Below are 51,674 nucleotides of genomic sequence, written 5' to 3'. Positions count from 1 at the left end.
GATCAGCAGCAGGTCTTGCCAGCGATGATGGGTTTTCAAGTACTCGCGGGAATCGGGTATCTGGGCTAGATACGGCAACGGACTGGGGATGGAGACAGCTTTCATATGTGATTATGATAAAAGCCTGGCCACATACCGGGCCGCCATCGGCCCAGGCTGTAGTAAGGTGAAGTAGATGCGGGTGCAACTGATCGCCGTCCAAACCGAGCTGCAAACCGCGCCCTATACCAGCGCCCTGGCCTTCAAGCAGTATGTACTCGAGCTCTGCCGGGCCGCCACGGAGGGCCTGCCCCAGGACGAACCCCGCATTCTGGCTTTCCCTGAACTGTTTGCCCTGCCCCTGGTGTTCTGGCTGGAGACCTCGAGGGCGGTGCAGGGGGCCCGAACCAGCCTGCAGGCTGCCTTGCAGTTACTCCGCGAACACTGGCCTGCCCTCCTGCAGCTGGGGGTCTGGAGCCCCGCCGCGCTCTACCATCTACGAGCCCCATTGGTCTGGCCGGTGTACGAACAGGCCTTTCGGGAAGCCGCTCAGGCAGTCGGTGGTTACGTTGTGGCCGGCAGTATTTTTAGTCCGCAAATGGACTGGGAGCCGACGCAGCGCCTCCACGCCAGGGGCAAAGGCGTGTACAACCTCTCGCTCATGGTTTCGCCCCAGGGCGCCGTGCTGGGGCGCATCCCCAAGGTTCATCTGACCGCCGATGAACGCCGCGCGTTTTTGACGAGCGGCCAGATGGGCAGGCAGACCCTCCACACCCGCCTGGGCACTCTGGCCAACCTGATCTGCCTGGATGCTTTTCACGAAGACCTGATCGAGCAGGCCGACGCCGCCGGGGCCTGGCTGGTGGTACAGCCCTCGGCCAACGCTGCCCGCTGGGAGGGGCCCTGGAGTGCAGACCCCCGCGAAGTAGAGGGCGAGGTCTGGCTGCGCGAAGGGCTTGCCAGGAAGCTGCAAAACCGCGAAAACCTGCACTACGGGCTCAACCCCATGCTGAATGGGCGCTTCTACGACCTCTCTTTCGAGGGCAGGAGCGGCATTTACCAGCCAGGCGCGCCCCTGGCTCTGGCCGAGAGCGCCACCGGCAACGCCTTCGTGCGAGCGGTAGTGGAGATACCCCGTTTGCCGGGCAAGTCCGACTGATAACCTGGTCTGCCCCCGCCTTGAGCCTTCGGCCTTCAGTTTTCGGATAAATTATGTGTTATGCGCCTCTCCAAAACCGACATCTACGCCTTCAAAACCCTGGGCTACCTGGGCACCCAGCCCCAGGGGCGTTTGGTGAGCAGCGAGGAACTCAGCCAGGCCACCGGGGTAGGGCATACCTATCTGGTGCGGATTCTGGCTGCGCTGGTGGGGCATAACCTGGTGGTTTCCAAAAAGGGCCAGGGTGGGGGGTATGCGCTACCCCGCCCACCGGAGGAAATCAACCTGCGCGACGTGATCCGAGCTGTGGACGGGCCTATCGCCCCGCTGGCCTGCGTCAGCCTGAACTGGCCCAAAGCCTGCGCCCTGGAAAAGCGCTGCCAGGCGCGAAGTGCGGTCTGGCTCAAGGTGCGCGATGCCGTGCTGCAAAGCCTGAGCCAGGTGAGCGTGGCCGACCTGGCCGCCGACTTCCGCCAGGGGGTAGACTACTCGGAGTGCCTGGAACACCTGCTGCCCTCGAGCGAACTGCTCACCCGCCGGGCAGCCAAACCGCTCAACCGTCCCAAGTCATCCAAGCGGTAGCCTACAGAGGATTGTCCGGCCTACCACGACGCTAAACGCAAATCCGAACTTGCCCTGGGCTATCGGGCAGGCTGCAGTATTGAAACCGAAAGCCACAATGTGTATCATCTCGCCATTAGATTACATTTTTTGTAATCTATGTCAGCGTAACCTTTGACAACTTTGCCCTAAGCTGTTTCAGGTTAACTGGTGCAGTGACCAACGGTTCTTTTGGAGGTAAGAGATGAGCTACGCCAACCCCGATGTGCTGGTTTCCACCGACTGGGTGCTGGAGCACCTGCAAGACCCCAAGATCAAGATTCTCGAGGTCAACGAGGACATCCTGCTCTACGACACCGGCCATATTCCTGGCAGTCAGAAGATCGACTGGCAGGCCGACCTCTGGGACGACACCATCCGCGAGTTTATCCAGCCCCACGAGCTGGCCGCCCTGTTCGAGCGCCTGGGCATCTCCAACGACACCACCATCGTGCTGTATGGCGACAAAAACAACTGGTGGGCGGCCTATGCCTTCTGGTTTTTCAGCTACAACGGGCACCAACACCTCAAGCTGATGAACGGCGGGCGCATCAAGTGGACGCAGGAAAACAAGCCCCTCACCACCGAGGTGCCCATCTACCCCAAAGGCTCCTACACCCCCGGCCAGCGCGACCCCAGCCTGCGGGCTTTCCGCGACGAGGTGCTGGCCCATTTGGAAAAGGTCAAGGCGGGCAAAGGTGCGCTGGTGGATGTGCGCAGCCCTGCCGAGTTTACCGGCGAGAAAACCCACATGCCCGAGTACCCCCAGGAAGGGGTGCTGCGCGGAGGGCACATCCCCGGCGCCCGCAGCATCCCCTGGGCCACCACCGTCAACCCCGACGGCACCTTCAAGAGCGCCGAAGAACTGCGTGCCATCTACGAGCCCAAGGGCGTAACCCCCGACAAAGAGGTGATCGCCTACTGCCGCATCGCCGAGCGCAGCAGCCATAGCTGGTTTGTGCTCAAGCATCTCCTGGGCTACCCCAACGTCAAAAACTACGACGGAAGCTGGACCGAGTGGGGCAACGCGGTGGGTGTTCCCATCGAAAAAGGCCCGGAAAAGTAGCAGGGCAACTGCTTTAGCGTTGTAAAGGCAACCATAGCAGCCAAAGTGAAAGGCGGCGAACGGTCCCGCCAAGCCTCACTTTGCGAACCGCCGTCATTGTGAGGAAGCCAAAGGCCGACGAAGCAATCCAGGGGGGCTCGCCAGGCTACCGGCCGGGCAGGGCGAACTGGATTGCTTCGCATCCTGCGGATGCTCGCAATGCCAACAAGATTTTCAAAAAAATCCCAATCGGTGCCAATGAAACATCCCCTGCCGGGCCATACTTCAACGGGAACATTCGGACTAGACTAGGGGAAATGCCCGATACCACGTCCGATGCTGTCATCCATCCACACGAGCGTAAGGCCCTCGAGGAGCTCCTGCAATTCCCCCTCACCGAGGCGCTTTTTGGCCGTAGGAGCCGCCGCTTTGCCCTGGGGGGCGAGCTGCCCGAGGGGCCCCTGGCCTACCGCTCGCGGTATGCGCCCTATCCGCTTTCGGAGCTCGAGCGCCTGCTCATCCTCACCACGGTGGGCGGCCTGACCGGCTGGCACAACCTGATCAGCCACCACAAAAACGTGGCCCCTTACCTGCCCAGCTACTCCGGTATGGCCGCCGGGCGCACCTTCCCCAGCGCGGCGGGCTTCCACACCAGCCAGATTTTCTTCACCGACGATAGCGGCACCTATGTGTTCAAAACCCGCGATGCCCGCCCGCTGGTGCCGCGCAACGCCAAGGGCCAGGTAGACCTGGTGGAACTGCTGCTAGCGCACCGGCAGTACATTCACAAACTTTCGGATACTCGGCTTCATATTCCGCCCCGCGAGCCCTACATGGCCGGCCACAACGCCTGGAACGCCAACAAACCGGGCTCACTGCTGGTCTGGCCAATAGCCGACGTAGCCCAGCACCAGCTCCTAAAGCTCCTGTTTATTGCCCAGAACGGCTTCGTACTCTACGACGACGTACACAACCGGAGCATCCCAGGGCTGGAAAAGTTTAAGGATTATGTAGCGGTGGACAAGCCCTACCCCCTCACCGCCTTTGACCAGGCCACCCTGGCCGAAGTTTCGGCGGAAATCAGCGCAGCGGTATTTGCGGGCCACCTGATGCAGCAGGCCATGGGCCTGGGCGGCTGGATGCTCAACGGCCTGGATCGGGTACGAGTGCTGGGAGCCTCGGGCGATCCTGAGGTGCCGGGGCTGGGCTTCCGCTACGACCACAAGCCCGGCTGGTCGCGTCCTAACCCCACCGGCCTCGAGGGTGTTTTTGAAGGCCACTGCCCGCCTCACTACCCCGATATGCGTAGGGCGGTAGAAGCCCTGGTCGAGCGCAAGTTTGGCGAGGGTGGCCCCTTCCACCCCCAAACCCCAGGGCCCTGGAAGAACGCCCCGGCGGTGCGTTCCCAGGCTTTCCCCCACCAGGATTGGCTGGTTGAGCTGGTTGCTACCCAGGCCCAGTACCTCTTCGATACCTTCGGAAAGTTCCCCGCCACGGTGCCCACCATCTACAGCCTGATGTTTTTGCAGACCCACCACCTCGATCTCGAGTACTACGACCGGTTTTTCGAGCCGGGGGCCTACCTGCCCACCCACCGTGAACACCTGGAAAAGTGGCATGGGGTGCGGCTGGAGGAGTTGCCGAAAAGAGACGATGGTCAATAGTCTATGGTCGATAGCCGATAGCTGATTGCTGATTGCGAAAGGGCAACTTAGCGGCCTCGCGCCGAACGGGATGGCGCGGTTGGCCTGCCCAAACCGACACATGTCGGATTGCGTCCAGCCCGTTCTGTTTTGCTATCAGCTATGAGCTATTGACCATTGGCTTCTTTCCGCAGCTTTTGCAGGCCCCCCTCGAGGTTATACACCTGCTCATAGCCCGCCGCTTCCAGGTACAGCCCGGCCAGCTCGCTCATTACCCCACGCTCGCAGATAAGCAGCAGGGGGCGGTCTTTGGGCAGGTTGTGGTTGCCGTGCTGGATGTCGTGCAGGGGAATGTGTACGGCACCCTCGAAGTCGCCCTGGTTGTACTGCTCCGGCGGGCGCACATCCACCACCAGCGGGTTGTCCTGCAAAAAGCTCTTGAGCAACTCGGATTTCAGGGTACGCATGTCTATAAGATAAGGCATCCGTTAGGGGCGATTGCCCTGAAGGAGCGTGTTTGAGACGAGCATCTGGAGGGGGGCATTTTTGGAGGAATGACCCGCAACTGGGGGCTTCTTCTAGGGGTTGATAGTTTATGCCAAAAATCTGAATCAGTATGCAAAGCCCCGTAGCCAGAAGGCAGGATAAATGATATTCTCTCCCCTTGGTATGCCCGCCCGCACCGATCTCAAAAAAATACTCATCATCGGCTCTGGCCCCATCACCATCGGCCAGGCCGCCGAATTCGACTACTCCGGCACCCAGGCCGTCAAGGCCCTGCGTAGCGTGGGCTACGAGGTGGTGCTGGTCAACTCCAACCCCGCTACCATCATGACCGACCCCGAGCTCTCGGAGGGGACGTACCTCGAGCCCCTCACAGTGGAGTTCCTGGAAAAAATCATCGCCCAGGAGCGCCCGGACGCCCTGCTCCCGACCCTGGGGGGACAGACCGCGCTCAACCTCTCGATGGCCCTTTTTGAGCAGGGGATTTTAGAAAAATACGGGGTGGAGCTGATCGGGGCCAATGCCGCCGCCATCAAGAAGGGCGAAGACCGCGAAGAATTCCAGAAAGCCATGCTGAAAATCGGGGTGGACGTACCCCGGGGCAAGATGGTGCACAGCCTGGAAGAGGGGCTGGCCTTTGCCCGCGAGGTGACCGGCTACCCGGTGGTGGTGCGGCCCAGCTTTACCCTGGGGGGCACCGGCGGCGGGATTGCCGAAAACGAAGCAGAGTTCATCGAGATTCTCACCCGTGGGCTCTCGCTCTCCCCCACCCACTCCGCACTCGTGGAAGAGTCCATTGTGGGCTGGAAGGAGTACGAGCTCGAGGTCATGCGCGACAAGAACGACACCGTGGTGATCATCACCTCCATCGAGAACGTAGACCCCATGGGCGTCCACACCGGCGACTCCATCACGGTAGCCCCCGCGCAGACCCTCTCCGATGTGGAGTACCAGAAGATGCGCGATGCGGCCATTGCCATCATCCGCGAGATCGGCGTGGAGACCGGCGGCTCCAACATCCAGTTCGCCATAGACCCCAAGACCGGGCGGATGATCGTGATCGAGATGAACCCCCGGGTCTCGCGCTCCTCGGCCCTGGCCTCCAAGGCCACGGGCTTTCCCATCGCCAAGATTGCCGCTCTGCTGGCGGTGGGCTACACCCTGGACGAGATCCCCAACGACATCACCCAAAAGACCCCGGCCTCCTTCGAGCCCACCATTGACTACGTGGTGACCAAAATTCCCCGCTTTGCCTTCGAGAAGTTCAGCACCCTGCCCAACACCCAGCCACAGGGCTTCTCCGACCGACTCGGCACCCAGATGAAGAGCGTGGGCGAGGTAATGGCCATTGGCCGAACCTTCAAGGAGTCCTTTGGCAAGGCCCTGCGGAGCCTCGAGGCCGACGTGCGGGCAGAGTTCTCCACCTACACCACCGAGGAGCTGTGGGCCCGGCTCTACCCCAGCCCTACGCGAATTTATGCAGTGCTGGAACTGCTGCGGCGGGGCGAACAGGTAGACCGCCTCTATGAGCGCACCAGAATTGAACCCTGGTTCCTGACCCAGCTCAAGGAGGTGGTGGAGGCCGAGCACGACCTCGAGACCGAGAGCCAGCGCCTGGGGGACGCCGAGGACTGGCGCTACGTGAAGAGCCTGGGCCTGTCCGACGCGCGGGTGGGCGAGCTGGTGGGGGTCTCCGAAGCGGCAGCCCGCAAACAGCGCCTGGCCGCAGGCTCCAGGCCGGTTTACAAAACAGTGGACACCTGCGCTGCCGAGTTCGAGGCCTACACCCCCTACCACTACAGCGCCTATGAGCTGGAGGACGAGGTGCGCCCTACCAACAAGCCCAAGGTGGTGATCCTGGGCAGCGGCCCCATCCGCATCGGGCAGGGAGTGGAGTTCGACTACGCCACCGTGCACGCGGTCTGGGCCCTGCGCGAGGCCGGTTTTGAAACCATCATGGTCAACTCCAACCCCGAGACCGTGAGCACCGACTACGACACCGCCGACCGACTCTACTTCGAGCCACTGACGCTGGAAGACGTGCTCAACCTGACCGAGCACGAAAAGCCCCTGGGTGCGATTGCCACCCTGGGCGGCCAGACCCCCCTGAAGCTGGCCAGAAAGCTCGCCGAGGCCGGGGTAACCCTGCTGGGCACCCCCTGGGAGGCCATCCATAGGGCCGAAGACCGCGCCGAGTTCAACCGGCTCTGTACCGAACTGGGCATTCCCCAGCCCAAAGGGGCCGTCGCCCGCACCCCCGAGGAAGCCCTGCAACTGGCCGAGACCCTCGGCTACCCCCTGATGGCCCGGCCCAGCTACGTGCTGGGGGGGCGGGCCATGCAGGTCGTGCACAACGCCGAGGAGCTGCGCTGGTATCTGAACGGCATCTATGCCGCCCTGGCCGAGCGCCCCTCGATTCTCCTGGATCAGTACCTGGAGAACGCCCTCGAGCTCGACGTGGATGCCCTCTGCGACGGACAGCGGGTGGTGGTGGCGGGCATCATGGAGCACATCGAGCGGGCCGGGGTGCACTCCGGCGACTCGGCCACCATCCTGCCCCCCATCTCGCTCTCGCCCGAGCAGCTGGCCACTGTTAAGGACTACACCCGCAGGCTGGCCCTAGCGGTGGGGGTCAAGGGCCTGATCAACGTGCAGTACGCGCTCAAGGACGGCGTGGTTTACATCCTCGAGGCCAACCCCCGCGCCTCCCGCACGGTGCCGTTCGTGTCCAAGGCCATCGGCCACCCGCTCGCCAAGTACGCCGCCCTGATTGCGGTGGGCAAAACCCTGGACGAGCTGGGCTTCACCCAGGATCCCACCCCAGCCTTCTACTCGGTCAAGGAGGTGCTCATCCCCTGGCTCAAGTTCCCGGGGGTGATTCCGGTGCTGGGGCCGGAGATGCGCTCCACCGGCGAGAGCATGGGCATCGACGCCGACCCCTACCTGGCCTACTACCGGGCCGAGCTGGGAGTGGGCCAGCGGCTACCGCTCTCGGGCAAGGTGCGCTTCATCGGTGCCGACAGCCTGAAAGCCGACTGGGAAGCCGCCGGTTTCGAAGCCTCCGAAGGCGACTACGACCTGCTGATTGCCCTCTTCCCCCACCCCGAGCTGCGCCGGGCGGTGGAGACCGGCAAGCCCTTCATCACCACCGCCGAGGGGGCTAAGTGGAGCCTCGAGGCCATCCGGCGGGCCCGGAACTCTGGCCTGCCCGTCCGGTCGCTGCAAAGCTGGCATACTGGGTAGGTGTTCCATGAACCCCTCGAGCCCTGGGAAATCGGGGTCTATCCCCTGCTTTCCCTGGCCCTCATGGCCTGGCTCTCCTGGCCGCCGACCCTCTACTGGCCCCAGGTGCTGCGCTGGGAAACCCTGCTGTGGGTGGGGTTGGGCATTGGCGAAGTCTACCGCTTTCGCCACCTGCGCCCTGGGCTTTCCAGGCTCATTCTGATCGCCCTGTCCCTGAGCCTGAGCTTTGCCCTGCTTAACCCAGGCGACCCGCGCCTGATTTTCTGGATTGCCATGGCGCTCCTGGGGTATCTGTGGTTGCTAGAGTCCATCCCCGAGGTCTTGCGGCGGGTAGGCCAGTGGCTAAAGCAGGGCAAAAAATAACCGGAGTGGGTACTCCACTCCGGCCTTGCCCAACGAATCTTATACCAACTCTGCGCGTGAGCGGCGCTAAACGCGCCCCTCACTTGCCGCGCCAGGGGGCGCGTCCGAGGGACTTGTATATCGCTTTTAGGTCACTTCTGAGCAGATTCGGTATTACGCCTTGTTTTCCTCTACCGCTTCACTGACTTCGGCTGCGCGCTCGGCTTCCTGCTTTGCAGCAGCATCGGCAACAGCCTTGGCCTCGGCAGCTTCCCTGGCTGCCACGGCCCGGGCTTCCACATCCTCGTTGAGGCGCTTGCGGTCGCCTTTGATGCGGGCGGCCTTGCCGCGCAGCTCACGCAGATAGTAGAGCTTGGCGCGGCGCACCTTGCCCCGGCTTACCACCTGCACGCTCTCGATGAGGGGCGAGTTGAAGGGAAACACCCGCTCCACCCCTTCGTTGAAGGAAATTTTGCGTACCGTGAAGGCGCTGTTGAAGCCATTGCGTTTGATTTTGATGACCACACCTTCATAGGCCTGTACGCGGGTACGGTTGCCTTCGACCACCTTGTAGTTGACCTTGACGGTATCGCCGGGTTTGAACTGGGGAATGTCGGTACGGGTGTACTTCTTTTCTACCACTTTGAGCAAAGCACCACGGTTCATGGTCTGACTCCTTGTTCCAGCGGAACCTACTTGTGCGCCCTTTGCCTTTGGCAAAACTGCGGGTTCATGGATTCTTGCCCTCAAACGTACCCGCTTAGCAGATACTCGGGACAGGTCAGCAAGTGGAGATTGTATCAGCCAGGGGGGGCCTTGTCAAAATCAAGGTTGCGGTTTTCAAAGGCCTGCCCCCTAACCCCTGTCCCTTACTTCACCGTTCGCATGATTCCGCTTGGTGTTTAGACAACGCCGATATGAGTGAATCTAGCCTTGTGCCTTCAGCTTTTCTTTCGGCCTTGCATATGGAATACGATGGGATTTCTCACACCTTTGCTGAAGACCTTACTCCTCGAGCCAGACCAAATCCTTTGCAGTTAGCTCGGCTTTTTCCAGCAGGTCGGGTCGGCGTTCCTTGGTTCGCTTGAGGGCTTGCTTGCGCCGCCATTCGGCAATTTTGGCGTGGTGGCCCGAGGTAAGGATTTCCGGTACGCACAGGCCCCGAAACTCCGGCGGGCGGGTGTAGTGGGGGTAGTCCAGCAGGCCGGTAGAAAAGGAGTCCTGCTGGTGGCTTTCAGCTTCCTTGATAACGCCCGGAATCAGGCGGGCGGTGGCTTCCAGGATGACCAGCGCCCCCAGCTCCCCGCCCATCAGCACGTAGTCGCCTATGGAAACCTCGCGGGTCACGAAGCGCTCTACCCGGGCGTCTATTCCCTCGTAGCGCCCACACAAAAGCACCAGGTGCGACTTCTGGGCCAGCTCCTCGGCCATGCGCTGGGTAAAGGGCGCTCCGGCAGGGCTCAGCAGGATGCGCTCGTCGGCAGGCCCGGCGGCCTCGAGGGCCCGCACCACCACATCCACCCGCATCACCATACCGGCCCCCCCGCCATAGGGGGTGTCGTCCACGGTTTTGTGTTTGTCTTCGGTATAGGCCCGGATGTCCTGGATATCCACCTCGATCAGGCCCTTCTGGATGGCCTTCTGAACAATGGATTCTTCCGTCCAGGGGCGAATCAGGTCGGGGAAAAGGGTCAGGATGGTATATTTCATGGCTTTGCAGAGAATGGGTAGGCCAGTCTAATCGAACAACCCCGGAATGGCCTCGATGTAAATGCCGTCGGCCTCGATTTTCACATAGGGCGCCTGAAGCGGCACCAGATAGGTTTTGCTCTGGGCCCGCAGCGAGGCGCCCCTGGCTTTGATAACCAGGCGGTCTTGGGCCCCATCTTCTACATCCACCACTTCCCCGAAGGGCTTACCATCCACAAAAACCGGCCTGCCCACCAGCTCAAAGTAGTAGTATTCGCCTTCCTCGAGTTCAGGAAGGTCGTCCTGGTCGGCATATACCCGCAACCCGGCCAGCCGCTCGGCCTCCGATCGGTTTTGCACACCGGACAGATACACCACCAGCTCGTTACCCAGCTCCTCTATTTCCTCAATCAAGCGGTAGCCCAGACCTTCCAGGTACACCTTTTCCAGGTCAAAGACCACCGCCTCACCCCGAAACTTGAGGCCGCCGGCCATGCCGTAAGGTTTTCCAATACGGCCAATCTCGATGCGTCGCATACGTGGGTGGGGTTAGGGCCTCAGTAACCCGGCGCTCAGCGCACTTCCACCGAAACCCGGCCCTTGGCAAACGAACGCACCACCGTGCGGATACTCTCGATTACGCGGCCCTGCCGCCCGATGATGCGGCCTTTGTCTTCGGGGTGGGTTTCCACATAGTAGACCAGCCCCTCGCGGCCCCGGCGCTCGTCTACGCGGATGGAGGCCGGGTGATCAACCACTGCTTTGGCCAGGTATTCCACAAGGTCTTTCATAAGCACTAGCCTAAAGCCAAAAACCGAAAGCCGAAAGCCCAGGGGTTTTGAGCCTATCGCTTTCGGCTTTACACCTTCGGGCGCTTATGCGCTGGCCTGCTTGATGAGCTTCTTGACCGTGTCGGTGGGCTGGGCCCCCACACCAAGCCAATAATTTACGCGCTCCATATCCACTTTGAGCCAGTCTTTGGTGGTCTTGCGGGGGTCGTAGTAACCCACCCGCTCGATGTAACCCCCATCGCGCTTGGCGCGGCTGTCCACTACCACAATGCGGTAGTGCGGGTTGCCTTTGGAGCCGAAACGTGCGAGTCGAATCTTGGTCATACTTTTCTCCTTTGTCTAAAGCGGTCTCTATATTATTTTCCGCATTGTGAGTCGCAGGCTTCGAGCCGGTGGCGGGGTAGTGACCTGCGACTTTAGACCTAACGCCTGAAGAGCCCCCTGCCCCCTCTTTGCTGCTGCTTGGCCAGGGTTTTCATGAGCTGCTTGGTGTCCTCGAAGGTTTTGATGAGGCGGTTGACCTCCTGCACCGTGGTGCCCGAGCCCGCCGCAATGCGCTTGCGCCTCGAGGCGTTGAGGATCTTGGGGTCGCGCCGCTCCTTGGGGGTCATGGAGAGCACAATGGCCTCCATGCGGTTCACCTGTTTTTCATCCACTGAAAAGCCGGGTGGGAGCATCCGCGACATGCCGGGAATCATGCCCAGGATTTCGGTAAAGCTGCCCATCTTGCGCATCTGTCGCATCTGGGTGATGAGGTCTTCCAGGGTGATTTCCTTGAGGTCTTTCTGGGGGGCCTCGAGCTCGGCCTGCTTGGCTTTTTCCAGCAAGGTCTGAAGGTCGCCCATGCCCAGAATGCGCTGGGCGAGCCGGTCAGGGTAGAAGGGCTCCAGGCCCTCGAGCTTCTCCGAAACCCCCGCAAAGTAGATGGGCTTGCCGGTCACGTGCCGGGCCGATAGCGCCGCCCCACCCCGGGCATCGCCGTCGAGTTTGGTCAGAATCAGCCCCGAGACGCCAATGCGCTCATCGAAGGTTTTGGAGACGTTCAGGGCCTCCTGGCCGGTCATGCTGTCCACTACCAGCAGGGTCTCGGAGGGCCCCAGCACCTGCTTGAGTCGGGCTAGCTCATCCATCAGGGCTTCGTCTATCTGGAGGCGGCCTGCGGTGTCCACAATGACCAGGTCGCGGTAGTCGAAGGTGAGGTGCTGCTGCAAGCGGGTGCGGGTGGTCTCGGGGCGCTCGTCATCGGCAACCTCGAGCACCGGCACCCCAATCTTTTCCCCCAGAATGCGAAGCTGCTCGCGGGCGGCGGGGCGCTGGGTATCGGCGGCTACCAGCAAGGGGCGCCGCCCCTTGGACTTGTAGAACTGGGCCAGCTTGCCGGTGGTGGTGGTCTTACCCGAGCCCTGCAACCCCACCATGAACCACAGGTTACCCTCGTTCTTGAGCACCGGCTGCTTGGCTTCCCCCCCCAGCATCTGCACCAGTTCTTCGTAAACCACCGCCAGGATTTGCTCCGCCGGAGTCAGGCTCTCGAGTACGGCCTGGCCCAGGGTTTTCTCCTGCACGCGGTTTACAAAACTCTTGGCCACCTCAAAGTTGACGTCGGCCTCCAGGAGCGACATGCGAATCTCGCGCAGGGTGGCCTTGAGGTCGGCCTCGCTGATACGGCCCCGCCCGCGCAGCTTATCCACGGCGGCGCGGATGCGTTGGGAAAGGGTCTCAAACATAGGTTCAGTCTAGCCGGGAGGTGCCCAAGAAACCACTCATATTATTTTTGCGATTTCTGGCCCACTTCCTGAAGGCCGCCCGCCAGGGTAGCAGCAGTGGATTGAGTGTGTCAATATCAAGTGATGTGATAATGCGTTTACAGCCAGCCCTTGAGGTGAGGATGCTGAAGGCCCAGTACTGGGCCTGGAGGGCAAAGTCAAAACTGCCATCAAAGCCCGGACAACGCTATACTGCACCTATGGCACGGCAGAATCCGGTTGGCCAGGCCAGCTTCGCGGAGTATTTGGAGCTCGAGGCCCACGCCCACGAGCGCCATGAGTATGTGGACGGTTATCTGTTTGCCATGGCAGGCGGAACCGCCAGCCACAACCGACTCATCAGCCGACTGAACCGCCTGATCTTCGACAGTGCCGAGGCCTCGGGCTGCGAGCTGTTCATGGCCGATATGATTCTGCAAACCCCCAGCGGACGGGGCTACTACCCCGACTTATTCCTCTCGTGCGAACCACCCGATGGCAAAGCCCGCTACAAGCAACAGGCTTGCTGGATTATCGAGGTGCTGTCCGAAACCACCGAGGCCATTGACCGGGGTGAAAAGCTGCAAAGCTACACGGCCATGCCCGCCCTCAAAGCCTATATCCTGGTCTCACAGGATAAGCCACTGGTCGAGATTTTCGAGCGTCTGGAGGACAGCTCCTGGCGCTACACCCCTGTGGGCGAGCAGGGGGTTTTCAAGCTGCCTTGCCTGGATTTGCAGCTCGAGGTTGCCGAAGTATACAAAGGGATGACCTTCTAACCTTGACCACCGACCTGCGACTTGAGACCTGAGACCTGCGACAGGGCGCCGGTATCTTTTCAACCACGGGAGATGCCCAAAATTGCTTGCCTAGATGGGCCTCCGGTGCTACCCTACTAGAGGCAGTTTTGCCACCTTGTAAGGCCAAGAACACAGGGTTCAAGGCGCAAGGTATAGGAGGCACCGTGGAAGATCACAGTTCTAGTCGAAGATTTAGCCCGGTGTGCTCCCACACCGACTAATCCTCGACAAACCGTGTACCCTGCGGAGCTTCCTTCCAAGATTCGGCTCTGGCCGAAAACCGAAGGAGGCCGCACATGTACGAGACCCAAACCCTGGCTGGGCTGGAAGCATTGCAAAGCGCCCTCGAGGAGAGCGACGCCTTCAAGGTCAAGGCTGCGCTGGAAGAGCTGTATCCGGCGCAGATTCTGGAACACTGGTCGGAGTTTGCCCCCGAACACCGCCTGCCCATCCTGACCCTGCTCTCCCCTGCCGATGCCGCAGAAGTGTTCAGCCACCTCGAGGAAACCGAACAGGCTGAACTCCTGGAGGCATTGCCCCCCTGGCGGGTCAAGGAGCTGCTGGAAGAACTTTCGCTCGACGACCTGGCCGACACCATCAACGCCGTCGAGGAGGAAAACCCGGCCCAGGCCGAGGCCCTGCTGCGCCAGCTAGACCCCGAGACCCGGGCCGAGGTCGAAGAACTCGCCGAGTACGACGAGGACGAGGCCGGGGGCATCATGACCTCGGAGTACATCGCGGTGCGCGACGCCATGCGGGTCGAGGAGGTGTTCCGCTTTCTGCGCCGCGAAGCCCCCGACGCCGAGCAGATTTACGTGATCTACGTGGTGGACGCAGAAGAACACCTGGAAGGGGTGCTCACGCTGCGCGACCTGATTGTGGCCGACCCCAAAACCCGCGTCGCGGAGATCATGAACCCCGATGTGATTTTTGTGCGCGACGACACCGACCAGGAAGAGGTCGCCCGCCTGATGGCCGACTACAACTTCACGGTGCTGCCGGTGGTGGACGAAGACAAAAAACTGGTGGGGATTGTCACCATTGACGACGTGGTGGACGTCATCCAGGAAGAGGCCACCGAAGACATCTATCGCCTGGGCGCGGTGGAGTCGCCCGAACTGGTGTACAGCAAGTCGAGTGTATGGGAGCTGTGGAGTGCACGGGTACGCTGGCTGGTTATCCTGATCGTGACCGGCAGCATCACCAGCAGCATCCTGCAAGGCTTTGAGTCGGTGCTGGCGGCCATCACTGCGCTGGCTTTTTATCTGCCGGTGCTCACCGGAACCGGCGGCAACACCGGCAACCAGTCCAGCACGCTGATTGTGCGGGCTCTGGCCACCCGCGATGTAGAACTGCGCGACTGGTGGCCCATTCTGCGCAAAGAGCTGGGGGTGGGCGTACTGCTGGGCCTAACCCTGGCGGCCCTGCTGGCGGTCAAAGTGGTGATTGACGGGGAAACCGACCTGCTCTGGGTGGTGGGCATCTCGCTGGGCCTGGTGGTGCTGCTGGCTAACATTGCAGGTTCGATGCTGCCCATCCTGCTGAAAAAACTCAAGCTCGACCCGGCCCTGATTTCAAATCCCTTGATTGCCACCGTGACCGATGTGACCGGATTGGTGGTCTATCTGAGCGTGGCCCGCTGGTTGCTGCACCTGTGAAGGCGCGATGGCTAGGGCAGCCGAATCCAGGCTTGGGAGCTAGGGGATGAGGCTTACGATGATTGTAGAGTGGAGCCTGGGCAGCCCCCTGCGCTTCGACTGGAACGGCCAAACACTGGTGCCCCGCGACCCCCCCTGGCGGGCCGAATGGGGCCTCCCGCCGGTGAATTACGGCCAGATTCCGGGGTATTTCAACCCTGCCGACCAGGCCGCGCTGGATGCCATCTGGGCCTGCCGGGAACCTGTTGCGGCGGGAACCTGGCTCCTGGGCGAGGTGCTGGGCATGATCTGGCTGCCCGACGGCGACCACAAAATCATTCTGGGCGAACCCCAAAACCTGCATAACCTGGACATGGACGGGCTTTGGGCCTGGTTTCGAGGTCGAGAACCCCGCCTGGCAGGGGGCCAGGAAGCCATCGCCTTCATCGGTTCGCTACCAAGCCTCAAGGGTTCTCCAGCGCCAGGGCATTGAACAGGTCAAACAGCAGCAGCCAGGCCCCCTGTAGAGCAATGGCCCACCCCGCCGCCTGGCTGCGGGCATCGGGCTGTAGAGCCAGGAACACGCCCCCCGCAATGTAGAGCACATCGAGCCCTGCGTTGATGTAAAGCAGGTCGCGCAGGGTGTTTTTGTCGGGCTCGGGGCCCAGTAGCCCTACCAGGGCAATGCCGGAGTTAACTGCGGCCCAGACCGAGTTGGTGAGCCAGAACGAGCGCTGCCAGGGGTCGTCGCTCAAGAGCCCCACGGTAGAGCCTGCCAGCGTCCAGGGCACACTCCAGGCCAGCAGCCTGGCAGAAATCGCCAGCCCCCGGAAGCCCTCCGGCGCTGGGCCCAGCAACAGCCGATCCCAGGCAGGTCGCTCAGGTTCTCGGTCTGGCCCCTGGGGCTGTTCGGCAACAATCAAAGGCTCAACCGCCAGGGCAGGCCCTACCGAGAATTGACTTTGAGTTTGGGCCAGGCCCAGTATGCCCCACAACAAGAAAAACCCCAGCCATACTGTTTGCTTCATGGTTTCAGCATTGAAGCTCAGTGCGGCTGTGAATTTGCTTCAGGCAACACTTTGCCGGGGTTCAAACGCTGGTGCGGGTCGAACGCAGCCTTGACTGAACGCAGCGCCCCCAGCGTCCCCGGGTCTACCGCCTCGCTCATGAAGTCGCGCTTCATGATGCCGATACCGTGCTCACCGGACAAAACCCCTCCATGCCGCAGGGCCACCCGGGCAATCTCGTGAAGAAGCTCCCAGACCTTTTCCTCAGAGTCTACCCTGGGGTCGTAGAGCACGTTGGGGTGCAGGTTGCCGTCGCCAATATGCCCAAACTGCACCACCCGCAGGCCGTACTGCTGGCCCAGCGCTTCGATAGCCCGCACCACCTCGGGCAGGCTCGAGCGCGGCACCGCAATGTCTTCGTTCATGCGCTTGGGCTTGACCGCCCCAATGGCGGGCGAGATGGAGCGCCGGGCCTTCCAGAGGGCTTCGCTCTCGGCCGTCGTCTGCGCCACCCGCACGATAGCGCCGTGCTTCTGACAGGCTTCGGATACCCAGTTGAGTTCGTCTTCCACCATTACGGGGTCGTCGCCATCGGTGTCCACCAGCAAAATGGCGGCAGCCTCGCGGGGGAGGCCCATTTTCAGGTAGTCCTCTACGGCGTTGATGCAGCCGTTGTCCACGAACTCGAGCTTGCTCGGCACCGCTCCGGCAGCAATCGCCTCCGAAACGGCCTCGGCAGCCTGCCCCACCTCGGCAAAAATCGCCATCAGGGTGCGGGTGTAGCGTGGGATAGGCTCCAGACGCAGCCTGGCTTCGGTGATAAGCCCCAGCGTACCCTCGGAACCCACCAGCAGGCCCACCAGGTCGTAGGCTTCACGCCGCAGGCGGTGCACCTGCCCGGCAAAGTCCACGAACTCGAGCTCCACCACATAATCGCCGGTCACGCCCTTCTTGAAGCACATCGGCCCCCCGGCGTTTTCGGCCAGGTTGCCCCCAATGGTGCTGGTGCGAAAGGAGGCCGGGTCGGGCGGGTACCAGAGCCCGTAGGGTCTGGCCTGCTCGCTAATCTGCAGCGTGACCACCCCCGGCTGCACCGTAGCAATGCGGGCCTGGGGGTCAATTTGCAGGCCGGTCATGCGGGTAAAAGAGACCACAATAGACTCCTGAATCGGAACTGCCCCGCCCGAGAGGCCGCTGGCCGCGCCGCGGGCCACTATAGGCAGGCCCACCTGGTTGGCAAACCGCACCACCTCCACCACCTCGGCAGTGGAGGTCGGCAGCACCACCAGTGCGGGCGTTACACCCATGGCGATCCCGTCGTAGGAGTAGTTGCGCCGCTGGGCAAGCTCGAGCAAAACCTTTTCCTTTCCCAGCCGGGCTTGTAGCTCCTGGGCGGTTCGGGCAGGTTCGGCAGACGCCGGGCGGGACGAGGGCTTGAGGGGCTTTTTGCCAAGGTTCAGGGTCACGACCACAGCTTATCAGAGTAACTTGCGGAAGCGACTCCCCGTGCTTCCGTAGAGCCAGCCACAGCAACTTGCTTCTTTAGGCATCGGGGCTCCTCAGTACCGACGCCACTATAGGCAAAAGCTTCGCCTCTTAACCCTACGGACAGTTGTCAATCACCGGTATACCGGGAAAGACCAGCCGGGCCGAACTACCGTTGGTGGCAAAGACGGTTAGCTCCAGGCGGGTAGCTCCAATCTGGCGCGGCTGGGGCACCGGCGTCACCACAATGCCCTGTGGCGATACACTCAAGGGGGCCGTCCCCTGGCTCAAGGCCCAGTTCACACTGATGCGGTTGTTCTGGTTAAGGTAACCGCCGGTGTCCTTGCTCATGCTCAGGGTATGGGTGGCCTGTCCGGTGGTCTCGCCTACCAGGCGCGAGTCCCAGCGAGCAATGCGGGTAAAGTCGTTGTAGCGGAAGCTATAGGTCAGGGTGGTGATTTTGTTATCGCAGATGTACGAGCGCCCACTGGCATCGCGGAAGTTGCTCTCGTAGCGCAGGTCGGAAATCAACAAGGTATTGGCAGGGTTGGTGCCGATGGGAATGCAGCCCGCAAAAACCAGCAGTAGGGTAAAGGCAAACAATGGTTTTTTCATGGTTGTATCGTCCCTCGAGGTGCTGGTATGGGTATAAGCGAAACCTAAACCTGCGTTTAGGTTGGTGGCCCAAACAGCAACAACTAAAGTTCTGCCAAGGCTAAACTGGCCTGGTATGAACTACTGGCTGCTCAAGTCGGAACCCGACGTATTCAGCATAGACGACCTGAAAAAACAAAAAACCACCATCTGGGACGGGGTACGCAACTACCAGGCCCGCAATTTCCTAAGAGCCATGCAGGTAGGAGACCTGGCTTTTTTCTACCATTCCAGCACCGAACCGCCCGGCATCGTGGGGCTCTGCCGGGTACTGGAAACCCATCTGGCCGATCCCAGTCAGTTCAGCCCACAGTCGCCCTACCACGACCCCACCAGCTCCAAAGACAATCCACGCTGGTGGACGGTTCGGGTGGGCTTCGTAGAGAAATACAAAACAATGCTCACCCTGGAACTTTTGCGGGAAAAGTTCAGCCCCGACGAGCTTATTTTGCTTCGCCGGGGCAACCGGTTGTCGGTGATGCCGGTAGCTACCGAAGTAGCCGAGCGCATTATTGCGATGAAAGCGTCCCGATGATCTTGAACAGCGGCAGGAACATCCCGGCCACAATCACGCCCACAATAAAGCCCAGGAAGATAATCATGAGCGGTTCGATGGCGGCGGTCAGGGCGCTCACCGCCTCGTCTACCTCGCGTTCGTAGAAATCGGCAATTTTGGTGAGCATGGTATCGAGGGCACCGGTTTCCTCGCCGATGGCGATCATCGAGCTAACCATGGGAGGAAACACCTGCGGGTGGGCCTGGATGGTGGTGTAAACGGGTTCACCGGACTGGATAGCGATTTTGGTCTGCTCGAGGATATCCTCCACAATGGCATTCCCGGCGGTGCCCTTGGTGATGTCCAGGGCCTCCACGATATTCACACCGCTCGAAATCAGCAGGCCAAAGGTGCGTGAAAAGCGGGCCAGCGCGCTTTTCTTCATCAGGTTGCCAAATACCGGCAGCTTGAGCTTGATCTGGTCTATCTGGTGTCGGCCCTTATCGGTTCGGTAATAGGCCCGGTAGGCAAAAACTAGAGCCACCACAATAAGCAGTATAAAAATAGTACCCTGGCGTAGAAAGTCGGAGATACCCATCAGGGCACGGGTCAGGAGCGGCAATTCCGAACCCAGACCGGTCAGGATCTGGGCAAACTGCGGCACAATGCCTGTGAGGAGGAAATAGGTTACGCCCACTGCGAAGACGAACACAATGGCCGGGTAGGTCAGGGCCGAGCGAATTTTGCCGATCAGGGCCAGCTCGTTTTCCAGGAAGGTCGCCAGCCTGTCCAGAATGGCATCGAGCGTACCCGAGGTCTCGCCCGCTCGCACCAGGTTAATGTACAAGCGGCTGAAGAGCTTGTGTTTGCTCAGGGCTTCGCTGAAGTTGGCCCCGCCCTCCACCTCGGTGCGGATTTCTTTGAGCATGGCCTGAAACTTCTTTTTCTCGGTCTGACGCTCCAGGATTGCCAGGGCCTGCACAATGGGCAGACCTGCGTTGAGCATGGTGGCCAGCTGGCGGCTGAAGATGGCCAGGTCTTTGAGGCCGGGCTTTGGCTCCAGACCGGGCAGCTTGATCTCGGCCTGCAAACCCTTGCCGGGCTCCTTGATTTCGGCGATGAACAAGCCCTTTTCGCGCAGGTTTCGGGCCGCCGTGCGCATATCCTCGGCTTCGATGACGGCGTTAATCAACCGCCCCTGACGATCCCTGGCCTTGTATTGATAGGTTGGCATACTCGCTCTAGTATAGCCACGGAAAGTGAGAACGGTGGTGAAATAACCACATCTTTCATACTTGCTATGGACACCCAAACCCTCAAAGCCCAGATTCTGGCCGTATTGTTTGCAGCAGGCAAACCATTGTCCCTGAGCGACCTGAGCCCTCTGGGCAGCGAAGAGGCCCTTACGCGGGCCATCGTGGCCCTCGAGCACGACCTTGCCGGCGGCCAGACCGGGGTGCAGCTCGAGCGCGTGGCAGGAGGATGGCGGCTGGTGGTACACCCTTTGCACCTGACGGCAGTCGAGCAGGTGTTGCGCCCTACCCCCCCGCGCATCTCCAAGGCGGCGCTGGAGGTGCTGGCTTTGCTGGCCTACCAGCAACCCCTCACCCGGGCCGAGCTGGAAGCCCTTCGCGGCAAGAGCGTGGAGGGGGTTTTGGAAGGGCTCTTGGAACGCCAGCTAGTACAGGTAGTGGGCGAAAAAGAGGCCGTCGGGCGGCCCAAGCTGTTCGGAACCACCGACCGGTTTTTGGAAATGTTCGGCCTGGAAAGCCTGGCCGATCTACCCCCGGTGGGCGAAGGCCCGGTGTTGCTTTTACGCAGCTAAGTGTCTCCCGCCTATGTTTTGGATAATGACGTGATCGAGAATCATTCAGGTATTGCGCCCGGAGCATGATTTTCTAGCACAGCCTGGATTCATCTCTAAACCTTATGCGGGCGCAACTTAGAAGTTGCTATACGTTGCACGCAGTTCCATTGTCACTTGATCCCCTTGCAGACCCAAGGAGGTGGGCGATAGGAAGCAATTGAAGTAATTTCTGATAGCTGCAAACTCACCACCCACCTCCCACCCCCATTTTGCGCGTTGCTCACAGATGGCCACACCCCGTAATAATCGCAAGTTTCTTCCGCAGAGAGTTGTTCTGAGCAGGCGCGGAGATACAAAGCTACTTGCAGGGGTAAAAGCGCTTGTTGCCCTGCAAGTTCCAAAAGACCCCACGGGAACCGGATTGGCTGCGGGCTTCGGCCTCCGACAGCTCTTCGTTATAATGCCGCAGGACAGGCGCATGGCGCTTTGAGGGAGGCCTTTACTTCGTGACGATTCGGGTAGACCTGGTTCCTAATCCCCCCTACACGCAACCGCTGCTGCTGGTAGATGTGCTTTTTGGCAGTGCAGTGGGTCTATTGTTTGCTGCCGGCGCCAAGGAGGTCTGGATTGCCAAGAGTGTGCGGGCCGCCCGCATTCTGGCGGAGGGCGGCGGCGTACTCCTGGGTGAGGAGGAGGGCCTCCCTCCCGAAGGCTTTCACAACGGACTTTCGTTGCAAGCCCTGAGCAAGCAGCGCTTCGAAGGGCAAAAATGCGTGTTACTGGCCAAATCGCTGGCGGAGTCGCTCGAGGCTGTGCCTCCGCAAAGCGTGTTGGCATACTTCCGCAACGCCCGCGGTGCCGTTGGGTATGCTGTTGAAAAGCAGATGGATACCGTGGTCGCAGCAACCCAGGCTCGAGTGGAGCCGAGCCTGGCCAACACGGTGGCTGCTGGCTTCATCGCCAAGCGTCTGCAACAGGCGCTGGGCCAATCGGGCAGCTTGCAGGAGGGGGCACGGCTGGCCACAGCCCTGCTCAAGTCCTTCCCCGACCCGCAAGAATCGCTCGTGCAGTCCGATTTCGGCAAGCAACTCTACCGTGCGGGCCGCAGTGAAGACCTGGCCCTGGCCAGCCTGGTCAGCGTGGAGGACATTTTGCCACAGCTAACCCAGGTTCGGATCCTGGAAGCCCAGAAATATGGTCTGACAAAAGATCGCTACGGTTTTTGTTTCGAGGCAAGTTGAGTATGGAGCGGGTTCTTATTTTGGGCACACCGGTGGATCTGGTGAACCTCGATCAAACCCTGATCTGGATAGAGGAAAAACTCGCCCAGCCCCTTTCTCATTGCGCCCAAATCATCACCACCAACCCCGAGGCGGTGGTGCGGGCCCAGTCCGACCCCGCCCTCAGGCAAGCCCTGCTGGAGAGTGAACTGGTCACTGCCGACGGGGTGGGTATCGTCTGGGCCGTAAACCGCCTCACCGGCTATAAACTCAGCGACCGGGTGCCGGGGTCGGAAATCCTGCCGGCTGCCTTCGCACGTTTTGGGGCCCGCTTGCGGGTCTATTTCCTGGGGGCCGCGCCCGGGGTGGCCGAGCGGGCCGCCCAAAACGCCAAAGCCCGTTGGGGCATACAGGTTTGTGGCGTACAGGATGGCTACTTTCAGGATGAAGCGGCGGTAGTTGCAGCTATCCACCAAGCCCGGCCCGACCTGCTGGTGGTGGGGATGGGCGAGCGCCAGGATACCTTCATTCACCGCCACAAAGCCCGGCTGGGCGCCAGGGTAGCCATCGGGGTGGGCGGCATGATTGACGTGCTGGCCGGAGAGGTCAGGCGGGCACCGATCTGGGCGCAAAAACTCAAAATTGAGTGGCTGGTACGCATTGCCACCGACCGCAAGCGCTGGGGCCGCTTTCCCAGGCTGCTTCAGTTTGTGCGTCTGGTGCTGGCCAGCCCTCGAGAGTAGCCAGTAGCCCACCCATGAGGGCCAGCGTGAAAACCCGTTCCTATCGCCCCTGCCCTGGAAACCCAAACAGGCTGCCGGGCGGGTCGTAGGGCCCGGCCACAAACTCGCCCATGCCTTTAGCCTGCACGATCTGGCCTTGCCAGGTGCCGGTGCCCGCCACCGGGCCTTCCCAGTAGGCCACCCGGGTTGAGGTAGTCAGGAGTTCCTGGTCTTTTCGCAAGGGCTCCAGGCGAAGGCTCAGGCCCTCGGCGGCAACCTGCCAGCTAAGGTTGTAGCTGCGCCCACTGGACGAGGTCCAGCTTTCCAGGGGGGTCATCTGGAGGTTCCTCAGTTCACGAATCTGCCCGTCCGGAAGCGTGGCGGTACCGGCCAGTTGCACCACCTCTCCTCTGGCGTTCTTGACCCGGTATAGCATCAGGTCGGTACCATCGGAGAGGTGCAGCCCAAACCAGTCCCAGATGGCCCCCAGCCCGGTCGCATTCCCCTGGGTTCCAAGCTGGTCACCCCACTGGTGATCCATCCAGGCCTCGCCGCGCACCGGCCTGCCTGCAATCACGCCCTCGAGGGCCAGGCGGGTAAAGGAAACGTAGTACATGCGCCCGGTTTCGGCGGTGCCCGAGTACCCTGGCGGATGCACCACCGCGGGTTTGAGGGGGGTCAGGCGCACCTGGATGGGCCCTGCCGAGAGCTGGTAGCTGTTACCCACCTGCACCAGCCTCCAGTCGCCCTGTTCGATGCGTAAGGGGGGGAAGGCCACCAGGCTGTCGCCACGTGGGCGGTCGGTGCGAAAGTCGAAGCGCTCCTCAAATAGTTTCTGGTTGGTGCGAAGGTCGGTCAGGGCAATGTGCGAGGCGTGGTAGGGGCCGGGGAAAAAGATGGCGGGGTTGATGAAGCCCACCTGCCAGTTTTGCGGGGCGTAGGCCTTGAACAAAGCCCAGTGAAAGGCCAGCCCCTCGTCGGGCAGGTAGCCCGAGACGTACCACCACTCGAGGGGTGCGTTGTTAGGCCCCCAGTTATCGGCGCTAGGGATCCGATCGGGATCCACGGGCTGCAGGGCGGGCAGGCAGCCGGCAAGAAAAACCAGCAGAGCTATCATCCAGAAGCGCATGCTGCCAGTGTATGAAAGCCAGAGGTCTATTGGCTGTAGCGTAGGGCGTAAACTGAACGGCGGACTGTCTTCGCTATGACCGACACCCACTGCCACCTGGACTACATGGAACCCGAGGAAACCCAGGCCGCCCTCGAGGCCTCGAGGGATTTCAAGGCCATTCTGACCATCGGCACCAACCCCGTCCGCAACCGCAAAGCCCTGGCCCTGGCCGAGGCCCACCCCCACATCTGGGCCGCAGTGGGCCTGCACCCCACCGAGGCCGGTCTGCTATCCCCGGAGCTCGAGGCCGATCTGCACCACCTGGCCCTGCACCCCAGGGTACGCGCCATTGGCGAGACCGGGCTGGACTTCTACTGGACGCCCGAAACCCGGCAAGCCCAGTACAAAGCCCTGGACTTTCAGCACCAACTGGCCCAGACGCTGGGGCTTCCGCTCATTTTTCACGTTCGCAGCAAGGTAGAGGGCCAGGCCGAAACCGAGATGGCCGAATGGCTCTATCAGAACAAACCCGCAAAGTTTGTGCTGCATGCTTTCGGAGGCCACCCTGCCTTGCTGGAAGCCGGGCTGGTGCTGGGAGCCTACTTTGGCTTTGCCGGGCCACTAACCTACAAGAAGAACACCGCCTTGCGCGAGGCCGCCCAAGAGATTCCCCTGAACCGTCTGCTTATCGAGACCGACGCCCCTTTCCTGCCCCCAGAACCGCATCGCGGCCAGCGCAACCACCCGGCCCTGGCCCGCTTTACCCTGGCCAGGCTGGCCGAGATTCGCGGCATGGAAACCCCGGCTATGGAAACCATTACCGACCAGAATGCCCAGGCTTGTTTCGGGTTCTGATCCGAAGATGTCCAGGGCATCTGGAATGGGCGGTAAACTGAAACCATGCAGTGCCAGACCTTTACGCTTCGGTTAGAGAATGCCAAAGACCTCGAAAAACTCAACCGGTTTTTGGCCCAGGTCATGCCCATCCAGGTATCCAGCAGCCTGGTTGCGGGCGATGCGCCCTTTTGGAGCGTGCTGGTGTTCTACGAGGGCGATGCCAGGGCAGCCGCCCATCCAGAGCCCACCCCACCACCCAAACCTGCCGAAGCCCCCAGCAGCCCGGCCTTTGAAGCGCTCCGCAAATGGCGGAGCCAGAAAGCCAAGGAAGAGGGCGTTCCACCCTACGTGATTGCCACCAATGCCGAGCTAGAGGCCATCCTGGAGAGCAACCCGCAAAGCCCAGAAGAGCTGGGGCAGATCAAGGGGTTTGGCAAGGCCAAAGCTGGAAAGTATGGCCGGGAAATCTTGCAACTTTTGCGCAAGGTCTGAGCTGCACGAACATTAGGCGTGTAACCAACTTTCAGCGACGCATGATTTGGGGTCGGCAGTGGGAGGTAGGTTGCAGGTTTGCTACATCTGCCCCCTACCTGCATCCACTACGGTATGCAAAACGCTCAAGCAAAGAAGGTACGGAAGGTTCACCCGTATCCTTCCCCTGGGGCGAACCCCTCACCCAGCAGAGGTCGTGGGCTGCGAAACGACTCATTTCAGGTTGTGTAACCAGTGTACCTATCCAGGCTTACATCGTTTTCCCCTTTCCCTCTCCCATTGCGGGAGAGGGTGGCGACAGCGCCGGCTAGTTTGGCGCTCCATTTGCCAAATAAAACAGCTCTGGCGTTAACCGCTGTCGCCGGCTGAGGGGTTGAAACGACAATGCCCAGGCAAATGATCAGAGCCTGCGTCATATCAAACTGGCTTGACCAAGTGAGATTTGGCACGTAATATGCAGGTCAGGATGTTGCGGACGGACAATAATCCTTAAGGGGGCGAGATTTCGACCCCCGGTACCTCGTTGTATCGGGGGTTTTTTATTGAGCCCAGGCACCGTCCAGCGTTTTGAGGAGAGAGCATGCCCAGAACCCTTGCGAGCGAAGTAGCCCAGCATGTCGGCCAGACCGTTACCCTTCAAGGCTTCCTGCACTGGAAGCGCGACCTTGGCGGTATTCAGTTTGCCCTCTTGCGCGACCGGAGCGGCATTGTGCAGGTGGTGGTGGATAAGCGTTTTGAGTTGCCCCTGGCCGAGTCTTCCATGCGCGTGGTAGGGCAGGTAGTGGCCAACACCAAGGCCCCTGGGGGCTACGAGGTGCTGGCCGACGACCTCGAGTTCCTCGCCACCGCCAGCGAACCCAGCCCTATCGAGATTCCCAAGGAGGACTGGCGGGTTAACCCCGAAACGTTGCTCGAGTACCGCCATGTGAGCCTGCGTGGAGAAAAGGCGAGGGCAATCCTGAAGGTTCAGGCGGCCCTGGTACGGGGTTTTCGCAACTACCTGGACAGCCAGGGCTTTACCGAGATTTTCACCCCAAAGATTGTCTCGGCGGGAGCCGAGGGAGGCAGCAATCTCTTTGGTATCGATTACTTTGAACACCGGGCCTACCTGGCCCAGTCGCCCCAGCTTTACAAACAAATTATGGTGGGCGTTTACGAACGGGTCTACGAGGTCGCGCCGGTCTTTCGGGCCGAGCAGCACGCCACCAGCCGCCACCTCAACGAGTACCTTTCTCTCGACGTCGAGATGGGTTTTATCGAGTCGGAATACGACGTGATAGACCTCGAGGAAGAGCTTCTGCGGGCCATGCTGGAAGAAGCTCGAGCCAGCACCCCAGCGGAGTGTGGGCTTCTGGAAGTCGAGTGGCCCAACCTGGCCGAGATGCCCCGCCTCGAGCACAAAGAAGCCCGCCGCATCCTGCGTGAGGAACTGGGCATGCCGGTTGGGGCCGACTTTAACGAGGAGGCCGAGCGGACCCTGGGGGCCTGGGCCAGGGAAAAATGGGGCGTGGACTTCCTCTTTATTGCCAAATACCCCGAAACCGCCCGGCCCTTCTACGCCTACCCCGAGGGCGACGGCGCCACCCGAGGCTTCGATTTGCTGTTCAGGGGGTTGGAAATCACCTCCGGCGGGCAGCGCATCCACCAGTACGAGATGCTGGTGGAGCAACTGAAAAAGAAAGGCCACGACCCCGCGCAGTTTGCCGGCTACCTCGAGGTTTTCAAGTACGGCATGCCCCCCCACGGCGGCTTTGCCATCGGGGCGGAGCGCCTGACCCAGAAACTCCTGGGCCTGCCCAACGTCCGCTTCGCACGGGCCTTTCCTCGCGACCGCCACCGCCTGACGCCGTAAGACAGTCCAGCACCTAGCGCTTCAGCTTCAGCACACCCTTGGTAATCTCCTGCTCGATGCCGAGCTCGAGGCGCATCTTTTCCAGGCGATCCAGGAGCCCCTCAGGCGTAACCCCCAGTCGCCTGGCCATGGCTACAATCTTTTGCTCGTCGTAGAGGGTACCCAGCGTCAGGGCCATGGCCTCACGGTACTTGGGGCCCAGCATCACTTCAATGGTCTTGATTCGTAGTTGAATTTCGAACCACTCGAGTTTCTCGGTCTCGTTTTGCATAGGTTCCTCTCATAAGGGCGCATTACCAACGCACAACCCACACATCCTACCAGCACCCGGCGGCTTTTGGCACTTTTCTAGAGCACCCCCGATGGCAGAAATCGCCGCAGTTAGATGCAGCCCTTCAACGAAGCCATCCAGACATCGCTGCGACGCCGTCCTTTGAGGTTTTCGACCTTGGGCTCAACCAGGTTGGAATCCTTGTCCACAACTTTCTGTTTGTAACCGAATGGGGGTAGAATATTCGGGTGGAGCAACCCAGCCTGTTCACCAGCGAACCCCCCTCTGCCGAGCTGCCCAGGCCAGATCGTATCTGGCTGGTAGATGGTCACCACCTGGCCTACCGGAGCTACTTTGCCTTTGAAAAACTCAGCACCTCGAGGGGTGAGCCCACCCAGGCGGTGTTTGGTTTTTTGCGGACCCTGCTCAAACTGCTCAAGGACGACGGCGACTGCGTAATTGTGGTCTTCGACCCCCCCACCAGAACCTTCCGTCACGACGCCTTCGAGGAATACAAAGCCGGACGGGCGCCCACCCCGGACGATTTTCACTCCCAGCTCGAAAAAATCAAGGAACTGGTGGATCTGCTGGGGCTCCGGCGGCTGGAAGTGCCTGGGTACGAAGCCGACGACGTGATTGGAACCCTGGCCAAAAAGGGCGAACGGGAGGGCTATCCGGTGCGGATTCTGACCGGCGACCGCGATAGTTTTCAGCTCCTTTCGGAAAACGTCCTGGTCATGCTGCCCGACGGACGCCTGATGAACCCCCAGGCGGTACAGGAAAAATATGGGGTATCGGTGGCGCAATGGGTGGATTATCGCTCGCTGGTGGGCGATTCCTCCGACAACCTGCCGGGGGCCAAGGGCATTGGGGAGAAAACGGCGGCCAAACTGTTGCAGGAATGGGGGTCGCTGGAGGAGCTGTATGCCCACCTGGATGCCCTTACCCCCAAGCTGCGGGCCAGCCTCGAGGAGAGCCGCGATAACGTCAGGCTTTCCCATGCCCTCTCGCAGATTCACACCGACGTGCCCCTCGAGCTCGATTTCCGCGACTGCCACCGCCGCGAGCCGGATCGCCCGGCCTTGCGTGAGGCGCTCGAGCGGCTCGAGTTCGGCTCCATTTTGCGCGAGTTGAATCTGCTCGCGGCCCCGCCCCCCACCGAGGAAGCGGCCTGGCCGCCGCCGCCCGAAGCCTTTCTGGGCTACACCCTCGACCGGGCCCAGCCCATGTGGGCGAACTGGTTGGGCCTGGCGGCTTATGCGGAGGGCAAGGTTTACCGGGGGCAGCCCAGCCTGCATGAGCTGAAAAGATTTCCTGAAATTCGCAGCATGGCTGCAAAAGATTTATCGGTACTGGCCCTCAAGGAAGGGGTCTGGGTGCCCCCCGGCGACGACCCCCTGCTGCTGGCTTACCTCTACGACCCCTCCAACAGCGACCCTGCCAGCACCGTGCGGCGCTATGGCGCAGGCGACTGGAACAACGACCCCGCCGAACGCGCCCAGGCCGCCCATGTCCTGTGGGAAACCCTCCAACGCCGCATCGGCGAGAACCCCCAGATCGAGTGGCTCTACCGCGAGATCGAAAAGCCCCTCTCGGCAGTGCTGGCCCGTGTAGAAGCCAGGGGCATCTCGCTCGATACCGAGTATCTGGGGCAGCTTGCCGAGGAGCTGGGCAAGGAAATCTCCTACCTCGAGGCCGAGATTCACCGCCTGGCCGGCCACCCCTTTAATGTGAACTCGAGGGATCAGCTCGAGGTCGTCCTGTACGACGAACTCAAGCTATCGGCTTCGGGCCGCAAAACCCAGACCGGCAAACGCTCCACCGCGGCCAGTGCGCTGGAAGAGCTTTTGGGCCAGCACGAAATTGTGAACCGCATCCTCGCCTACCGCGAGCTCACCAAGCTCAAAAGCACCTACCTCGACCCCCTGCCCAAGCTGATTCACCCCAAAACGGGCCGCCTGCACACCCGCTTCAACCAGACCGGCACCGCCACCGGACGGCTCTCCTCGATAGACCCCAACCTGCAAAACATCCCTGTCCGCACCGAGATAGGCCGCCGCATCCGCAAAGCCTTCCGGGCCGCACCCGGCATGAAGCTGATCGCCGCGGATTACTCGCAAATCGAGCTGCGGGTGCTGGCCCACCTGTCCGGCGATGAGAACCTGATACAGGTCTTCCGCGAGGGCAAGGACATCCACACCCAGACCGCAGCCTGGATGTTTGGTCTGGATCTGACCCAGGTAGCTCCCGAGCAGCGCCGGGCTGCCAAGACCATCAACTTTGGGGTGCTTTATGGCATGTCGGCGCATCGCCTGTCGAACGAGCTGGCCATTCCCTACGCCGAGGCCGAGCGCTTCATTGAGCGCTACTTTGCCTCGTATCCCAGGGTGCGGGCCTGGATTGAAAAAGTACTGGCCGAGGCCCGCCAAAACGGCTACGTCGAGACCCTGTTTGGCCGCCGCCGCTTTGTAGCCGACCTGGACTCGCGCATTCGCAGCGTGCGTGAGGCAGCCGAACGCATGGCCTTCAACATGCCCGTCCAGGGCACCGCCGCCGACCTGATGAAGCTGGCCATGGTCAAACTACAGCCCGAGCTCCTGCACCTGGACGCCCACCTGGTGCTACAGGTGCACGACGAGCTTCTGGTCGAGGCTGAAGAAAGTCGGGTGCCGGAGGTATCGGAAGTGGTTCGGACAGTGATGCAGGAGGCCTGGCAACTGGCGGTGCCCCTCGAGGTTGGGATTGGCGTGGGGGACAACTGGCTCGAGGCCAAGTAGAGCGCTCTTCAAATTCTTAGAGCCATCCGGCTCTGATAAAGCTTTATCCAGAACAGAACAGTGGCCGCCCGTACCTCCTGCCCTGCGCTTCTGTTATGCTTGGCCCATGCAAACGCACCGGCCCCAGGGCCCTCAGGAGGTTCGCCGTGGCAGAAAAGTTTGAACTCGAGCTACCCGATTTTGAGTTTCTCACCTACCGGGTGGAAGAAAACCTGGGCATCGTCACAATCCAGCGTCCCCAGGCCCTCAACGCCCTTAACCAGGATGTCCTGATTGAGCTAGCCGAGGTAACCGAGGTCATCACCCAGGATCCCGAAGTCAAGGTGGCCATCTTCACTGGGGAGGGCAAGGCTTTTGTGGCCGGGGCCGACATCGGGCAGATTGCCGACCTGCAGGACGTGTTCGCTGCCCGGGAGTTCGCCATCATGGGCCAGTCGGTCTTCAACGAGATTGCCGCCCTGCCGGTGCCCAGCATCGCCGCCATCAACGGCTTTGCCCTGGGAGGGGGCCTCGAGCTGGCCCTGGCCTGCGATCTGCGGGTAGCCAGCCACAAAGCCAAACTGGGCCTCCCCGAGGTGGGCCTGGGCATCATCCCCGGCTTTGGCGGCACCCAGCGTCTGCCGCGCCTGGTAGGCCGGGGCAGGGCGCTCGACCTGATTTTTACCGGGCGTCACGTCACCGCCGAAGAAGCCCTGAGCCTGGGCCTGGTCAACCGGGTGGGCGAGGACGCCTTGCAAACCGCCAAAGAGCTGGCCGCCGCCATCCTGAAAAACGGCCCGGTGGCCCTGGCGCTTGCCAAGGAAGCCGTCGGACGGGGCGAAAACCTGGATTTACAGGAGGCCCTGGAAATCGAGGCCGACCTGTTCGGCCTGGCCTGTGCCACCAAGGACATGCGCGAGGGCACCCAGGCCTTCCTGGAAAAGCGCCCCGCGCAGTTCAGGGGAGAGTAATGCGGCAATCCGGCTGGGTTGCAGATTGATACAAACCAGTGTGTTATTTGCCGCCCTCGACTCTTGACCCTTGACCCTCATCCACTTTTGGCCCCAGGCGCCTGGCCCTCGACCCTTGACCCTGCCCCATGTGTCTTTTATCACGGCCCCTCACCTTTCTAGCCCCTACCATCAGGGTATGAGCGATGGCAGCACGGTCATGAACGAGCGCACCGTTCAGGTCACCCAGCCCAAGGCCAAGCTATACGTCGAGGCCGACCTGGCCATACGGGAGGGTTTGCAGCGGTATCCCAAGGCGCTTGCGGCCTACGAGATGCTCACCTCCGATGCCGAGGCCCGGGGCCACTGGGACATGGCCAACTACATCACCGTGCGCAAGCTGGGTTACAACGACCACGGACGGGTGCACGCGCTTTTGACGGGGGCTGCCAGTGTCACCATCCTGCAACTCCTCACCGACCACGGGGTCAAACCCGATGTGATGGAAAGCGGGGTCGGTGACCTCGACGACACCTTCCTGACCGTGCTGCTCTCCACCATGCTGCACGACATTGGCAACCAGGTACACCGCACCCGCCACGAGTCCTTCAGTGTAACGCTGGCCATTCCCATCCTGGACAGAATTTTAGAAAAGCTCTACCGCGACCCCGAGCAGCGCATTGAGCTCAGGGCTTTCATGCTCCATTCCATCTACTGCCACGACCTCGAGCCCGAACCCCTCACCATCGAGGCAGGCATTACCGCGGTGGCCGACGGCACCGACATCACCAAAGGGCGGGGCCGCAAGGCTTTCGCCCTGGGTTCGGTGGACATTCATTCCATCAGCGCTCTGGCGGTGGACGAGGTGCAGATCATGAAGGGCGAGCAGGTTCCGGTAGAAATCCGGGTGGTCATGAACAACTCTGCGGGCATTTTCCAGGTCGAAGAGGTTTTGACCAAAAAGGTACTGCGCAGCCCCATCCGCGACTACGTGACGGTGATTGCCAGCACCCACGATACCGAGCACGACCAGCGCATCATCCGCCGGGTACGTCTGCATGAGTCAGAACCCCGCTTCACCCTGGACTAAAGCAGTCGAGCTTTTCTCACCCTCGGTAGGCTAGACTGGCAAGGATATGCGGCGCGTCGTTCCCTTGTTGGTCTTGATTTTGTTGATTGGAGCAGCCTGGTGGGCCTATCCTTTGCTGCAACCACTCTTACGCTTTGGCGCATTACCGCGCAAACTGGAGCAGCCTCTCACGGTCTTGGTGCTGGGAGTGGCGCCGGAATACAAGTACTATCACCAACGGGCCCCGGAAGACTTTCGCGGCCTTTCCGACGTCAATCTGCTGGTGCGCTTCGACCCCGGTGCTAAACGCGTCTCGGTGCTCTCCATTCCCAGAGATGTATATGTGCGTATTCCCGGCTACGGCTGGTACATCATCAACCACGCCAACAAATTCGGCGGCCCCGAGCTGGCCAAGCAGGTCGTCACCGACCTCACGGGTGTTCAGATTGACGGCTATGTAGCCGTGAGCGTAGAGGCTATCCGCAACGGCGTGGATGCGCTGGGCGGCATCACGGTTTGTGTGGAAAAGCCCATGCAGTACCGGGATACCGCCGCCAAGCTGGACATCAACCTGGAACCAGGCTGCCAGCACCTGAACGGCATGCAGGCCGAGGGTTATCTGCGTTTTCGCCACGATGCCCTGGGCGATATTGGGCGCATACAGCGGCAACAGGCTTTCTTCAACGCCCTCAAGCAACAGTTGCTGACACCGGCTGGCTTATTGCGTATTCCCCAGGCCATTGCCAGTGTGGAGCAGAACATCCGCACCGACCTGAGCCGTGAACAGATTGCCAGCCTGATGGGCTTCGCGGCCCAGCAGCCCCAACTGGTTTCCTTGCTAACCCCCGGTCAGTTCGGCCAGGGCTGGGAGGTCAACCGGGCTGAACTGGGCAAGCTGGTGCAGCGCTACTTTGGCGATACGCCTGCGGCCACCCAGGCCACCCTCGAGGACTTACGGGGACAGCAGGCCGTGGTACTCTACGCGGCCCCTCAGGAGGCGGCTGCCATCGAGATGCGCCGCAAGCTACGAGAACTGGGATTGCGGGTGCTGTTGCGTGAGGTGGAGAGTACCCCCCCGCGCAGCGAGGTGATCTCCAATGGCGCTCTGGAGCTGGCCCAGGTGCTGGGGGAGGCCATTGGGATGCCCTCGAGGGTTTCGGGGGAAGCCGTTCTATATGCCGACCTAACTGTGCGTATTGGCGCCGATTTTGCCAGCCCCAATGGGCAAAATCAGTAGGCAAAGGCATATTCAGCAGGTACGCAAAAAAATAACTGCCACCGGGAGGCACGGGGCAGTTACCGGCGTGAAAATGTTGTCAGGCAAGATGTCTGGAGCGTAAGCGCCCGGCCTGGTTGCGCATGGCGACACAGCCGCTAAATTCAATCGGGGAGGGTAGCAGCCAGTTGCGAACCGACATCCGAATACTGCTCATCGGGTGGGGCCGAACCCGGAAGGGCCGGGTGTGACTAAATTCAGCTATCAATGCATGCTCTCTGCTCATGCACGTAGAGTAAACCCTACGTCGTTACTGGCGCGTTACATTTGCACCAACCAACATTAAGGAACCTTAATATTTTGATAACAGCCTCGGTCAGGCTTGCATGGGTTGAGGGGATTGTTCCTGACCTGGCTCTTCCCAGGCCAGCTCGATCAGATCAATCAGCTCTTCGATGGGAACACCATAGCGGCGGGCCATCCGAGCCAGTTCGCGCCCCAGCCGCTTGAGCTGACCCACATACTGCTCAGACGTCACGCTGGATTCAGCCTCGAGGTCTTCCGCAATTCCAATCAACCAGCCCAGCAACTCGCTGGCGTCTTCATCGGAGAGCCCATCGGTGAGCGCCTCGTCCTCGAGAAACTGTTCCGTCAGCCGTTCAAGCATATGCGCTTACATACTATGCTGAAATGGGCCTAAATTGAAATTCGCCATGAAAAAGTACACGGCTTTGACTGTCAAAACGTTTTATTGCACTCGAAAATACTGAACACAGGGGCTGCACTGCCAGGCTGCTGACCAGGTGCACCAATAAATCTTTTCAGTTTGACGGGGTAGGGTTTGAGCCTACTTTGGGTCGCGTGTATAGGTAGAGCAGCTCATCTTTGTGTACATAGCCCATCTGGCGAGCCAAACCTTCACGGTAGCGGGTATCGGCAGCCAACTGAAGCTCGTCAGTGAGTTTTTGATTGCGCTGCTCGAGCGCCTCCAAACGTACCCGCGCATTTGAAATGTCCTGCCGGAGCTGGAAGTGACGCTGGAACTCGAGGGTAAACAAAACCAACAAATGCAGCGTCCCAATGGCAAAAACCAAATGTAAGAAGCGGTAAATTGGCCTGTCCACAATACAAAGAGTATATCAACTTTCACTCTTGCGTACTGGTTTGACAGGCTTTTACACGATGAATCGATGAATATGGGTGTGTCCCTGTTTCAACCAGCCTCAACAACCCCAACTCGCCGTGAAACCCCTCTGGATGCCGATCACCATAGCGGCACTGACCTTCCGGCGCAGACCGAGTACCCCTACGGGGGCTTGGATAGAGCTTTGTGCAGCACCCCAAGGGGGATTGACCGTCTGGTTCATTGGTTGATTTTGGGACGCACCCGATGAATATCGCTTCGGTGATTTTTTTGAAAATGTTTTATAGTATTAAAAGTTGTACAGGGGGTCAACAATGGCAAAGACCAGAGAGCGGGAAAGCTACAGGTCAAGGCTAAAAGCGGTAGGGTTGCGCCACACTTTGCCGAGGGAGCGAATCCTGGCCCACCTCGACCGCAAAAGCACCCACCCTACGCCCGAAGAGCTGTACCAGGGTCTGAAAAAGAAAGGCTACAACATCGGGCTCTCCACGGTTTACCTGAACCTTCAGGTACTGCGCGACTCGGGACTGTTGTGGGAGTTCAAGGATCAGAAGGGCAATACCCGCTACGATGGCTTCAACGAACGACATCACCATCTTTTCTGCCTCCAATGCGGCAAAATAGAAGATGTTCTGGTCAGGGATTTACCCGAATTTGACCCCGAGCCCATCAAGAGAGCGGTCGAAGCCACAAACGGATGGTTTGTGGAAGAAGCCCGCCTCGAGCTGCGCGGGGTCTGCCCGGAATGCCAGTAGTGTGCAGGATGAACCCGGCGCCGTAGTTTGTTTTGAAGCCTATTTTCCTATCAAGCCACATCGGGTCAAGTACAAAAATATCGGGCTAGCAGCTAATACATCGTCGTAGAGATGTCCGTACACCTCCGGGTTTCCAGGAGGGATTGACATAGAGCCCCCTCCCTACCACGTAGGGAGGGTGGGGGAGGGTATTGGGTAAGGCCCCCAACCGCCAGGTTACGCAAAGTCGCTGCTCAGCATCCTCACCTAACCTCCCCTGCACGGTAGGGGTGGAACGAAAAGGTTTCTGCTACGGCTTTTGCAAGAGCGTACTGCATAGTTCGTGCCGCAATGGACACTTTGTACGGGTATTTATACGACTGTGTATTAACACCCTAGTCGAGCCTTGAGACCTGGAGCTTCGCGCCAGCGCACTCCGCGTAGGGCTTGCAAACGGCTCGTGGCGCAAAATATTCCTGGATACACAGCCGTTCGTCTCTGGATAGGTCGTCCAGGCTCGGGTTGGTGAAAGCAGTAGGGCGCTACACGCTCAGCAACTCAACCAGCGTGCGAACCCCGAAACCCGTCCCTCCCGCCGGGCCCAGGGCATGGCTTTTTTCGGTATAGGCTGGGCCAGCAATATCCAGGTGCACCAGGGGCTTTTCGGTAAACTCGCCCAGGAACAATGCAGCGTTGATGGCCCCGGCGTAGCGGCTCTTGCCGTGGGTGTTTTTCAGGTCGGCGGTATTGGACTTGAGGGCCTCGAGGTACTCCTCTTCCATGGGCAGCGGCCAGACCTTTTCGCCCGCTCGCTCCGCGGCCTCCTGTACCTCGCGGCCCCAGCGTGCATCGTTGGCAAAGAGACCCGCTATCTTTTCGCCTAACGCAACCACGCATGCACCGGTCAGGGTGGATAGTTCGACAATAGCCTCAGCACCCTGCCGGTCGGCATAGGTAATGGCATCGGCTAGGGTCAGCCGGCCTTCGGCGTCGGTGTTGAGAACTTCGATGGTCTTACCCGAGAGGCTGGTGAGCACATCCGAGACCCGGTAGGCCGTACCCGAAATCATGTTCTCAGCAGCGGCCACGTAGGCCCTGACTTCTATCGGCGGTTGGAGCCTGGCAATGGCCCGCATGGCTCCCAGCACTGCAGCGGCCCCGGCCATATCGCACTTCATGGTGATCTGGCTCTCGGAGGGCTTGAGGGAGTAGCCACCGGTATCGAAGGTCAGCCCCTTGCCCACTAGGGCAATCACACGCCCCGAAGGGGCCTGGGGTTTGTAGGTTAACTGAATAAAACGCGGTGGGTTGGCCGAGCCCTGGGCTACTCCGTAAAAGGCGCCCATTCCGGCCTGCCGGATCTGGCTTTCGTCCCAAATCTCTACCGCAAGCCCCAGCTCCTGGGCCATTTCGGCAGCCCGCTTGGCCAGCTCTACCGGGGTCAGGATGTTGGGCGGCTCATTGACCAGGTCGCGGGCATAGTTGACCGCCTCGGCCACAATCTCGGCCCGGTCTACAGCAGGCCCCGAAGAACGGGCCAGCCATAAACGCAGTTTTTCGCCCCGCTTGCCGGAGGGGCTGCTGGTCTTGTATTTGTTCCAGGTGTAGCCCCCCAGCAAAGCCCCTTCGGCCAGGGCATAGCTGGCTTCCTGCTTGCCAAACTTGTCCGAGAGGAAAGTTTCGGTAACGGCTTCTTTGAAACCGAGCCGGGTAATCTCCTGCACCAGTTTGGCCCCTGCCTTTCGCACGGTTTCCAGGCTCACCCCGCGTTTTTTGCCCAGGCCAAACAGCAGGACGAAGTCGGGGCCCTTCTCGTCGGTGTGCCTGGTACTTAGGGGTACCAGTAAGGTTTCACCGAACTCCCCTTTGAAATGAAGCTCGTCCATGATCTTACTCAGGACTTTGCGATATTTGGCGTCCAGCTTTTGCCCTTCCTCGCTCAGTTCTCCACCCCATACCCCCGCCACCGCCAGGGGTACAGGAATCTCGTCTACGAAGCGCCGTGCAGACTTGAGTGTAAGCTCCATAATGTGGGAACTATAGCATATCACCGAAGCAACCTGACCGGCGGGTCAACATTGGGTCAGTTAACCAAAAAAATCGGCTGTACTGTTCTGGACAGCGTTTGACCGACGTCTGCCGGTTTGACATCCCTTCTCATGCTGCTCTGTCATGTGGTCGTCACTATGGGCTAAGATGAACCGGATGAAGGTAATGGTCAGAGCCTTACAACTTTTTCGCAAACTGGGGTTTTTTCTGAATCAGGCCACCCTGGGAGGTAGCGCGGCCCTCGAGGGGGTCATGATGAAAGCCGCCGATGCCTGGGCGCTGGCCGTCCGGCTGCCCAGCGGCCAGATTCATGTGGAGCGGCACGAAGAGGTTGCGCTGACCAAAAAATACCCCTGGGCCCGGCTGCCCCTGATTCGGGGCGTGGTAGCCCTGTGGGACGCCATGAGCATCTCCTACAAATCGCTCTCGCGCAGCGGTGAGCTGGCGGGTGAAGAAGAGGAGAAAATCTCTGGGGCAGCCATGTACGGCACCCTGGCGGTTTCGCTGGTGATTGGGTTGGCGCTGTTTGTCTGGCTACCCGCCCGGCTGGCAGGCTTGCTGGTGGACGAGGAGCGGTTTCGCTTTTTGTTCTACGTGGTGGCGGGTTTGTTTGAGACCGCCATCCTGATTGGCTATCTGGTTTTTATTGGCCGCATGAAGGACATGCAGCGGTTCTTCATGTACCACGGGGCCGAGCACAAGGCCATTGCGGCCCACGAGAAAGGCCTCGAGCTCACCGTGGAAAACGTGCGGGCCCAGCCGGCCTACCACCCCCGTTGCGGCACCAGTTTTATCGCTTTTACGGCGGTGGTGGGGGTCTTCGTCTATAGCTTCTTCCCTCCCCTCACCGTGGCCTGGTACTGGATCATCCCGCGCTTGCTGATGATTCCGGTGGTGGCGGCAGTCTCGTTCGAGGTGTTGCGCTACTCGGCGGCCCACCAGGATCCCATCTCCCGGCTGTTCCGCTGGATTGGCTTCAAGTTCCAGATGCTCACCGTGCGCGAGCCCACCGACGACATGATCGAGGTGGCCATCGAGAGCACCAAGGCAGCCCTGGCCGAAAAGCCGCTCGAGAAGCCGATGGTGGTGGCCTGAATAGAACGCGGATTGTGGACAGCCCATAGCCTAGGCAATCAAACATACATCCAAAAACGATTTTGATGCCTTTCTTGGCAGGGTTTGACCCTCGTGTCTGCGGCCTAAAAATACCCAAAACGGGCCAGGAAAAGTACAATCAGCCCATGCGTATTCTGCATACAGCAGACTGGCACCTGGGCAAGGTGCTCAAAGGGCGCGAGCGAACCCCCGAGATTCGCCAAGCCTTGCAGGAATTGCTGCGCCTGGTGCGCTCCGAAAGAATAGACCTGGTTCTGGTAGCGGGCGATCTATTTGACCGGAGCATCGTCTCCACCGAGGCCGAGGCGGCGGCCTTCGAGTTTTTTATGGGGTTGCGCGAGCAGAGTGTTCCGGCCCTGGTAATTGCCGGCAACCACGACAGCCGCGAACGCCTCGAGGCCCTCTCACCCCTGCTCTCGCTCACCGGCGCTACCGTGTTTGGCAACCTGCGCTTTGTCGAGGAGGGAGGGGTGGCCAGGAGCAACGGGGCCAAAATAGCCCTGCTCCCCTTCCTCTCGGAGCGCCGTTTGGTCAAGGCACACCATCTGTTGAGTGGCGACACCTCCCAGTGGAAGGGCATCTACTCCGAAGGCATGCGCCAGGTCATCGCCCACCTGGCACAAGGCTGTGATGCCGACATTAACCTGTTCATGGCCCATCTGACCGTAGAAGGCGCGAAGCTAGGCGGGGGTGAGTTCACTTTCTATACCACCAACAGCTACGCCCTTCCGGCCTCGCATTTTCCCCTGAACCTGAGCTATGTGGCGCTGGGGCATTTGCACCGTCAGCAACAGGTGAGCGAGTCTCCCGTGGCCTGGTATGCGGGGTCGCTCATCCAGCTCGACTTTGGCGAGAGCGAGATCAACCCCAGGGGGGCGCTCATTGTGGAGGTGGAGCCAGGGCAACCCCCCAGGGTGCACGAGGTAAACCAGCGCTGGGGCAAACCCCTCAAGACCTTCCGGGTCAGACGGGACTCGCTGGATCGGCGCTGGAACGAAATTCGGGACTTCCAGGGCTACAGCAAGGTGGTGATTGAAGGCAAGGGCAACCCAGCCCTGCGCGAACGCATGTTCAAAGAGCTACCGGATTTGCTCGAGGTCGAGTTCCACACCCCCGAACAGGAGGAAGCTGTATCGGCCACGGTAGCGGTGGAAAACCTGGACTGGGTCGAGGCGTATGCCCAGTACCGCCGGGAGGCCGGCTCGAGCGAGGCCAGCCCCGAGTTGCTGGACGCTTTCAGGCAGGTCTACGAAGAGGTACATGCCGCCAGCACTCAGTAGCCCACCCCTGACCCTTCTCCCCCAACTTTTTTATGAGACCGCTCAAACTGCGTATTGAAGGCTTTGGTGCCTACGCCGAACCACAGGAAATCAGCTTCGATGATGTGGAGCTGTTTGCCATCACCGGCCAGACCGGTTCGGGCAAGAGCACCCTGCTCGATGCCATGACCTATGCGCTCTACAAGGCCACGCCGCGCATCGGTTCGAAGGGCCTGAAGGATTTGAAACACCCCCAGGCCGATTCGGCCAAAGTGGAGCTGACCTTTGCCCTGGGAGAGCAGACCTGGCGGGTGGTGCGGGTGGTGGGCAAGGAGAACCAGAACCGCCTCGAGTATCTCCTGCACACCGACTGGAAAACTCACCCTGCCTCCGAAAAGGGCAAGGAGCTCGACGCCAAGCTGGCCGATATTCTGGGCATGGACTACGAGACCTTTACCCGCGCCATCCTGCTGCCCCAGGGCCAGTTCGACCTGTTCCTGCGGGGCTCGCCCAGAGAACGCCGCGAAACCCTGATCAAGCTCTACGGCCTGGAATCACTAAAGGCCATGCGAGAGCGGGTAGCCGCCCGGCTCAAAACCCTGGGCGAACAGAAAGCCCGCTTGGAAGGTGAACTGGCTGCTCTGAGCGAGGCTGAGGAGGAGCGCATTTCAGCGCTGCGCGAGGAGATTGGGGGCCTCGAGCGTAGCGAGCGCGACCTGGGTAGCCAGCTTCAAAGCGCCGAGCAAACCCTGCGTACCCTGGAGGAACGCCAGAAGCAGTTTGTCGAACTCGAGGCCCTGCACCGCCGTCACACCACCTGGCAAAGCGACCAGAAGCGCATGGCCGAAATTGCCGACAGGCTCCTTCGGGCCGAAAAAGCCGAGCGCATCTGGCCCCAGTTAGAAGCCCTCCAGGCCGCCCAGAACGACCTCGCAAAAGCCCAGAAGGCCCTGGGGCTCGAGCAGCAGACCTTGGGCCAGCTCGAGGCCCAACTGGCCGCCTTGCGCCAGGGTTTTGAGCCAGACCGGTTAGAAACCCTCAAGGCGGAGCAGTCCCAGGTGCCCCTCTTGCAAACCAAAGAAGCCCAGCTCAAACGCTATGGCGGCACCCTGAAGCTGCAGCACCAAGCGCCCCTGCCCTTCGACGAAAACCGCCTGGATGCCCTGCGCGATGCCGAGCGGCAGTTCGATCAACTGCATAAGCTAACCGAACGCCACCAGCGCGTGGTATTGGCCTCAACACAGCTTCAGTCCGAGGTACAAGCCTCTCAACAAACCCTCGAGGCGCTGAACCGCGAGATAGAAGACCTCAAAAAGGCCGGTGTCGAGGCCCGGGCCGAGTACGAGCAGCTCGAGCAGGCCCTCGAGCAAGAGAGAACCCGCCAGGGCATCCATCAGTATCACCGCCACCTCAGGGTAGGTGAGCCCTGCCCCCTCTGTGGGCATCCGGTAAAACAGCTACCCCAGACCACCGACCTACCCGACCTGGCGCCCATGGAGGCCGCCCTGAAGGCCAGGGCCCAGGCCCTTGAGGACTTACGCACCGAATACAAGGTCAAACAAGACCGTCGCAAACAACTAGAGGAAAGCCTGCCCAGGCTGCAAGCGCAGTTGAGCACCCGGCAACAGGAAGAGGCCGAAGCCAGAGCCGAACTGGAGGCGATTCAGGCCCAGGTTCGTGAACTGGGCTCCCTGGAAAAAGTCCGCGAAGAACGCACCCAGCGCCTGGCGGCACTGGCCGCCGAGATCCGTGCGGCCACCGGTGGTCAGGGGGTGGAGGCTTATGCCCGAAGCCTGCTAAACCAACTGCAAACCCTGGAGGCCCAGGCCCGGCAGATGGCCGAACTCGAGGCCCGCCTGAGCGATACCCGAAACAAAGTCTCCAGTCAGCTTGAGATAGTGCGGGTTCTGCAGGCCAACCAGGCGCGCCAGGAAGCGGCTGTACAGGCCCTGGTGCAAGGCGCGGGCTTCAACGACCGGGAATCCGTCCAGCAAGCCCGCCTTACCCCTGAGGAAACCAAGTCCCTGCAAGAACGACAAAAAGCTCACGAGCGTGAAGGGGTGGAAATTACGTCCCTGCTCGGTAAGCTCCAGCAAGCCCTGAGTGGCCAGGTTCCCGTGACGCCCGCGCAGGTATCGGAGCAAAAAAACCACGTGGCCGGACTCAAAGCCTCGCTGGATGAGACCAAAAAACGCCTCGGGGGCAAAAAAACCGACCTGGATCGGTTACAAAAACAGCTCGATCGCAAACGCCAGGCCCAGAAGGAAAAAGCCGAGCTGGACAAACAAACCGACCTCTGGGAACAACTGGCCCAGGATCTCAAGGGCGACCGCTTCCAGGACTTCTTGCTGGAGCGCTACCAGTCCGGCCTGCTGAGCCGGGCCTCCGAACTGATGCAGTCCCTCTCGCAAAACCGCTACAGCCTGCACCTCGAGGAGGGCGAGTACAGGGTGCTCGACCGCTGGACGGACTCCCTTCGCCCGGTGCGAACCCTCTCGGGCGGCGAGAGCTTTATGGCCAGCCTCTCACTGGCCCTTTCCCTCTCGGAGCACCTTTCGCGCGGCAGAATTGGGGCGCTTTTCCTGGATGAAGGCTTCGGAACCCTCGATGCCGAAACGCTCGAGCAGGTCGCCGGAATACTGGAAGCCCTCCCCACCCAGGGCCGCCTGGTCGGTATCGTGACCCACGTGGAGGCCCTGGCCGAGCGCCTGCCCGCCCGCTTGCAGGTCGAGAAGTCGCCTGCAGGGAGCAAAGTGCGCTGGCGGGATTAGCAGGGAACGGGCCAGATGCAGCAAGCCTCAGGTTTCAGGGTATCCTCTTTCTGGCTTGCCTTTGGCCATACTGCACCACTCGAGCATTCGACTGGCTGAACCCCTCCTTCCTCATGTCGCGCATCGTTCGCAACACCTTCCTGGTCATGGCCGGTACCCTGTCCAGCCGCCTGCTGGGTCAGGTGCGCCAGACCATCCTGACCAACCTACCCCTGCCCGATACCCTCAAGGATGCCTTCTGGGTGGCGTACCGCATTCCCAACCTGCTACGTGAGCTGCTGGCCGAGGGGGCCATCCAGAACGCGCTGATTCCGGTGCTCACCAGCCTGCCAGCGGCAGAAGCGCAGGTCTTCGCCCGGCGTTTTGGGGCTTTTTTGTTGGGGGTTAATCTGGTCATCCTGGGGTTGGGCCTGGTATTCGCCCCCCAGATTGCCAGCGCCCTGCTCTGGCTCTCCGAGCTTTCCCTGGCCCAGGCCAGCCCCCTGCGCGACCCGGCGGTCTTCGAGCAGTTGGTGCTCATGATCCGCCTGGTGATGCCTTTTTTGCTCTCCATCTCGATGGCCTCGCTCTTTTCCTCCATGCTCCAGTCGGGCGAGCGCTTTGGCCTCACCAGTTTCAGCCCCATCGCCTTCAATGTGGGCTCCATCGTGCTCATGCTGCTATTTCCCAGCAGCGTGGTAGCCCTGGGCCTCTCGGTCACGCTGGGGGGCGCACTGCAAGCCCTGGTGCAGCTTCCTGCCCTCAAAGGGTATGGGCTCGAGTTCAAATGGCATCCGGCCTTCCGCCTAGCCCTGGCCCGCATCGGGCCCTTTGCCTTCACCACCTCCGTACGGCAGTTTCTGAACCTGGTCTTGCTCAGCATTCTGGCCGCCTACCCCTCAGCCGCCGTCACGGGCTTCCAGAATGGGGAGCTCATCTTTACCACCGCCCTGGGTCTGCTGGCCGTCTCGCCCGCCATGGCCGCCTTTCCCCGGCTCTCTGCACTGGCGGGCGGCGGCGACCTACCAGCAGCCCGCGAGTTGCTCCGCCGCATGATGGCCCGGCTGGCGGTGCCCCTGGCCTTTGCGGCCGCCATGATGGTTGCGCTGGCTCCCTGGGTGGTGGGCACGCTCTATGCCATTACCGCCAACTTCTCCGACGCCAACCGAACCTTCACCACCCAGACCGTAATGGCGCTGGGCCTGGCCTTGCTGCCCTGGGGCTTGAATCAACTGCTGCTGCGCGGCTTCTACGCGGTGGGGCAGGTGGGACAGGCAGTCAGCGTGACGGTAATGGTAGCGCTGCTAAACACCTTTGGCTACTGGCTGTTCCGCGAACAGGGTCTGTTTGTGCTGAACCTAGCCACGGCAATTGCGGGCTGGCTGGGCCTGGTCATTTACACCCGGCGCTTACAGGCTTTTCAAATGGCATCCCTCGCTGAGGTGGGGCGGGTGATAGGAAAAGCCCTGCTGGCAGCCGTACCCGCAGGCTGGGTAGCTTACACGGTAGCAATGCAGTTTGGTGTTCCGGCCTTTTTTTGGCAGAACCTCCTTCCACTGGCGGCGGGGGGTTTGGCGGGATTGACGGTATTCATAGGGTTGGCCTATGCACTAAGGCTTCCGCTGAAACTACGATAGGGCGCTCTTGACAAAGATTGAGTCATCCGGTGTTATTTATTTGAATACGCTCCATACAAGCCAGCCATTTCTGCAACCTACCGAGTAGAGCCTTTACTTTTGAGCTTTCGGCTCCTGAGTGGTCATCTAGTGTGGGGATTCATCCAAAAGTTGGTGATATACCGAAGCCGCATGGTCAATGCTTTCGGCCTTCGGCTTTTGGCTTTCGGCTAACCTGCCGTGTTTTTCGCCTTCTTCTGCGGCTCGCTTTTTTGCGGCGCCAGTTCGCGCAACAGGGCCAGGCGCAGGCGGGCTATTTCCGACTCGAGGCGGTTTTGCTGGATGTCCAGCTCGTCGCGCAGGCGGATGATCTCCTCTACCCCGGCCAGGTTAACGCCCAATTCTTGCGTAAGGCGACGAATTTCTCTTAGTTTTTCTACGTCCCGTTCGGAGTAAAGGCGGGTCTTGCCGGAGGTGCGGCTGGGCGCAACCAGGCCCTCACGCTCGTACAACCGCAGGGTCTGGGGGTGCATACCTACCAGCTCGGCGGCCACCGAGATAATGTAAACAGGTCGCTCTTTGTCGCTAATTTTTTTCTTACTCTCGCCAGGAGCGGGGAGGGCCGGAGGGGTTTTGAGGGCTTCCAGCTTCTCGCCAAGTTCGGCCTTGAGACGCTCAGCTTCCTCCCGAAAGCGCTGCTCGAGCGTCCATAGCTCGTCGCGCAGTTTCATGATCTCTTCGACCCCCGCCAGGTTGACCCCAAGCTCCTGGGTCAGACGGCGAATTTCCCGGAGTTTCTCGACATCCCGTTCTGAGTACAAGCGGGTCTTGCCCCCCGAACGCTTGGGCTGAATGAGGCCTTTGCGCTCGTACAACCGCAGGGTCTGGGGGTGCATATCCACCAGTTCGGCAGCAACCGAAATGATGTACACGGGGCGATCTTTTTTATCCATATACAAAGTGGGCTAAAAGCCCTTGACATATAAAGTATACGAAAATCTATACCAAATTTTGTCATGTATTTCGGTTATCCCGTACAGCACGGTAAGAACGGCCCCTCGCCATGGGTCGAGCAGACTGCCTTCAGTCCAGGTCGCCGGCTAGGAATCGTTTTTAGCCAGTTTGTAGGGCAGATACTTGGGCTGCCAGAACCGCTCAGCCACGTAGGCCTGAATGGCCTCCATATTGAGGCCCATTAGACGCTCTTCGCGCGCGAGCCCCTCCTTCATGGCCTGGCGAATGACCCTCGAGGCCACGTACTGGCTTACCTCCCGCAACTCCGAAGTAGGGGGGTATACACGGTCGGGGTGGTGCTTGCTGGTGTAGTCGTATAGGGCATACGCCGCTTCCAGCACCATATCATCCGAAACTTCTTTGGCCTTGGACAGCACCGTACCAAAGCCCAGACCGGGGAACACAAACGCATTGTTACCCTGCCCAATGGGGTAGGTTTGGCCCCCCAGTTCCACCGGGGCAAAGGGGCTCCCGGCAGCCACCAGGGCTTTGCCCTGGGTCCAGCGCAGGATGTCTTCCGGAAAGGCCTCCGACGAACTAGTAGGGTTGGAGAGCGGGAAAATAACCGGATGCTCGGTGTGGGCCAGCATGGCCTGCACGATAGGCTCGGTGAAGGAACCCGGCTGCCCCGACAAGCCCAGCAAAACCGTCACTCTGGCATTAACGATGGTTTCGAACAGGTTGGGAGCCTCGCCCTCGAATTGCCAGCCCTGAACCAGGGCCGGGTCTTTGGCGAACTTTTTCTTGTAGTCCTCCATGCTCCGGTTGCTGAGCAACAAGCCCTTCGAGTCGAGCACGAACAGGCGCTCCTTGGCCTCGGCCTCACTCAAACCCTCTCGCATAAGGCCATCCAGAATGGCCTGCGCAACCCCCGCACCCCCGGCTCCGGCTCCATAAACCAGGATGCGCTGATCGGAAAGGTTCTGGCCCTTGATCCGGCAGGCCGACAGAACCCCGGCCAGGGTGACCGCGCCGGTGCCCTGGATATCGTCGTTGAAGGAGGGAAGCACCTTGCGGTAGCGCTCGAGTACTGTGAAAGCGGTGTCCTTGCCAAAGTCCTCCCACTGCATGACCGCGTTGGGGTAACGCCGGCGAAAAGCCTCCACGAAGCGATCCATGAAGGCGTAGTACTCGTCGCCGGAAAGCCGCCGGTGGCGTACCCCCAGGTAGAGGGGGTCGTTGATCAGGTCGGCCCGGTTGGTGCCCACATCCAGCTCCACCGGCAGGGCTTTGTCGGGGCCCAGCCCGCCCGCCGCCGTGTAAATGGCCAGCTTGCCGATGGAGATGGCCATGCCGCCAAACCCCTGGTCGCCGATGCCCAGAATGGCCGAAGAATCGGTGGCCACCGCCAGGCGCACATCATTGAGGGGGACGTTGGACAGGGCCTCGTCAATTTCGTGGATGTTGTCAGTAGAGGCCGTAAAGCCCCTGGGGAAGCGGTAAATATGGGAAAACTGCTTGACCGCCTCGCCCACCGTTGGGGTGTAGAGGATGGGCAGCATCTCGCTCATGTGATCGGCAAAGAGGGCAAAAAAGAGCACCTCGTTGCGGTCTTGCAGGTTGCGCAGGAAGATGTGTTTTTCCAGGTCGTTTTCGATCAGGCGATAGCGGCGGTAGTTGCGCTGCTTTTGCTCCTCGAGGGTGGTCACGTGGGGGGGCAGGAGACCCTCGAGCCGCAAAGCTTTGCGCTCCTCGTGGGTAAAAGCGGTTCCCTTGTTCAGAAGGGGCAGCCCCAGGAGCAATGAGCCCTGGACAAAAGGCTCCAGATAACGCTTGCCACGCTCATCTCGCTTGACGTCGTAATAGCGACTCACCGTCATACGGCCCATGCTAAGGCCAGAGCGTTGTTGGGGTCTAGTGGTAGGAGCCGCACGGGTTTTTGCGCTGGTGTAGCTACCCCCAGGCTTCGTCCTCGCTATTCTCAGTTGAAGCGCGTTATTATCGTGAGCGGTTAAGCGGGGCGCTGCCCCCGAAAGGAGTTTACCGATGAAATCCCCTGTCAGAGTCGCGGTAACCGGTGCAGCCGGTCAGATTGGCTACAGCTTGCTGTTTCGCATCGCCTCGGGCGAGATGTTGGGCAAGGATCAGCCGGTCATCTTGCAACTGCTGGAAATCACCCCGGCCCTCAAGGCCCTCAATGGGGTGATTATGGAGCTCGAGGACTGCGCCTTCCCCACCCTAGCCGGTATTGTGGCTACCGACGACCCCAACGTGGCCTTTGGCGACGCCGACTATGCCTTGCTGGTCGGGGCCATGCCGCGCAAACAGGGCATGGAACGCTCAGACCTGCTCCAGGCCAACGGGGCCATCTTCACGGCCCAGGGCCGGGCCCTTTCAGATAATGCCCGCAAACAAGTCAAGGTGCTGGTGGTGGGGAACCCCGCCAACACCAACGCCCTGATTACCTACAAAAACGCTCCCAACCTCAACCCCCGCCAGATTCACGCCATGACCCGCCTCGACCACAACCGGGCCATCTCCCAACTGGCGGCCCGCCTTAAGGTGCCCGTTACCGAGATCAAGAAAATGACCATCTGGGGCAACCACTCGGTAACACAATACCCCGACCTCTACCACTGCGAGGTGGGGGGCAAAAGCGCCTACGAACTGGTGGGCGACCACGACTGGTACGCCAACACCTACATTCCCAAGGTGGCCAAGCGCGGCGCGGAAATTATCGAGGCTCGAGGCGCATCCTCCGCAGCCTCGGCGGCCAGCGCGGCCATCGACCACATGCGCGACTGGGCCCTGGGCACCCCCGAGGGCGACTGGGTGAGCATGGCCATCCCCTCCGACGGCTCTTATGGCGTCCCCGAGGGGCTGGTGTACAGCTACCCCTGCGTCTGCAAGAACGGCGACTTTGAGATTGTTCAGGGCCTGGACATCAACGAGTTTAGCCGTAACAAGATGGACGCCACTGCCCGGGAGCTGGCCGAAGAACGGGATGCGGTGCTGCAACTGGGGCTGATCAAGTAAGGCTCGAGTTTCAGATACATGCAAAGGGCGCACGGTTGTGCGCCCTCATCTTTGGCTAGTTTGAAGCAAATCTGTACCCAGGCAATCCTCAATACCAACTCTGCGCGTGAGCGGCGCTAAACGCGCCCCTCCCTTGCCGCGCCAGGGGGCGCGTACGAGGGACTTGTATATCGCTTTTGGGTCACTTTTGAGCAGATTTGGGTATCAGGCCTGACCGGCTCCCTGTCCCAGGGTCGTCCAGCCCTGCGCCGGGTCCCAGGGGTACACAATCCAGGCATCGGTCTCGGCGGCGTAGTAGTCGGGGGCGTCGCCCGGAAACTGGCTTTTGCGGGGCTTGTAGTGCAAAACCGCCACCTGTGGCTGACCGCCCGCCATTTTGATACGCTCCCGCACCGCCACCGCCGTTTTGCCCGAGTCCCAGACGTCGTCCACTATCAGGATGCGCTTGCCGTAAAGCAGGCTATCGGAGGGAAACTGCAGAAAAACCGGGTCTTTGATGGTCTCGCCCACATCGGTATAAAACATCACCGCCGCCGTCAGGATGTTGCGCTGGTCGGTGGCCTCGGAAACCAGGCAGGCCGGAATCATGCCGCCCCGGGTGACGGCCAGAATGCAGTCGAAGTCGTTGGGGTTGACCTGGCCCAGCAGCCTGGAAACCAGGTTGGTGATGTCCTGCCAGGTCAGGTACTGCTTGCCCGAATAGCCTTGGGATTCGCTCATACGGCTCCTTGCTGCGCCCTGGGATGGCTTCGCTAGCCTACTACCGGCTTGTCCAGCTCAAAAGCGCTGTGCACAGCCCGCAGGGCGGCCTCCGCCGACTGCAAGGGAATAATGGCGGAAATCCGCACCTCGCTGGTGGCAATCATGTCTATGTTGGCGCCCACGCTCGAGAGCGCCTGGAACATGCGGGCCGGAATACCGGGGGTGGAGGCCAGGGCCACCCCCACGATGGAGATTTTGCAGATGTCGCGGCGGAGCTGGGCCTCGCCGCCAATTTCGGCCAGAACGGGCTCGAGGGCCTCCATGGCCTCCTCGGCAAAGTCCTGGTTAACCGTGAAGGCCATCTGGGTACGGCTGGCCTCGTGACCGGGAACCCCCTGAATAATCATGTCTACCGCCACCCCTTTGCGGGCCAGCGCTTCAAAAACCTGGGCTGCGATGCCGGGCCGGTCAGGAATGCCTACCAGGCCAATCTGGGCGATTTCGTCGTCGAGGGCCACCCCCGTCACAGGGCGATCGAGTTCCATACCATCCTCCGTCACTAAGGTGCCAGGGTTATAGGAAAAACTGCTGCGCACGTGGATTTTCACCCCGTATCGCTTGCCGTAGTAAACCGCCCGAGGGTGCAGCACCCGCGCCCCCAACGCGGCCATCTCGAGCATCTGGTCGTAGCCGATTTTGCTGAGCTTCTGGGCCTCGGGAATGGCGTGGGGGTCGGTGGTGTAGACCCCTTCGGTATCGGTAAAAATCTCGCACTCCTGAGCCCCCAGGGCGGCGGCCAGGGCAACCGCCGTGGTGTCGGAGCCGCCCCGCCCCAAAGTGGTGAGTTCGCCCTCGGGGGTAGTGCCCATGAAGCCCGCCACCACCGCCACCTCTCCTCTATCCAGCGACTGCTGGATGAGGGTGGGCTCCACCCGCAGAATGCGGGCATCGCCAAAGCGCCCATCGGTGGTAATGCCGATCTGGTGCTGGGTAAACCCCCGCGCCGGGATGCCCATGGCGTTGAGTTGCATCGAGAGCAACGCCACCGACTGCTGCTCGCCAATGGTGGTTAGCATGTCCAGCTCCCGCTGGGGCGGGCGTTTGTTGACCCGCTTGGCCAGGGCAATCAGCTCGTCGGTCATGCGGCCCATGGCCGAGACCACCACCGCAATTTGGTGCCCCTTCTCGAGGTAGTGATGGATGCGCTGGGCTACCTTGTGGATGCGCTCGAGGTCGCCCACACTGGTTCCACCATATTTCTGGACAATCAGCGCCATAACTAGCACAGAATGCTAACATGCCTGCATCCGATAGCCAATAGCAGATAGCCGATGCCCAAAGCAAAACCGGGCGGTTGTGGGGAGCTTGGCCTAAGCGATAAGCTTTAGACCGAGGTCAAAAATATGAGCGTCTTTCCAGAGTGGTTCAAAGCCTTCAAACAGGTGGAAATCTGGCCTGGTATGGATATGGCGGTGCTCTCGGGGCACAAGGGGCAGGTGGGGTTTGCCCAGGTGCAGGAGGAAACCTATGTCCCCGAGCACGCCCACGACGGACAGTGGGGCGTGGTGCTGGAGGGTGAGGTAGAGTTCCTCATTGGCGGCGAGCGAAAGGTCTTTCGCAAAGGCGATTATTACCACATTCCCGGTGGCGTGCCCCACAGCGCCAGGCTGGCCGCAGGTACCGCCTTTATTGACGTCTGGGAAAACGAGCGGTTTCCAGCAGAGCGGCTCAAGTAATACCATCTTTGCCTGAACACTTTGTAAACCATTGGAATGATGAGACGGGGAATAGGGGTTATGGCATCTTCACCTGGACACTTTGCATGCTGTTTAGCGGTGAGATAGGGATCGGGGGTTAGGGGCTAGGGAACAGTTGTTGGAAGCCCACTATCTACCTCCTACTCCCGTTTCTGAACTGCAAGGTGGCTTTGCGTCTAAATGTTGGTATAAAACAACCATAGGAGCCTTATGTACAAGAACATTCTGGTCGAAACCCACGGGCGTGTAGGGTTGGTGAAGCTCAACCGGCCCAAACAACTCAACGCCCTCAACACCGCGACCCTGCGCGAACTGGCCCAGGCCATAGGGGCCTTCGAGCAGGACGAAGCCATCGGCGCTATGGTCATCACCGGCAACGAGCGGGCCTTTGCCGCCGGGGCCGACATCGCCGAGTTTCAGCAGACCAGCCTGAGCGACCTGATGCGGGGGCTCCGGGCCGACCAGTACGAGACCCTGCGCAAGGTTCGCAAACCCCTGATTGCGGCGGTTTCGGGGTTCGCCTACGGTGGGGGCTGCGAACTGGCCATGATCTGCGACCTGATTGTAGCTTCCGATACCGCCCGGTTTGCCCAGCCCGAGATTAACCTGGGCATCATTCCCGGCGGCGGCGGCACCCAGCGCCTCACCCGGCAGGTCGGCAAGTACCTGGCCATGGAGGTCATTCTGGCCGGACGGGTGCTCTCGGCCTGGGAGGCCTTGCAGCATGGGCTGGTGAACAGGGTGGTTCCGGTAGAGCTCTATCTGGAGGAGGCCCTCGAGCTGGCCCAGACCATCGCCAGCCGGGCACCCCTGGCCGCACGACTGGCCAAAGATGCGGTGAACCGGGCACAGGATATGAGCCTGGAAAACGGACTGGGCCTCGAGCGCAGCAACTTCCTGATTGCCTTTGGCAGCGAAGATAAACACGAGGGCACCACGGCTTTTGTGGAGAAACGCAAACCGGTATGGAAGGGACAGTAATGGATACCAAGAAAGCCCCTTTGGAGGTCGCATGAGCGTCTTGCTAAAAGAGTTGCACGAGGGCATCCTGACCCTCACGCTGAACCGCCCCGAGGCCATCAACGCCCTCACCACCGAGATGCTGCGGGAGCTCGGCAAGGTGCTGGCCAAAGAAGCCCCCGCACCCGAGGTGCGGGTGGTGGTACTGCGAGGCGCGGGCCGCGGCTTTTGCTCGGGTCAGGATTTGCGCGAGTTCGAGGGCCAGCGCATATCCTACAAGGCCCACCTGCGCAACTACCAGTCGGTGGTGGAGGGGCTGGCCAACCTGGAAAAACCCGTGCTGGCGGCCATCCACGGCGCCGCTGCGGGGGCCGGGCTATCGCTGGCGCTGGCCTGCGACCTGCGGGTGGCTGCCACCGACGCCGTATTCACCACCGGCTTCAGCAAAATTGGGCTCATTCCCGACGCCGGGATG

49 protein-coding genes (1 of these 49 cut by a window edge) are annotated in these 51,674 nt (G+C 60.8%); 29 read left to right on the top strand and 20 right to left on the bottom strand.

Going from position 1 to position 51,674, the window contains the following annotated elements:
* Positions 1-175: 175 nt before the first annotated feature.
* The 4 genes from J3L12_RS07960 (at position 176) to J3L12_RS07945 (ending at position 4,447) form a co-directional block, all read left to right on the top strand.
* A complete protein-coding gene (locus J3L12_RS07960; protein ID WP_208014515.1) occupies positions 176-1,138 on the top strand; it encodes a nitrilase in 963 nt (320 codons plus the stop codon).
* Positions 1,139-1,198: 60 nt separating this feature from the next.
* The gene (locus tag J3L12_RS07955) at positions 1,199-1,720 is read left to right on the top strand and encodes an Rrf2 family transcriptional regulator (RefSeq protein ID WP_208014514.1); all 522 of its coding nucleotides are present in this window, start codon (positions 1,199-1,201) and stop codon (positions 1,718-1,720) included.
* 223 nt (positions 1,721-1,943) lie between these two features.
* On the top strand, positions 1,944-2,804 hold the full coding sequence (locus J3L12_RS07950; RefSeq protein ID WP_208014513.1) for a sulfurtransferase: 861 nt from the start codon (positions 1,944-1,946) through the stop codon (positions 2,802-2,804).
* 296 nt (positions 2,805-3,100) lie between these two features.
* Complete coding sequence (locus J3L12_RS07945; protein ID WP_208014512.1) at positions 3,101-4,447, top strand: hypothetical protein; 1,347 nt, start codon at positions 3,101-3,103, stop codon at positions 4,445-4,447.
* A 146-nt stretch (positions 4,448-4,593) separates the two neighbouring features.
* On the opposite strand, the gene J3L12_RS07940 is transcribed toward J3L12_RS07945, so the two are convergent.
* Entirely contained in the window at positions 4,594-4,893 is a 300-nt protein-coding gene (locus J3L12_RS07940) for a rhodanese-like domain-containing protein (protein WP_208014511.1), read from the bottom strand.
* Positions 4,894-5,095: 202 nt separating this feature from the next.
* On the opposite strand from J3L12_RS07940, the gene carB reads away from it, so the two are divergent.
* Both carB and J3L12_RS07930 read left to right on the top strand, forming a co-directional pair.
* Positions 5,096-8,173, top strand: a complete 3,078-nt coding sequence (gene carB / locus J3L12_RS07935) for a carbamoyl-phosphate synthase large subunit (RefSeq protein WP_208014519.1) — start codon at positions 5,096-5,098, stop codon at positions 8,171-8,173.
* On the top strand, positions 8,174-8,536 hold the full coding sequence (locus J3L12_RS07930) for a hypothetical protein (RefSeq protein ID WP_208014510.1): 363 nt from the start codon (positions 8,174-8,176) through the stop codon (positions 8,534-8,536).
* Between the two features lie 153 nt (positions 8,537-8,689).
* Here J3L12_RS07930 and rplS read toward each other — a convergent pair whose 3' ends face one another.
* From rplS to ffh, 6 genes are all read right to left on the bottom strand, one after another.
* On the bottom strand, positions 8,690-9,181 hold the full coding sequence (rplS, locus tag J3L12_RS07925; protein ID WP_208014509.1) for a 50S ribosomal protein L19: 492 nt from the start codon (positions 9,179-9,181) through the stop codon (positions 8,690-8,692).
* Positions 9,182-9,520: 339 nt separating this feature from the next.
* Complete coding sequence (gene trmD, locus J3L12_RS07920; RefSeq protein ID WP_208014508.1) at positions 9,521-10,225, bottom strand: tRNA (guanosine(37)-N1)-methyltransferase TrmD; 705 nt, start codon at positions 10,223-10,225, stop codon at positions 9,521-9,523.
* Between the two features lie 27 nt (positions 10,226-10,252).
* The gene (rimM, locus tag J3L12_RS07915) at positions 10,253-10,741 is read right to left on the bottom strand and encodes a ribosome maturation factor RimM (RefSeq protein WP_208014507.1); all 489 of its coding nucleotides are present in this window, start codon (positions 10,739-10,741) and stop codon (positions 10,253-10,255) included.
* A 35-nt stretch (positions 10,742-10,776) separates the two neighbouring features.
* Positions 10,777-10,995: a KH domain-containing protein gene (locus J3L12_RS07910; RefSeq protein WP_208014506.1), complete on the bottom strand. Its 219-nt coding sequence runs from the start codon at positions 10,993-10,995 to the stop codon at positions 10,777-10,779.
* An 84-nt stretch (positions 10,996-11,079) separates the two neighbouring features.
* Complete coding sequence (gene rpsP, locus J3L12_RS07905) at positions 11,080-11,319, bottom strand: 30S ribosomal protein S16 (RefSeq protein ID WP_208014505.1); 240 nt, start codon at positions 11,317-11,319, stop codon at positions 11,080-11,082.
* 98 nt (positions 11,320-11,417) lie between these two features.
* Positions 11,418-12,722, bottom strand: coding sequence for a signal recognition particle protein (gene ffh, locus J3L12_RS07900; RefSeq protein WP_208014504.1), 1,305 nt, complete (start codon positions 12,720-12,722; stop codon positions 11,418-11,420).
* A gap of 239 nt (positions 12,723-12,961) precedes the next feature.
* Here ffh and J3L12_RS07895 point away from each other — a divergent pair, with 239 nt between their 5' ends.
* The 3 genes from J3L12_RS07895 (at position 12,962) to J3L12_RS07885 (ending at position 15,670) form a co-directional block, all read left to right on the top strand.
* Positions 12,962-13,519: a Uma2 family endonuclease gene (locus tag J3L12_RS07895; RefSeq protein WP_208014503.1), complete on the top strand. Its 558-nt coding sequence runs from the start codon at positions 12,962-12,964 to the stop codon at positions 13,517-13,519.
* A 317-nt stretch (positions 13,520-13,836) separates the two neighbouring features.
* On the top strand, positions 13,837-15,198 hold the full coding sequence (mgtE, locus tag J3L12_RS07890) for a magnesium transporter (protein WP_208014502.1): 1,362 nt from the start codon (positions 13,837-13,839) through the stop codon (positions 15,196-15,198).
* A 58-nt stretch (positions 15,199-15,256) separates the two neighbouring features.
* Positions 15,257-15,670: a hypothetical protein gene (locus J3L12_RS07885; RefSeq protein WP_243455049.1), complete on the top strand. Its 414-nt coding sequence runs from the start codon at positions 15,257-15,259 to the stop codon at positions 15,668-15,670.
* Here J3L12_RS07885 and J3L12_RS07880 read toward each other — a convergent pair.
* The 3 genes from J3L12_RS07880 to J3L12_RS07870 all read right to left on the bottom strand — a co-directional run bounded on the left by J3L12_RS07880 (position 15,642) and on the right by J3L12_RS07870 (position 18,284).
* Entirely contained in the window at positions 15,642-16,205 is a 564-nt protein-coding gene (locus J3L12_RS07880; RefSeq protein ID WP_208014500.1) for a hypothetical protein, read from the bottom strand. The genes J3L12_RS07885 and J3L12_RS07880 overlap by 29 nt on opposite strands.
* Positions 16,206-16,222: 17 nt before the next feature.
* Positions 16,223-17,650 (bottom strand): FAD-linked oxidase C-terminal domain-containing protein, encoded by a 1,428-nt coding sequence (locus J3L12_RS07875; protein ID WP_208014499.1) that lies wholly within the window; start codon positions 17,648-17,650, stop codon positions 16,223-16,225.
* A gap of 136 nt (positions 17,651-17,786) precedes the next feature.
* Positions 17,787-18,284 (bottom strand): hypothetical protein, encoded by a 498-nt coding sequence (locus tag J3L12_RS07870; RefSeq protein ID WP_208014498.1) that lies wholly within the window; start codon positions 18,282-18,284, stop codon positions 17,787-17,789.
* Between the two features lie 115 nt (positions 18,285-18,399).
* Here J3L12_RS07870 and J3L12_RS07865 point away from each other — a divergent pair, with 115 nt between their 5' ends.
* Positions 18,400-18,858 carry an EVE domain-containing protein gene (locus J3L12_RS07865; RefSeq protein ID WP_208014497.1) on the top strand — a complete coding sequence of 153 codons (459 nt, stop codon included), beginning with the start codon at positions 18,400-18,402 and terminating at the stop codon, positions 18,856-18,858.
* Here J3L12_RS07865 and J3L12_RS07860 read toward each other — a convergent pair.
* A complete protein-coding gene (locus J3L12_RS07860; protein WP_208014496.1) occupies positions 18,833-20,053 on the bottom strand; it encodes a type II secretion system F family protein in 1,221 nt (406 codons plus the stop codon). The two genes, J3L12_RS07865 and J3L12_RS07860, sit on opposite strands and share 26 nt — an antisense overlap.
* 66 nt (positions 20,054-20,119) lie before the next feature.
* On the opposite strand from J3L12_RS07860, the gene scpB reads away from it, so the two are divergent.
* The 3 genes from scpB (at position 20,120) to J3L12_RS07845 (ending at position 22,589) form a co-directional block, all read left to right on the top strand.
* Positions 20,120-20,644: an SMC-Scp complex subunit ScpB gene (scpB, locus tag J3L12_RS07855; protein WP_208014495.1), complete on the top strand. Its 525-nt coding sequence runs from the start codon at positions 20,120-20,122 to the stop codon at positions 20,642-20,644.
* 488 nt (positions 20,645-21,132) lie between these two features.
* On the top strand, positions 21,133-21,867 hold the full coding sequence (locus tag J3L12_RS07850; protein WP_208014494.1) for a 2-phosphosulfolactate phosphatase: 735 nt from the start codon (positions 21,133-21,135) through the stop codon (positions 21,865-21,867).
* Positions 21,868-21,869: 2 nt separating this feature from the next.
* The gene (locus tag J3L12_RS07845; RefSeq protein ID WP_208014493.1) at positions 21,870-22,589 is read left to right on the top strand and encodes a WecB/TagA/CpsF family glycosyltransferase; all 720 of its coding nucleotides are present in this window, start codon (positions 21,870-21,872) and stop codon (positions 22,587-22,589) included.
* A 40-nt stretch (positions 22,590-22,629) separates the two neighbouring features.
* On the opposite strand, the gene J3L12_RS07840 is transcribed toward J3L12_RS07845, so the two are convergent.
* Positions 22,630-23,697, bottom strand: a complete 1,068-nt coding sequence (locus tag J3L12_RS07840) for a lipocalin family protein (RefSeq protein ID WP_208014492.1) — start codon at positions 23,695-23,697, stop codon at positions 22,630-22,632.
* 75 nt (positions 23,698-23,772) lie between these two features.
* On the opposite strand from J3L12_RS07840, the gene J3L12_RS07835 reads away from it, so the two are divergent.
* The 3 genes from J3L12_RS07835 (at position 23,773) to aspS (ending at position 26,860) form a co-directional block, all read left to right on the top strand.
* Positions 23,773-24,534, top strand: a complete 762-nt coding sequence (locus J3L12_RS07835; protein ID WP_208014491.1) for a TatD family hydrolase — start codon at positions 23,773-23,775, stop codon at positions 24,532-24,534.
* Between the two features lie 45 nt (positions 24,535-24,579).
* Positions 24,580-25,008 carry an HRDC domain-containing protein gene (locus tag J3L12_RS07830; RefSeq protein ID WP_208014490.1) on the top strand — a complete coding sequence of 143 codons (429 nt, stop codon included), beginning with the start codon at positions 24,580-24,582 and terminating at the stop codon, positions 25,006-25,008.
* A 580-nt stretch (positions 25,009-25,588) separates the two neighbouring features.
* The gene (aspS, locus tag J3L12_RS07825; RefSeq protein WP_208014489.1) at positions 25,589-26,860 is read left to right on the top strand and encodes an aspartate--tRNA(Asn) ligase; all 1,272 of its coding nucleotides are present in this window, start codon (positions 25,589-25,591) and stop codon (positions 26,858-26,860) included.
* Positions 26,861-26,873: 13 nt separating this feature from the next.
* On the opposite strand, the gene J3L12_RS07820 is transcribed toward aspS, so the two are convergent.
* Complete coding sequence (locus tag J3L12_RS07820; RefSeq protein WP_208014488.1) at positions 26,874-27,131, bottom strand: hypothetical protein; 258 nt, start codon at positions 27,129-27,131, stop codon at positions 26,874-26,876.
* Positions 27,132-27,379: 248 nt separating this feature from the next.
* On the opposite strand from J3L12_RS07820, the gene polA reads away from it, so the two are divergent.
* The 4 genes from polA to J3L12_RS07800 all read left to right on the top strand — a co-directional run bounded on the left by polA (position 27,380) and on the right by J3L12_RS07800 (position 33,143).
* Positions 27,380-29,908, top strand: a complete 2,529-nt coding sequence (gene polA, locus J3L12_RS07815; protein WP_208014487.1) for a DNA polymerase I — start codon at positions 27,380-27,382, stop codon at positions 29,906-29,908.
* 146 nt (positions 29,909-30,054) lie between these two features.
* Complete coding sequence (locus tag J3L12_RS07810) at positions 30,055-30,858, top strand: enoyl-CoA hydratase-related protein (protein WP_347708863.1); 804 nt, start codon at positions 30,055-30,057, stop codon at positions 30,856-30,858.
* 178 nt (positions 30,859-31,036) lie between these two features.
* A complete protein-coding gene (locus tag J3L12_RS07805; RefSeq protein ID WP_208014485.1) occupies positions 31,037-31,927 on the top strand; it encodes a phosphohydrolase in 891 nt (296 codons plus the stop codon).
* A 46-nt stretch (positions 31,928-31,973) separates the two neighbouring features.
* Entirely contained in the window at positions 31,974-33,143 is a 1,170-nt protein-coding gene (locus tag J3L12_RS07800) for an LCP family protein (protein WP_208014484.1), read from the top strand.
* Between the two features lie 355 nt (positions 33,144-33,498).
* Here the strand turns inward: J3L12_RS07800 and J3L12_RS07795 are convergent, their stop codons facing one another.
* Complete coding sequence (locus J3L12_RS07795; RefSeq protein WP_208014483.1) at positions 33,499-33,789, bottom strand: hypothetical protein; 291 nt, start codon at positions 33,787-33,789, stop codon at positions 33,499-33,501.
* Between the two features lie 154 nt (positions 33,790-33,943).
* Positions 33,944-34,246, bottom strand: a complete 303-nt coding sequence (locus J3L12_RS07790) for a septum formation initiator family protein (protein WP_208014482.1) — start codon at positions 34,244-34,246, stop codon at positions 33,944-33,946.
* A 334-nt stretch (positions 34,247-34,580) separates the two neighbouring features.
* Between J3L12_RS07790 and J3L12_RS07785 the strand changes: the two genes are divergently transcribed.
* A complete protein-coding gene (locus tag J3L12_RS07785; protein WP_208014481.1) occupies positions 34,581-35,021 on the top strand; it encodes a Fur family transcriptional regulator in 441 nt (146 codons plus the stop codon).
* Between the two features lie 521 nt (positions 35,022-35,542).
* Here the strand turns inward: J3L12_RS07785 and J3L12_RS07780 are convergent.
* Positions 35,543-37,027: a leucyl aminopeptidase gene (locus J3L12_RS07780; RefSeq protein ID WP_208014480.1), complete on the bottom strand. Its 1,485-nt coding sequence runs from the start codon at positions 37,025-37,027 to the stop codon at positions 35,543-35,545.
* Between the two features lie 187 nt (positions 37,028-37,214).
* Between J3L12_RS07780 and J3L12_RS07775 the strand changes: the two genes are divergently transcribed.
* The 4 genes from J3L12_RS07775 to murJ all read left to right on the top strand — a co-directional run bounded on the left by J3L12_RS07775 (position 37,215) and on the right by murJ (position 43,811).
* Complete coding sequence (locus tag J3L12_RS07775) at positions 37,215-38,144, top strand: DUF1385 domain-containing protein (protein ID WP_208014518.1); 930 nt, start codon at positions 37,215-37,217, stop codon at positions 38,142-38,144.
* 146 nt (positions 38,145-38,290) lie between these two features.
* The gene (locus J3L12_RS07770; protein WP_208014479.1) at positions 38,291-39,445 is read left to right on the top strand and encodes an exonuclease SbcCD subunit D; all 1,155 of its coding nucleotides are present in this window, start codon (positions 38,291-38,293) and stop codon (positions 39,443-39,445) included.
* A gap of 32 nt (positions 39,446-39,477) precedes the next feature.
* Complete coding sequence (locus J3L12_RS07765) at positions 39,478-42,195, top strand: SMC family ATPase (protein ID WP_208014478.1); 2,718 nt, start codon at positions 39,478-39,480, stop codon at positions 42,193-42,195.
* Between the two features lie 113 nt (positions 42,196-42,308).
* On the top strand, positions 42,309-43,811 hold the full coding sequence (gene murJ / locus J3L12_RS07760) for a murein biosynthesis integral membrane protein MurJ (protein WP_208014477.1): 1,503 nt from the start codon (positions 42,309-42,311) through the stop codon (positions 43,809-43,811).
* Positions 43,812-44,020: 209 nt separating this feature from the next.
* Here the strand turns inward: murJ and J3L12_RS07755 are convergent, their stop codons facing one another.
* Positions 44,021-44,743, bottom strand: a complete 723-nt coding sequence (locus J3L12_RS07755) for a helix-turn-helix transcriptional regulator (protein ID WP_208014476.1) — start codon at positions 44,741-44,743, stop codon at positions 44,021-44,023.
* Positions 44,744-44,890: 147 nt separating this feature from the next.
* The gene (locus J3L12_RS07750) at positions 44,891-46,624 is read right to left on the bottom strand and encodes an NAD-dependent malic enzyme (RefSeq protein ID WP_208014475.1); all 1,734 of its coding nucleotides are present in this window, start codon (positions 46,622-46,624) and stop codon (positions 44,891-44,893) included.
* A gap of 166 nt (positions 46,625-46,790) precedes the next feature.
* Between J3L12_RS07750 and J3L12_RS07745 the strand changes: the two genes are divergently transcribed.
* Positions 46,791-47,780 (top strand): malate dehydrogenase, encoded by a 990-nt coding sequence (locus J3L12_RS07745; protein ID WP_208014474.1) that lies wholly within the window; start codon positions 46,791-46,793, stop codon positions 47,778-47,780.
* A 204-nt stretch (positions 47,781-47,984) separates the two neighbouring features.
* On the opposite strand, the gene J3L12_RS07740 is transcribed toward J3L12_RS07745, so the two are convergent.
* Both J3L12_RS07740 and J3L12_RS07735 read right to left on the bottom strand, forming a co-directional pair.
* Positions 47,985-48,500 (bottom strand): phosphoribosyltransferase family protein, encoded by a 516-nt coding sequence (locus J3L12_RS07740; protein WP_208014473.1) that lies wholly within the window; start codon positions 48,498-48,500, stop codon positions 47,985-47,987.
* 32 nt (positions 48,501-48,532) lie between these two features.
* Positions 48,533-49,759, bottom strand: coding sequence for an aspartate kinase (locus J3L12_RS07735; protein ID WP_208014472.1), 1,227 nt, complete (start codon positions 49,757-49,759; stop codon positions 48,533-48,535).
* Positions 49,760-49,885: 126 nt separating this feature from the next.
* Between J3L12_RS07735 and J3L12_RS07730 the strand changes: the two genes are divergently transcribed.
* The 3 genes from J3L12_RS07730 to J3L12_RS07720 form a co-directional block, all read left to right on the top strand.
* A complete protein-coding gene (locus tag J3L12_RS07730; protein WP_208014471.1) occupies positions 49,886-50,218 on the top strand; it encodes a cupin domain-containing protein in 333 nt (110 codons plus the stop codon).
* A gap of 231 nt (positions 50,219-50,449) precedes the next feature.
* On the top strand, positions 50,450-51,220 hold the full coding sequence (locus J3L12_RS07725; RefSeq protein ID WP_208014470.1) for an enoyl-CoA hydratase-related protein: 771 nt from the start codon (positions 50,450-50,452) through the stop codon (positions 51,218-51,220).
* 31 nt (positions 51,221-51,251) lie between these two features.
* Positions 51,252-51,674: the 5' portion of an enoyl-CoA hydratase-related protein gene (locus tag J3L12_RS07720; protein ID WP_208014469.1), read on the top strand. The gene runs 348 nt beyond the window's last position; only the first 423 of its 771 coding nucleotides appear in the window; it begins with the start codon at positions 51,252-51,254; its stop codon lies off the right edge, out of view.

This window comes from Meiothermus sp. CFH 77666 (assembly GCF_017497985.1).
Classification (GTDB): Bacteria; Deinococcota; Deinococci; order Deinococcales; family Thermaceae; genus Meiothermus.
Note: the sequence above shows the minus strand (reverse complement) of the source record. Positions and strands in the feature narration are given on the sequence as shown.

Excerpts from the sequence above, each read along its gene's own strand:
- J3L12_RS07735 (WP_208014472.1), bottom strand. The coding sequence starts at position 49,759 with ATGGCGCTGATTGTCCAGAAATATGGTGGAACCAGTGTGGGCGACCTC.
- J3L12_RS07805 (WP_208014485.1), top strand. The coding sequence starts at position 31,037 with ATGAGCGATGGCAGCACGGTCATGAACGAGCGCACCGTTCAGGTCACC.
- J3L12_RS07840 (WP_208014492.1), bottom strand. The coding sequence starts at position 23,697 with ATGCGCTTCTGGATGATAGCTCTGCTGGTTTTTCTTGCCGGCTGCCTG.
- J3L12_RS07880 (WP_208014500.1), bottom strand. The coding sequence starts at position 16,205 with ATGAAGCAAACAGTATGGCTGGGGTTTTTCTTGTTGTGGGGCATACTG.
- J3L12_RS07755 (WP_208014476.1), bottom strand. The coding sequence starts at position 44,743 with ATGGATAAAAAAGATCGCCCCGTGTACATCATTTCGGTTGCTGCCGAA.
- J3L12_RS07830 (WP_208014490.1), top strand. The coding sequence starts at position 24,580 with ATGCAGTGCCAGACCTTTACGCTTCGGTTAGAGAATGCCAAAGACCTC.
- J3L12_RS07860 (WP_208014496.1), bottom strand. The coding sequence starts at position 20,053 with ATGCCAACCTATCAATACAAGGCCAGGGATCGTCAGGGGCGGTTGATT.
- J3L12_RS07765 (WP_208014478.1), top strand. The coding sequence starts at position 39,478 with ATGAGACCGCTCAAACTGCGTATTGAAGGCTTTGGTGCCTACGCCGAA.
- J3L12_RS07950 (WP_208014513.1), top strand. The coding sequence starts at position 1,944 with ATGAGCTACGCCAACCCCGATGTGCTGGTTTCCACCGACTGGGTGCTG.
- rplS (WP_208014509.1), bottom strand. The coding sequence starts at position 9,181 with ATGAACCGTGGTGCTTTGCTCAAAGTGGTAGAAAAGAAGTACACCCGT.
- J3L12_RS07940 (WP_208014511.1), bottom strand. The coding sequence starts at position 4,893 with ATGCGTACCCTGAAATCCGAGTTGCTCAAGAGCTTTTTGCAGGACAAC.
- J3L12_RS07780 (WP_208014480.1), bottom strand. The coding sequence starts at position 37,027 with ATGGAGCTTACACTCAAGTCTGCACGGCGCTTCGTAGACGAGATTCCT.
- carB (WP_208014519.1), top strand. The coding sequence starts at position 5,096 with ATGCCCGCCCGCACCGATCTCAAAAAAATACTCATCATCGGCTCTGGC.
- J3L12_RS07725 (WP_208014470.1), top strand. The coding sequence starts at position 50,450 with ATGTACAAGAACATTCTGGTCGAAACCCACGGGCGTGTAGGGTTGGTG.
- J3L12_RS07750 (WP_208014475.1), bottom strand. The coding sequence starts at position 46,624 with ATGACGGTGAGTCGCTATTACGACGTCAAGCGAGATGAGCGTGGCAAG.
- J3L12_RS07945 (WP_208014512.1), top strand. The coding sequence starts at position 3,101 with ATGCCCGATACCACGTCCGATGCTGTCATCCATCCACACGAGCGTAAG.
- J3L12_RS07740 (WP_208014473.1), bottom strand. The coding sequence starts at position 48,500 with ATGAGCGAATCCCAAGGCTATTCGGGCAAGCAGTACCTGACCTGGCAG.
- J3L12_RS07870 (WP_208014498.1), bottom strand. The coding sequence starts at position 18,284 with ATGAAAAAACCATTGTTTGCCTTTACCCTACTGCTGGTTTTTGCGGGC.
- J3L12_RS07745 (WP_208014474.1), top strand. The coding sequence starts at position 46,791 with ATGAAATCCCCTGTCAGAGTCGCGGTAACCGGTGCAGCCGGTCAGATT.
- J3L12_RS07730 (WP_208014471.1), top strand. The coding sequence starts at position 49,886 with ATGAGCGTCTTTCCAGAGTGGTTCAAAGCCTTCAAACAGGTGGAAATC.
- J3L12_RS07800 (WP_208014484.1), top strand. The coding sequence starts at position 31,974 with ATGCGGCGCGTCGTTCCCTTGTTGGTCTTGATTTTGTTGATTGGAGCA.
- aspS (WP_208014489.1), top strand. The coding sequence starts at position 25,589 with ATGCCCAGAACCCTTGCGAGCGAAGTAGCCCAGCATGTCGGCCAGACC.
- J3L12_RS07885 (WP_243455049.1), top strand. The coding sequence starts at position 15,257 with ATGATTGTAGAGTGGAGCCTGGGCAGCCCCCTGCGCTTCGACTGGAAC.
- J3L12_RS07955 (WP_208014514.1), top strand. The coding sequence starts at position 1,199 with ATGCGCCTCTCCAAAACCGACATCTACGCCTTCAAAACCCTGGGCTAC.
- J3L12_RS07820 (WP_208014488.1), bottom strand. The coding sequence starts at position 27,131 with ATGCAAAACGAGACCGAGAAACTCGAGTGGTTCGAAATTCAACTACGA.
- J3L12_RS07835 (WP_208014491.1), top strand. The coding sequence starts at position 23,773 with ATGACCGACACCCACTGCCACCTGGACTACATGGAACCCGAGGAAACC.
- murJ (WP_208014477.1), top strand. The coding sequence starts at position 42,309 with ATGTCGCGCATCGTTCGCAACACCTTCCTGGTCATGGCCGGTACCCTG.
- J3L12_RS07775 (WP_208014518.1), top strand. The coding sequence starts at position 37,215 with ATGGTCAGAGCCTTACAACTTTTTCGCAAACTGGGGTTTTTTCTGAAT.
- J3L12_RS07785 (WP_208014481.1), top strand. The coding sequence starts at position 34,581 with ATGGCAAAGACCAGAGAGCGGGAAAGCTACAGGTCAAGGCTAAAAGCG.
- J3L12_RS07865 (WP_208014497.1), top strand. The coding sequence starts at position 18,400 with ATGAACTACTGGCTGCTCAAGTCGGAACCCGACGTATTCAGCATAGAC.
- J3L12_RS07770 (WP_208014479.1), top strand. The coding sequence starts at position 38,291 with ATGCGTATTCTGCATACAGCAGACTGGCACCTGGGCAAGGTGCTCAAA.
- J3L12_RS07895 (WP_208014503.1), top strand. The coding sequence starts at position 12,962 with ATGGCACGGCAGAATCCGGTTGGCCAGGCCAGCTTCGCGGAGTATTTG.
- J3L12_RS07845 (WP_208014493.1), top strand. The coding sequence starts at position 21,870 with ATGGAGCGGGTTCTTATTTTGGGCACACCGGTGGATCTGGTGAACCTC.
- mgtE (WP_208014502.1), top strand. The coding sequence starts at position 13,837 with ATGTACGAGACCCAAACCCTGGCTGGGCTGGAAGCATTGCAAAGCGCC.
- J3L12_RS07795 (WP_208014483.1), bottom strand. The coding sequence starts at position 33,789 with ATGCTTGAACGGCTGACGGAACAGTTTCTCGAGGACGAGGCGCTCACC.
- scpB (WP_208014495.1), top strand. The coding sequence starts at position 20,120 with ATGGACACCCAAACCCTCAAAGCCCAGATTCTGGCCGTATTGTTTGCA.
- rimM (WP_208014507.1), bottom strand. The coding sequence starts at position 10,741 with ATGCGACGCATCGAGATTGGCCGTATTGGAAAACCTTACGGCATGGCC.
- trmD (WP_208014508.1), bottom strand. The coding sequence starts at position 10,225 with ATGAAATATACCATCCTGACCCTTTTCCCCGACCTGATTCGCCCCTGG.
- rpsP (WP_208014505.1), bottom strand. The coding sequence starts at position 11,319 with ATGACCAAGATTCGACTCGCACGTTTCGGCTCCAAAGGCAACCCGCAC.
- ffh (WP_208014504.1), bottom strand. The coding sequence starts at position 12,722 with ATGTTTGAGACCCTTTCCCAACGCATCCGCGCCGCCGTGGATAAGCTG.
- J3L12_RS07960 (WP_208014515.1), top strand. The coding sequence starts at position 176 with ATGCGGGTGCAACTGATCGCCGTCCAAACCGAGCTGCAAACCGCGCCC.
- J3L12_RS07910 (WP_208014506.1), bottom strand. The coding sequence starts at position 10,995 with ATGAAAGACCTTGTGGAATACCTGGCCAAAGCAGTGGTTGATCACCCG.